44 protein-coding genes are annotated in these 57,671 nt (G+C 70.7%); 14 read left to right on the top strand and 30 right to left on the bottom strand.

What is annotated here, in order from left to right; translation table 11 throughout:
* Window positions 1–8: 8 nt before the first annotated feature.
* The 8 genes from QBL25_RS30980 to ngcE form a co-directional block, all read right to left on the bottom strand.
* Window positions 9–1,094 carry a substrate-binding domain-containing protein gene (locus tag QBL25_RS30980; RefSeq protein ID WP_409060234.1) on the bottom strand — a complete coding sequence of 362 codons (1,086 nt, stop codon included), beginning with the start codon at window positions 1,092–1,094 and terminating at the stop codon, window positions 9–11.
* Between the two features lie 120 nt (window positions 1,095–1,214).
* Window positions 1,215–2,414, bottom strand: a complete 1,200-nt coding sequence (locus tag QBL25_RS30975) for an ROK family protein (protein WP_409060233.1) — start codon at window positions 2,412–2,414, stop codon at window positions 1,215–1,217.
* A gap of 199 nt (window positions 2,415–2,613) precedes the next feature.
* Window positions 2,614–3,498 (bottom strand): carbohydrate ABC transporter permease, encoded by an 885-nt coding sequence (locus QBL25_RS30970; protein WP_409060232.1) that lies wholly within the window; start codon window positions 3,496–3,498, stop codon window positions 2,614–2,616.
* The gene (locus QBL25_RS30965) at window positions 3,498–4,445 is read right to left on the bottom strand and encodes a carbohydrate ABC transporter permease (RefSeq protein ID WP_409060231.1); all 948 of its coding nucleotides are present in this window, start codon (window positions 4,443–4,445) and stop codon (window positions 3,498–3,500) included. Before QBL25_RS30965 ends, QBL25_RS30970 begins: the two co-directional genes overlap by 1 nt.
* 42 nt (window positions 4,446–4,487) lie before the next feature.
* On the bottom strand, window positions 4,488–5,750 hold the full coding sequence (locus tag QBL25_RS30960; RefSeq protein ID WP_409060230.1) for an ABC transporter substrate-binding protein: 1,263 nt from the start codon (window positions 5,748–5,750) through the stop codon (window positions 4,488–4,490).
* A 150-nt stretch (window positions 5,751–5,900) separates the two neighbouring features.
* Window positions 5,901–6,794 (bottom strand): carbohydrate ABC transporter permease, encoded by an 894-nt coding sequence (locus QBL25_RS30955; protein WP_409060229.1) that lies wholly within the window; start codon window positions 6,792–6,794, stop codon window positions 5,901–5,903.
* 21 nt (window positions 6,795–6,815) lie between these two features.
* Window positions 6,816–7,730 carry a carbohydrate ABC transporter permease gene (locus QBL25_RS30950; protein ID WP_409062831.1) on the bottom strand — a complete coding sequence of 305 codons (915 nt, stop codon included), beginning with the start codon at window positions 7,728–7,730 and terminating at the stop codon, window positions 6,816–6,818.
* 184 nt (window positions 7,731–7,914) lie between these two features.
* Window positions 7,915–9,348 carry an N-acetylglucosamine/diacetylchitobiose ABC transporter substrate-binding protein gene (gene ngcE, locus QBL25_RS30945; RefSeq protein WP_409060228.1) on the bottom strand — a complete coding sequence of 478 codons (1,434 nt, stop codon included), beginning with the start codon at window positions 9,346–9,348 and terminating at the stop codon, window positions 7,915–7,917.
* Window positions 9,349–9,871: 523 nt separating this feature from the next.
* On the opposite strand from ngcE, the gene QBL25_RS30940 reads away from it, so the two are divergent.
* Window positions 9,872–13,726, top strand: a complete 3,855-nt coding sequence (locus QBL25_RS30940) for a GH92 family glycosyl hydrolase (RefSeq protein WP_409060227.1) — start codon at window positions 9,872–9,874, stop codon at window positions 13,724–13,726.
* Here QBL25_RS30940 and QBL25_RS30935 read toward each other — a convergent pair.
* On the bottom strand, window positions 13,669–14,133 hold the full coding sequence (locus QBL25_RS30935) for an ATP-binding protein (RefSeq protein ID WP_409062830.1): 465 nt from the start codon (window positions 14,131–14,133) through the stop codon (window positions 13,669–13,671). The two genes, QBL25_RS30940 and QBL25_RS30935, sit on opposite strands and share 58 nt — an antisense overlap.
* Window positions 14,134–14,259: 126 nt before the next feature.
* On the opposite strand from QBL25_RS30935, the gene QBL25_RS30930 reads away from it, so the two are divergent.
* The 6 genes from QBL25_RS30930 (at window position 14,260) to QBL25_RS30905 (ending at window position 18,850) form a co-directional block, all read left to right on the top strand.
* Window positions 14,260–15,045 carry a Scr1 family TA system antitoxin-like transcriptional regulator gene (locus QBL25_RS30930; RefSeq protein ID WP_409060226.1) on the top strand — a complete coding sequence of 262 codons (786 nt, stop codon included), beginning with the start codon at window positions 14,260–14,262 and terminating at the stop codon, window positions 15,043–15,045.
* Window positions 15,042–15,233 carry a DUF397 domain-containing protein gene (locus tag QBL25_RS30925; protein WP_409060225.1) on the top strand — a complete coding sequence of 64 codons (192 nt, stop codon included), beginning with the start codon at window positions 15,042–15,044 and terminating at the stop codon, window positions 15,231–15,233. The genes QBL25_RS30930 and QBL25_RS30925 overlap by 4 nt, the downstream gene beginning before the upstream one ends.
* Window positions 15,234–15,239: 6 nt before the next feature.
* The gene (locus QBL25_RS30920; RefSeq protein WP_409060224.1) at window positions 15,240–15,908 is read left to right on the top strand and encodes a DUF7019 family protein; all 669 of its coding nucleotides are present in this window, start codon (window positions 15,240–15,242) and stop codon (window positions 15,906–15,908) included.
* Window positions 15,909–17,846, top strand: a complete 1,938-nt coding sequence (locus QBL25_RS30915; protein ID WP_409060223.1) for a HEAT repeat domain-containing protein — start codon at window positions 15,909–15,911, stop codon at window positions 17,844–17,846.
* A 116-nt stretch (window positions 17,847–17,962) separates the two neighbouring features.
* On the top strand, window positions 17,963–18,313 hold the full coding sequence (locus QBL25_RS30910; protein ID WP_409060222.1) for a hypothetical protein: 351 nt from the start codon (window positions 17,963–17,965) through the stop codon (window positions 18,311–18,313).
* 147 nt (window positions 18,314–18,460) lie between these two features.
* Entirely contained in the window at window positions 18,461–18,850 is a 390-nt protein-coding gene (locus QBL25_RS30905; RefSeq protein WP_409060221.1) for a VOC family protein, read from the top strand.
* Window positions 18,851–18,865: 15 nt separating this feature from the next.
* On the opposite strand, the gene QBL25_RS30900 is transcribed toward QBL25_RS30905, so the two are convergent.
* The 5 genes from QBL25_RS30900 to QBL25_RS30880 all read right to left on the bottom strand — a co-directional run bounded on the left by QBL25_RS30900 (window position 18,866) and on the right by QBL25_RS30880 (window position 29,909).
* Complete coding sequence (locus QBL25_RS30900) at window positions 18,866–20,443, bottom strand: ABC transporter substrate-binding protein (RefSeq protein WP_409060220.1); 1,578 nt, start codon at window positions 20,441–20,443, stop codon at window positions 18,866–18,868.
* The gene (locus QBL25_RS30895) at window positions 20,440–22,626 is read right to left on the bottom strand and encodes an ATP-binding protein (RefSeq protein WP_409060219.1); all 2,187 of its coding nucleotides are present in this window, start codon (window positions 22,624–22,626) and stop codon (window positions 20,440–20,442) included. Before QBL25_RS30895 ends, QBL25_RS30900 begins: the two co-directional genes overlap by 4 nt.
* A 129-nt stretch (window positions 22,627–22,755) precedes the next feature.
* Entirely contained in the window at window positions 22,756–25,947 is a 3,192-nt protein-coding gene (locus tag QBL25_RS30890; protein WP_409060218.1) for an NACHT domain-containing protein, read from the bottom strand.
* A gap of 99 nt (window positions 25,948–26,046) precedes the next feature.
* Window positions 26,047–28,761, bottom strand: a complete 2,715-nt coding sequence (gene acnA / locus QBL25_RS30885) for an aconitate hydratase AcnA (RefSeq protein ID WP_409060217.1) — start codon at window positions 28,759–28,761, stop codon at window positions 26,047–26,049.
* Between the two features lie 149 nt (window positions 28,762–28,910).
* A complete protein-coding gene (locus QBL25_RS30880) occupies window positions 28,911–29,909 on the bottom strand; it encodes a LacI family DNA-binding transcriptional regulator (protein ID WP_409060216.1) in 999 nt (332 codons plus the stop codon).
* A 222-nt stretch (window positions 29,910–30,131) separates the two neighbouring features.
* On the opposite strand from QBL25_RS30880, the gene QBL25_RS30875 reads away from it, so the two are divergent.
* On the top strand, window positions 30,132–32,012 hold the full coding sequence (locus QBL25_RS30875) for an amidohydrolase (RefSeq protein WP_409060215.1): 1,881 nt from the start codon (window positions 30,132–30,134) through the stop codon (window positions 32,010–32,012).
* Between the two features lie 120 nt (window positions 32,013–32,132).
* On the top strand, window positions 32,133–33,662 hold the full coding sequence (locus QBL25_RS30870) for a UDP-N-acetylglucosamine 1-carboxyvinyltransferase (protein ID WP_361842539.1): 1,530 nt from the start codon (window positions 32,133–32,135) through the stop codon (window positions 33,660–33,662).
* A 50-nt stretch (window positions 33,663–33,712) separates the two neighbouring features.
* Here the strand turns inward: QBL25_RS30870 and QBL25_RS30865 are convergent, their stop codons facing one another.
* Complete coding sequence (locus QBL25_RS30865) at window positions 33,713–34,111, bottom strand: RidA family protein (RefSeq protein WP_409060214.1); 399 nt, start codon at window positions 34,109–34,111, stop codon at window positions 33,713–33,715.
* Complete coding sequence (locus tag QBL25_RS30860; RefSeq protein ID WP_409060213.1) at window positions 34,108–35,340, bottom strand: acyl-CoA dehydrogenase family protein; 1,233 nt, start codon at window positions 35,338–35,340, stop codon at window positions 34,108–34,110. Before QBL25_RS30860 ends, QBL25_RS30865 begins: the two co-directional genes overlap by 4 nt.
* Window positions 35,341–35,443: 103 nt before the next feature.
* Here QBL25_RS30860 and QBL25_RS30855 point away from each other — a divergent pair, with 103 nt between their 5' ends.
* Window positions 35,444–37,084, top strand: coding sequence for an AMP-binding protein (locus QBL25_RS30855; protein ID WP_409060212.1), 1,641 nt, complete (start codon window positions 35,444–35,446; stop codon window positions 37,082–37,084).
* 4 nt (window positions 37,085–37,088) lie between these two features.
* Complete coding sequence (locus QBL25_RS30850; protein ID WP_409060211.1) at window positions 37,089–37,904, top strand: PaaX family transcriptional regulator C-terminal domain-containing protein; 816 nt, start codon at window positions 37,089–37,091, stop codon at window positions 37,902–37,904.
* On the opposite strand, the gene QBL25_RS30845 is transcribed toward QBL25_RS30850, so the two are convergent.
* Both QBL25_RS30845 and QBL25_RS30840 read right to left on the bottom strand, forming a co-directional pair.
* Complete coding sequence (locus QBL25_RS30845) at window positions 37,888–40,203, bottom strand: bifunctional salicylyl-CoA 5-hydroxylase/oxidoreductase (protein ID WP_409060210.1); 2,316 nt, start codon at window positions 40,201–40,203, stop codon at window positions 37,888–37,890. The genes QBL25_RS30850 and QBL25_RS30845 overlap by 17 nt on opposite strands.
* 2 nt (window positions 40,204–40,205) lie before the next feature.
* Entirely contained in the window at window positions 40,206–41,033 is an 828-nt protein-coding gene (locus QBL25_RS30840) for an enoyl-CoA hydratase family protein (protein ID WP_409060209.1), read from the bottom strand.
* A gap of 241 nt (window positions 41,034–41,274) precedes the next feature.
* Here QBL25_RS30840 and QBL25_RS30835 point away from each other — a divergent pair, with 241 nt between their 5' ends.
* Window positions 41,275–41,691 carry an ATP-binding protein gene (locus tag QBL25_RS30835; protein WP_409060208.1) on the top strand — a complete coding sequence of 139 codons (417 nt, stop codon included), beginning with the start codon at window positions 41,275–41,277 and terminating at the stop codon, window positions 41,689–41,691.
* Here QBL25_RS30835 and QBL25_RS30830 read toward each other — a convergent pair.
* From QBL25_RS30830 to QBL25_RS30805, 6 genes are all read right to left on the bottom strand, one after another.
* Window positions 41,672–43,123 carry an amino acid permease gene (locus tag QBL25_RS30830; protein WP_409060207.1) on the bottom strand — a complete coding sequence of 484 codons (1,452 nt, stop codon included), beginning with the start codon at window positions 43,121–43,123 and terminating at the stop codon, window positions 41,672–41,674. The two genes, QBL25_RS30835 and QBL25_RS30830, sit on opposite strands and share 20 nt — an antisense overlap.
* 111 nt (window positions 43,124–43,234) lie before the next feature.
* On the bottom strand, window positions 43,235–44,233 hold the full coding sequence (gene argF / locus QBL25_RS30825) for an ornithine carbamoyltransferase (protein WP_409060206.1): 999 nt from the start codon (window positions 44,231–44,233) through the stop codon (window positions 43,235–43,237).
* A gap of 64 nt (window positions 44,234–44,297) precedes the next feature.
* The gene (locus tag QBL25_RS30820) at window positions 44,298–45,527 is read right to left on the bottom strand and encodes an arginine deiminase (protein WP_409060205.1); all 1,230 of its coding nucleotides are present in this window, start codon (window positions 45,525–45,527) and stop codon (window positions 44,298–44,300) included.
* A gap of 64 nt (window positions 45,528–45,591) precedes the next feature.
* Complete coding sequence (locus QBL25_RS30815; RefSeq protein WP_409060204.1) at window positions 45,592–48,162, bottom strand: polynucleotide kinase-phosphatase; 2,571 nt, start codon at window positions 48,160–48,162, stop codon at window positions 45,592–45,594.
* Window positions 48,159–49,703 (bottom strand): 3' terminal RNA ribose 2'-O-methyltransferase Hen1, encoded by a 1,545-nt coding sequence (locus QBL25_RS30810; RefSeq protein WP_409060203.1) that lies wholly within the window; start codon window positions 49,701–49,703, stop codon window positions 48,159–48,161. The genes QBL25_RS30815 and QBL25_RS30810 overlap by 4 nt, the downstream gene beginning before the upstream one ends.
* Before the next feature lie 121 nt (window positions 49,704–49,824).
* Entirely contained in the window at window positions 49,825–50,274 is a 450-nt protein-coding gene (locus QBL25_RS30805) for a cold-shock protein (protein ID WP_409060202.1), read from the bottom strand.
* 178 nt (window positions 50,275–50,452) lie between these two features.
* Between QBL25_RS30805 and QBL25_RS30800 the strand changes: the two genes are divergently transcribed.
* Entirely contained in the window at window positions 50,453–51,376 is a 924-nt protein-coding gene (locus QBL25_RS30800; protein ID WP_409060201.1) for an LLM class F420-dependent oxidoreductase, read from the top strand.
* Between the two features lie 345 nt (window positions 51,377–51,721).
* A complete protein-coding gene (locus tag QBL25_RS30795; protein ID WP_409060200.1) occupies window positions 51,722–51,946 on the top strand; it encodes a hypothetical protein in 225 nt (74 codons plus the stop codon).
* A gap of 68 nt (window positions 51,947–52,014) precedes the next feature.
* Here QBL25_RS30795 and QBL25_RS30790 read toward each other — a convergent pair whose 3' ends face one another.
* The 6 genes from QBL25_RS30790 to QBL25_RS30765 form a co-directional block, all read right to left on the bottom strand.
* Entirely contained in the window at window positions 52,015–52,494 is a 480-nt protein-coding gene (locus QBL25_RS30790; RefSeq protein WP_409062829.1) for a DUF6099 family protein, read from the bottom strand.
* Window positions 52,495–52,777: 283 nt separating this feature from the next.
* Window positions 52,778–53,101, bottom strand: a complete 324-nt coding sequence (locus QBL25_RS30785) for a nucleotide pyrophosphohydrolase (RefSeq protein WP_409060199.1) — start codon at window positions 53,099–53,101, stop codon at window positions 52,778–52,780.
* A complete protein-coding gene (locus QBL25_RS30780) occupies window positions 53,098–54,264 on the bottom strand; it encodes an ATP-binding protein (RefSeq protein ID WP_409060198.1) in 1,167 nt (388 codons plus the stop codon). The genes QBL25_RS30785 and QBL25_RS30780 overlap by 4 nt, the downstream gene beginning before the upstream one ends.
* A 307-nt stretch (window positions 54,265–54,571) precedes the next feature.
* On the bottom strand, window positions 54,572–54,952 hold the full coding sequence (locus QBL25_RS30775; protein WP_365819508.1) for a cell division protein SepF: 381 nt from the start codon (window positions 54,950–54,952) through the stop codon (window positions 54,572–54,574).
* Between the two features lie 118 nt (window positions 54,953–55,070).
* Window positions 55,071–56,303: an enterochelin esterase domain-containing protein gene (locus QBL25_RS30770; RefSeq protein ID WP_409060197.1), complete on the bottom strand. Its 1,233-nt coding sequence runs from the start codon at window positions 56,301–56,303 to the stop codon at window positions 55,071–55,073.
* Window positions 56,304–56,426: 123 nt separating this feature from the next.
* Entirely contained in the window at window positions 56,427–57,581 is a 1,155-nt protein-coding gene (locus QBL25_RS30765) for an epoxide hydrolase family protein (RefSeq protein WP_409060196.1), read from the bottom strand.
* Between the last annotated feature and the right edge of the window lie 90 nt (window positions 57,582–57,671).

The following is a 57,671-nucleotide window of genomic DNA, read 5'->3' as shown; positions in this document are numbered from 1 at the left end:
CAACGCGGCTACTTGATGCCGGCGTCCGCGCAGGCCTTGGCGAAGTCCGGGGTGCAGATCTCGCTCGTCTTGTAGAGCTTGTCCTTGACCACGGTGTCCTTGATGTTGTCCTTCGTGACGACGAAGGCCTGGACGAGCGCCGACGGGATGCCCTTGTCGCTCGGGCTGTCGAGCTTGGCCGTCACGAGCGAGTCGATCTTCTCGCCCTTGAGGAGCTTCACCGCGACCTCGGCGGTCTTCTCCGCCTCGGGCTTGTACGGCTTGTAGATGCTGAAGGCCTGCGTGCCCTTCAGGATCCGCTGGATGCCCGCGAGTTCGGCGTCCTGGCCGCCGACCGGGATCCCCTTGACCTTCGCCGACTCCAGCGCCGCGACGATGCCGCCCGCCATGCCGTCGTTGGCCGAGTAGACCGCGTCGAAGCCGTCCTTGCCGAGCGAGGTGATGGCGGTGCCCATCTTCTCACCGGCGATCTTCGGGTCCCACTCGCCCGTCTGCTCGTAGACGACCTTCTTGACCTTGCCGTCGAGGACGGAGTGCGCGCCCTTCTTGAACAGCGCGGCGTTCGGGTCGGACTCCTTGCCGTTGATCATGACGACGTTGGCGTCCTTGGCCTTGTCGCCGAGCGCCTCGACGATGCCCTGGCCCTGGAGCTTGCCGATCTTCTCGTTGTCGAACGAGACGTACGCGGAGACCGGGCCCTCGGCGAGGCGGTCGTACGCGACGACCTTGATGTCCTTCTTCTTCGCCTCCTGGACCCACGCCTTGGTGGCGCCGGAGTCCACCGCGTCCAGGATGATGACCTTGACGCCGGAGTCGACGAGGTCGTCGAACTGCTGCTTCTGGGTCGAGACGTTCTCGGACGCGTTCTTGTAGTTGATCTTGCAGTCCGAGCAGAGTTCCTGGACCTTCGCCTTGATCAGCGGGTAGTCGAAGGACTCGTAACGCGTGGTCTTGCTCTCGGGCAGCAACAGACCGATGGTCTTGTTGTCCTTGTCATCGCCCTTGTCACCGCCGGCTTCGCCACAAGCGGCAAGGGATACGGCCATCGCGGTAGCGGTCATGGCTATCGCGGCACGACGCAGATGGGTGTTCACTGTCCAACCTCCCTGACGTGGCCGCGTCGTTGCGGCCGAGGTGGCTCGAAGTCAACTCGGCCGCCACACCATCGTCAAGGAGTAAATCCTTAACGAGATGACAACGGTGCCATGCGTTATCTAAGTGAAGGCAGGTGCGGACGCAGGGAGAGAACCGTCCAAAAGGGTCGAATCGCCCATTTCGCTGAGCGCCAGAGCCAGCGCTCCGAGCACCTCGGCGCGGCCCCCCAGGGCCCCTGGGAGGACGGAGAGCTGCCGGGCGGCGCTGGGGATGGCATAACGCCCCACGGACTCCCTGATGGGCCCCAGGACCAGCTCACCGGCCTCCGCCAGGTCGCCGCCGAGGACGACCCTGCTCGGGTTCAGGAGATTGCAGAGGTTGGCCACGCCGCTGCCGATGTGCCGGCCGACGTCGGCGATCACGCGGCGGCAGCCGGGATCTCCGTCGCGCGCGAGGCCCACGACCCGCTCCATGGTCAGCTCGGTGCCGTGGCTCGACTGGAGCAGGGGCAGCACGTAGCGGGCCGCGGCGAAGGTCTCCAGGCAGCCGCGGTTGCCGCAGCGGCAGACCGGGCCCGACTCGTCGAGCGTGATGTGGCCGATCTCCCCGGCGGTGCCGCCGGGGCCGCGGTAGATGCGCCCGCTGATCACCAGACCGGCGCCGACACCGCTCGCGACCTTGATGTACGCCAGGTCCTTGACCCCGCGCCCGCTCCCCCAGACCAGCTCGCCGAGCGCGCCGAGGTTGGCGTCGTTGTCGACGTGCACGGGGACGCCGAGGCGGTCCTTGAGCTCCTCGGCGGGCTTGGTGCCGGCCCAGCCCGGCAGGATCGAGGTCGAGCCGAGCGTCCCGGACTCCACGTCGATGGGTCCCGGCACGCCGAGGCCGATGCCCGCGATCTTCCCGCGGTCCACCCCGGTCGCCGCGATCAGCCTGCTGACCAGCTGTTCGGCGCGGTCGAAGCCCTGCGCGGCCGACGCGTCCACGTCCAGCGGCTCGGACTCCTCGGCGAGCACCTGGTGGGCGAGGTTCCCCACGGCCACGCGCAGGTGCGTGTGGCCGAAGTCCACGCCGATGACGATGCCCGCGTCGCCGCTGAGGGAGACGCTGCGGGCCCGGCGGCCGCCCGCCGAGGTGGGCGTGACCTCGACCGTTCCGCCGTCCTTGAGCTCCCGGACGATGTTGGAGACCGTGGCCGCGGACAGACCTGTCGTCCTGGCGATCTCCGCCTGAGTGAGCGACCCGGCGAGCCGTACGGCACGTACGACCCGTTCGAGATTGGCCCGGTGCAGCGACGACTGCGACCCCGGAGTCTCCATTGACTCAGCCACCCTTTTCCGTATGACGTCACAGCGACTTGGCTGCCCGTACAAGTTGTGAACTCCAAGCTCTGCTGAACGGGTTGGCGCAGTCAAGTCCTTGACCCAAATCGGCACTCTTGAACACCGGGACAGGCCGGGTCCAAGTGGCGAGGATGCACCCCAAACCACCCAGACCCGGCCTGAGGGGGCCGATCCGTTACTTGACCGATCCCGCGGTGAGACCCGAGACCACGTGCCGCTCGATGAAGGCGAACAGCACGATGACCGGCACGATCGCCACCACGGACGCCGCGAAGAGGTAGTTCCACTCCACGGTGTAGGCGCCGATGAAGTTGTTGATGCCGACGGTCAGCGGCTGCTTGTCGGGCTCGGTGGTGAGCGTGAGGCCCATCACGAACTCGTTCCACGAGGTGATGAAAGTGAAGATCACCGCGGTCACGACGCCCGGCAGCGCGAGCGGCAGCGTCACCTTCACCATCGCCCCGAAGCGGCTGGTGCCGTCCACCATGGCCGCCTCCTCGAGCTCCGGCGGGATGGAGCTGATGTAGGCCGTCAGGATCCACACCGCGAACGCCAGGTTGAACGCCGCGTTGGTGATGATCAGGGTCCAGACCGAGTTGAGCATGTCCAGCTGGTGGAACTCGCGGTAGAGGCCGACCAGCAGGGCCGTGGGCTGGAACATCTGGGTGATCAGGACGAGGAGCAGGAAGGCCTTGCGTCCGCGGTAGCGCATGCGTGCCGTGTAGTACGCGGCGGGCAGCGAGACCAGGAGGACCAGGAGCGTCGCCCCGCCCGCGACCAGCAGGGTCACCTGAAGGTTCTGGCCGAGCTCGGATTCCTTCCAGACCTCGATGAAGTTCGACCACTCCAGGTTCTGCGGCAGGTACGTCCGGTCCCGCAGCTCCGACTTGGGCCGCAGCGCGGTGATCACCATCTCCAGGTACGGAGCGAGGAAGATCGCCGCGAGCGCCCAGGCGACCACGGTGATGACCAGGGTGCGCGGCCGGAAGGTGCGCTTGGCCTTGACCCGGGGCGCGGGGCTCTTCGGGGACCCCGCGCGGGTCTGGGTCGCGGTGGCCATCAGTCCTCCTCGTTCCAGCGGCTGACCTTGAGGAAGATCAGCACGAGCACGACGACCATCGCGAAGTTGACCACGGACATCGCGGCGGACTCGCCGATGTCGGTCTCCTTCAGCTTGTACATGAACACCATGGTCGTGGAGGTGTCATAGCCGGGACCGCCCTGCGTCATGGCCCAGATGATCGGGAAGGAGTTGAAGACGTTGATGAGGTTGATGACCACGCCGACGAGGAACGCGGGCCGCAGCATCGGCACCGTGATGTGGCGGTACGTCTGCCAGGGGCTCGCCCCGTCGATGCGCGAGGCCTCGTAGACCTCGTGCGGGATGGTCTGGAGGCCCGCGAGCAGGGTGTACGTGGTGAAGGGCAGCGACACGAAGATCGCGACGGCCATCATCCACGGCCAGGCCGTCTCCGGTCTGCCCAGCCAGTCCTTGGACTTGTCGATCAGTCCGAGGTCCAGCATCAGCGTGTTGAGCACGCCCGCGGTCTGGTTCAGCATCCACTTGAAGCCGATGGCGGTCATCAGGACGGATGCCGCCCAGGGCGCGATGAGCGCCCAGCGGGTGACGGTGCGGCCGGGGAACTTCTGGTTGAACAGCTGGGCGAGGGCCAGCGAGAGCAGCATCGTCACGGACACGACGACGACGGTCCACACGACCGTCCACAGCAGGACCGCGCCGAAGTCGGTCTCGTCGAAGAGCTTCTTGTACTTGTCGGTCCCCGCGCCGCCGCGCACGATGCCGGCGATGGAGATGTTGAGGAACGACGTACGGATCAGCTCGACGACCGGCCAGATGACCACGGCGAGGATCAGCAGAATGACGGGCGCTATCCAGGGCAGCGGGCCGAGTCGGGCGATGCCGCTGCGACGGCTCACCGGCCTGGGGGCGCGCCCGCTCCGTCCCCGGCCGGTGTCGGCCGGGGGCGGAGGGGCCTTCAGTGACACAAGGACTCCTTGCGTACGGAGCGAACTGAATCGGGCTGCCTGCTACTTGGCTTCGGCAGCCGCCGCTTCCGCCTTCTTCTGGAGGTCACCGAGGACCTGCTTCGGGTCGTCGCTCGCCGCCTTGCCGCCGGTCTTCTTGATCTCCGCGGAGATGACGTCCCAGGCCGTGTCGCCCAGCGGGTAGAACTTGGCGTTCGGCAGGACCTCGAAGAACGGCTCCAGGTCCTTGTGCTTGCCGTTGGACTGCATCGTCTTGAGCGCGTCCTGGGTGACCGGCATCAGGTTGTACATCTCGTCGAACTCCAGCATCTTCTTGGAGTACGTGAAGTCCAGGAACTTCTTGACGCCTTCCTTCTCGGCGCCGCCGTCCTTGAACGCCATCATCCAGTCGGCCACGCCGAGGGTGGACTCCAGCGGCGCGTCCTTGCCGGGGATCGGCGCGACGCCGTAGTCGACCTTGCCGTCCTTGGCCATCTGGATGAGGCTCGGGTGGCCGTTGAGCATGCCGACCTTGCCCGCCGCGAAGTCGGCGAAGGCCGTCTTGCGGTCGGTGGAGGCCGGGTTGGAGTACGTGAGGCCGGGCTTGACGAGGTTCTTCTGAAGCCACTCGAACGTCTCGACGTTCTGCGCGCTGTCGAGGGTGTACTTGCCGCTCGCGTCGGTGTAACCGCCGCCGTTGCCGAGCTCCCACATCATCGACTCGCCCTGGGTCTCCTCGGGGCCGAGCGGCAGGGCGTACGGGGTGTCGGCGGCCTTGGAGGACTTGATCTTCTTCGCCGCGGCGGCGACCTCGTCCCAGGTCTTGGGGGGCGTCTTGACGCCGGCCTTCTTCAGGACGGCCTTGTTGTAGAACATGACGCGGCTGGAGGAGACCCACGGGATGCCGTACTGGGTGCCCTTGACCTCGCCGGCCTTGGCGAAGGTGGGGATGAGGTTCTCGCGCGTCTTGGGCGAGAGCACCTCGTCGGCCTTGTAGAGCAGGTCGTCCGCGACCTTGTCGGCGTAGCCGCCGGTCTGCAACAGGTCGGGCTGGTTGCCCGCCTGGATCATGTTCTTGACGGACTTGTCGATCTCGTTCCAGTTGATGACCTGGACGTCGACCTTGTAGCCCTTGTTCTCCTTCTCGAACTCCTTCTTCACGCCGTCCCAGTACTTCTTGGAGGCGTTGGAGGCCTTGTCGCCGTAGTCGGCGGCGACGAGCTTGATGGTCTTGCCGTCGCCGCTGTCGCTGTCACCGCCGCAGGCGGTGAGCCCCATGGCCATCGCGAGCGTTGCCGCACCGGTGGCGATCAATCGATTCCTCATGCTGTTCAACCCTTCGACATCGGTGTCGACTTGAACGCGGGCAAAAGGTTCCCCCCGCGGCGCCGTGTGGCCGACATTACTCACGGCCGGAATTGCCACAACAGGCCTAGACCACTTTCGTGGCCAAGCTGAAATCACCTGCGGACGGGGTCATTTGAGAGCCCCCGCGGTGAGCCCGGCCTGCACCTGGCGCTGGAAGACCGCGTACACGACGAGCACCGGAAGCATGGCGATGGTCAGGCCCGCGAAGAGCGCGCCCCAGTCGCCCCGGTAGCCCTGCGAGACCGCCAGCGTGGCGAGCCCCTGCGGCAGCACGTACCTGCTCTCCTCCTCGTTGTTGAGCAGCAGCGGAAGCAGGTACTGGTTCCACTGGCCGAGGAAGTTGAAGATGCCGATGCTCACCAGGCCAGGCTTGGCCATCGGCAGCATGATCTGGAAGAACGTCCGCGTGTGCGAGGCCCCGTCGACCATCGCCGCCTCCTGGACGCCGGTCGGCAGCGTACGGAAGAAGGAGGTGAGGAAGAACGTCGTGAAGGGCAGCGAGTACGCGATGTACGCGATCATCAGACCCGGCCGGGTGTCCAGGAGGCCGAAGTTCTCCATGACCGCGAAGAGCGGCACGAGGGCGAGGATGACCGGGAACATCATCCCGCCCGCGAAGAGCATGAAGATCAGCCGGTTGCCCGGGAAGGTGAAGCGGGCGATCACATAGGCCGCCATCGAGCCGAGCAGCATGGTGCCGGTCAGCGAACCCGCCAGGATGATCACCGAGTTGATGGCGTACTGGCCGATGTTCGCCTCGGTCCACGCGTTGGTGAAGTTCTCCCAGTGGAAGGACGTCGGCCAGCCCATCGGATCGCTGAGGATCTCGACGGAGGGGCGGAACGCTGTGAGGGCGACCCAGATGAGGGGGCCCGCGGCGAGGACCACCCACAGGACGAGGAAGGCGTGCGAGAAGACGTTCAGGGTCGCGCCGCCCGCCGAATCGCCCTCCCGGCGTGACGTGTCGGCGGACTCGGCGCGGGGCGCGGTGGTCGTGGTCATGATGCAGTGCTCCCGCGGTCTTTAGTATTCGATCCGGTCGCGATTCCCGATCCGCATGACGATCAGCGAGAACGCCATGCTGAGGACCAGGAGGACGACGCCGATGGAGGTGGCATAGCCGTACTGACCGTCCCGGAACCGTTCGTAGAGGAAGACCGGGGTGACCTTCAGGACGTGCTCGGGCACCATCACGAGCACGATCGCGAACGAGTCGAGGGCCTGGATGCCCATGTAGATCCAGCCGGTCCGCACGGTGTCCCAGATCAGCGGGAGCGTCACGTTGAAGAAGGTCCGGCCCCGGCCCGCGCCGTCGAGCAGCGCGGCCTCGTAGATGTCCTTGGGGATCGCGCCCATCGCGGCGGAGAACAGCACCACGTAGAAGCCGACGAAGCTCCAGGAGAGCACGATCATCACGGCGATGAGGGCGAGCGAGCGGTCGCCGCCCAGCCAGGCGGGGCCGTCGATGCCCACCTTGTCGAGCCCGCCGTTGATCAGGCCGCTGTTGGTGTTGAAGACGCGGCCCCAGACCACGGCGATGATCGCGACGGACAGGACCTGGGGGAAGAAGTAGACGACCTTGTAGAGCGAGGAGCCCGCGACGCCCGCGATCGCCTGGCCCTTCCGGTGCCTGCCGCCCGACGTGATCATGTACGCGAAGAACATGCCGAGCACGAGCGTGATCACCGGGGCGACGACCGCCAGGGTGATGCTGACCTCCAGGGATTCCCAGAAGCGCTCGTCGTTCCACATCTTGGTGAAGTTGTCGAAGCCGATGAAGTTCGCCACCGGGCCGCCGGACCAGTCCGTGAACGAGTAGTAGATCGCCTGGAGGAAGGGCGAGATCACGAACAGGGCGTAGAACGCGAGGGGCAGCGTCAGGAAGCCCACGATGAAGCGGTACTTGTCGAGCGTGCGGTACCGCCGGTCGTACCGCACGCTCTCGGGGGTGAAGCGGGGCGGCAGCAGCACCGCCAGAAGGAACAACAGCCCGTTCGGCGCCTTGGGCCTCCGGTCCGGTGCCTTCTTCGAAGGTGGCGAATCGTCCACCCGGGTGTCAGTCTTCACGCCACTCCGCCCCGCCTCGTTCACGTGCCCGCGTTCTCGGTCGATCCGCCGCTGGTCAGGACTTCTTGACCTTGACGACGTCAGGGTCCTTGAGGATCCGGGCCCCGGCCTTCTCCATGATGTCCATGGCCTGCTTGGTGCCGATCTGGCCCAGCATGAACTTGGCGATCATGTTGTTGAAGTCCTCGCGGAACAGCTCGTTGTACCAGTCCATGTGCTTCGCGATGACGACGTTCTCGCCGGCGGACTTGATCGCCGCCTGCACGCTCGCCACACCGTGCGGCATCTTCTGGCCGTCGATGGCCCCCTTGACCACCGGCAGGGCGGAGAGCTCCTTGAAGTTGTTCAGGGCGGCTTCCTTGCTGTACATCGCCCGCAGCCACTCCAGGCCGCCCTGCCGGTTCTGCGCCTTCTCGGGGACGACGTAGAACTCACCGGCCGGCGCGTTGATCGTGCCGAACGGCATCTTGTCGCCCGAGTCCAGTGACGGGCTCGGACCGAACGACATCCCGAAGTCCTTCGGGGTGGTGTCCTTGGCCTCGTTCTCCACCCAGGAGCCGTTGGGCACGAAGACGCACTTGCCGCCCTTGGTCCAGGCGGTCTGCATCTCGGTGTGCGCCTCGGTGCCGTCGAAGCCGGTCAGGACGTACTTCTTGGCGACCAGTTCCTCCCAGGCCTCGAAGACGTCCTTGACAGCGTCGTTCTTCCAGGCGCCCGGCTCCAGGTAGTCCATGGCCGTGGTGATCTCGCGTCCCCCGCGCTGGGCGAACATCGTGTAGATGCTGAAGAACATGTACCGCGGGTGGCCGCCCGGGTAGCTCCAGCCGTGGATGCCCTTGGCCTTGGCCTTCTTGCAGACGGCCAGCATCTCGTCCCAGGTCTTGGGGTACGCGGAATCCAGGCCCTCCTCAAGGAGCTTCTTGGAGTAGAAGGTGCCGTAGACCGTCAGCGAGATGCCGGCCTGGAAGGTGCCGGGGCCACCGAAATTGCCGCTCGCCTCGACCGCCGGTTCGAGGATGTCGCGCACCTTGACGCTCGGGTCGTCCCAGGAGGGCGCGTCGAGCAGCTCGGTGAGGTCCGCCACCTGCTTGTTGGACACCAGCTTGCCGGGGTTCATCTGGTCGGCGCCGGAGTTGTTGACGACGTCGGCCGTCGGGTTGCCGCGGACGATCTTCGGCTGCACCTGGGTGGCGATCTTCGTCGTCGACTTCTGGGCGGCGTTCGAGTCCGGGTACCGCTTCTTGTACATGTCGGTCACGAACTGGGCGTACTTGTCGCCGTAACCGCCGTTGAAGACGACCACGGCGAGCCCGGCGTCTTCCTTCACGCCGAGCGGGTTCTTCTTGGACTTGTCGCCCTTCTCCGCCTTGTTCTCCTCGCCGCCCCCGCTCGCGCAGGAGCTCAGGGCGCCCACGGCCGGCACTGCGAGAAGGCTGGTGGCCGCTGCCCTCTTCATCACGTCACGACGGTTGATGCTGGTGGATCCCATGCTCAAGTCCTCGCCTTCTCCAGGACTCAGGCGGCGTACGGGGCTCCCGACAGCTCGCCAGTGGCGAAGGGCCCGACACCGCGGGTCAGTTGAAGCTTTGGTGGTGCCTTACGTGCGACAACTACATGGCAAGGGCTCGCACCCGCCACTCAGGGTGCCGATAGGTATAGTCCACTTCTCGGCGACAGAGCAAGATCGAACGCAGCTTGGGCCAGCAGTCTTTCCCGAGTTGAGACCTCGCGGAGACACGGCCTGGTTCGTTCACGGCGTGAGCAAACCGAGCCGCCCCGCCCGGCCGCGTCCGGGACCCGCGGCCGCTCCCCTCCGTCGATCTTCCACGGCGCTCACTCGCACCTCATTGGACTTTCTCCCGGATCCCCTTGGACTTTCCCCTGCGGTCCGTCACCCCTTCCGGCCCTTCCGACGCTTTCAACAGCCTTGACACCACCCACCACTTGCCGCCCTACTGGACCCTGCGCAGCGATGTGACAACGTTGTCCAACTCGCAGGGAGGGGTTCGGGGATGCCGCACAGATCACGCAGACCTCGCTTCAGACACCATCGTTCGGCCGCGGTTCTGGGAGCGGCCGCGTTCACGCTCGTCGCGACAGCGCAGGGCGCCGCCGTCGCCAAACCGGAAGAACCGCCCAAAGCGGCCAGGGAGTTCGTCTCCTCCTTCGAGGCGGGCGAGGCCCAGCCCGACTGGCTGAACACCGTGGAGACCGGGCCCGACGGCAAGAAGCGGACCGCCGGCGTCAACGGCGCGTTCAGTTCGGGGATCCCCGGCAGTGTGAACGACCACGTCACGGAGGTCCGCGCCAGCGGCGAGAACTCCGGCAGCGGCGAGGTCAAGGAGAACCTGATCGACGGGGAGCCCACCAGCAAGTGGCTCACCTTCGCGGCCACCGGGTGGGTCGAGTTCGACCTCGACGAGCCCGCCAAGGCCGTGACGTACGCGCTGACGTCGGCGAACGACCATGACGAGCGCGACCCGAAGGACTGGACCCTCCAGGGGTCCGCGGACGGCAAGGACTGGAAGGTCCTCGACACCCGAAAGGGTGAGTCGTTCGACAAGCGTCACCAGACGAAGAAGTACGACTTCCAGAACGACACCGCGTACGCGCACTACCGCCTGGAGGTCACCGCCAACAACGGCGCCTCCGACGCCCTCCAGCTCTCCGACGTCCAACTCTCCGTCGGCGGCACCGAGAGCCCCGTCCCCGAGGACATGCTCTCCCTCGTGGACCGGGGCCCCAGCGGCTCCCCGACCGCGAAGGCGGGCGCCGGGTTCACCGGCAAGCACGCGCTGCGCTACGCGGGCACCCACAAGGCGGACGGCCGCGGCTACTCGTACAACAAGGTCTTCGACGTGAACGTCTCGGTGCGCCGGGACACCGAGCTGTCGTACCGGATCTTCCCCTCCATGGCCGAGGGCGATCTCGACTACGACGCCACGAACGTGTCCGTGGACCTGGCCTTCACCGACGGCACCTATCTGAGTGACCTCAAGGCGGTGGACCAGAACGGCTTCCCGCTGGACCCGCGGGGCCAGGGCGCCGCGAAGGGCCTCTACGTCAACCAGTGGAACAACGTGGCCGCGCGGATCGGGCAGGTCGCGCGCGGCAAGACCGTCGACCGGGTGCTCGTCGCCTACGACTCCCCCAAGGGTCCGGCGAAGTTCCGCGGCTGGGTGGACGACGTCTCCCTGAAGGAGAAGGCCCCGGCGAAGCCGAAGGCCCACCCGTCGGACTACGCGGACACCACCCGCGGCACCAACTCCAGCGGCGGCTTCTCGCGCGGCAACACCTTCCCCGCGACGGCCGTCCCGCACGGCTTCAACTTCTGGACGCCGGTGACCAACGCCGGTTCCCTGAGCTGGCTCTACGACTACGCGCGCGGCAACAACGCGGACAATCTGCCGACGATCCAGGCGTTCAGCGCGAGCCATGAGCCGAGCCCCTGGATGGGCGACCGGCAGACCTTCCAGATGATGCCGTCGGTCGACAAGGACACCCCGTCCGCGTCCCGCACCAAGCGCGCGCTGCCCTTCAAGCACGAGAAGGAGACGGCACGCCCGCACTACTACGGCGTGACGTTCGAGAACGGTCTGAAGGCCGAGATGGCCCCGACCGACCACGCGGCGATGATGAAGTTCACCTATCCCGGTGACGACGCGAGCGTCATCTTCGACAACGTCTCCGAGAAGGGCGGCCTCACCCTCGACAAGGAGAGCGGTGTGGTCAGCGGCTTCTCGGACGTGAAGTCCGGGCTCTCCACCGGTGCCACGCGCCTGTTCGTGTACGGCACCTTCGACGCGCCCGTCACCGCGGGCGGCAAGCTCGACGGCGGGGGCGGCGGTGACGTCACCGGCTATCTGCGCTTCAAGGCCGGCAAGGACCGCACGGTCAACCTGCGTCTGGCGACCTCGCTCATCAGCCTCGACCAGGCCAAGGCCAACCTGAACCGCGAGATCCCGTCCGGCACCTCCTTCGACCGCGTGCAGAACCGCGCGCAGAAGAGCTGGGACGACATCCTCGGCAAGGTGGAGGTCGAGGGCGCGAGCGAGGGCCAGAAGACCTCGCTCTACTCCAGCCTGTACCGCCTGTACCTCTACCCGAACTCGGGCTTCGAGAAGGTCACGTCGGCCGACGGCAAGTCCAAGTACCAGTACGCCTCGCCGTTCTCGCCGCAGACGGGTCCCGACACCCCGACGCACACCGGCGCGAAGATCGTCGACGGCAAGCCCTACGTCAACAACGGCTTCTGGGACACCTATCGCACGACCTGGCCCGCCTACTCGCTCCTCACGCCGAAGAAGGCGGGTGAGCTGGTCGACGGCTTCGTACAGCAGTACAAGGACGGCGGCTGGACGTCGCGCTGGTCGTCGCCGGGGTACGCGGACCTGATGACGGGCACCTCGTCGGACGTGGCGTTCGCCGACGCCTACGTCAAGGGCGTGGACTTCGACGCGAAGGACGCGTACGACGCGGCGGTCAAGAACGCGACCGTGGTGCCGTCGAACTCGGGCGTCGGCCGCAAGGGCATGGCGACCTCGCCCTTCCTCGGCTACACCCCCAGCGAGACCCACGAGGGCCTGTCCTGGGCGCTTGAGGGCTACCTCAACGACTACGGCATCTCGCGCATGGGCCAGGCGCTCTACAAGAAGACGGGCGAGAAGCGCTACAAGGAGGAGTCGGAGTACTTCCTCAACCGCGCCCGTGACTACGTGAAGCTCTTCGACGACAAGGCCGGGTTCTTCCAGGGCAAGGACACGAAGGGCGTCTGGCGGGTCCCCTCCGACAAGTTCGATCCGCGCGTGTGGGGTCACGACTACACGGAGACCAACGCCTGGGGCTATGCCTTCACCGCCCCGCAGGACTCGCGCGGTCTGGCCAACCTCTACGGCGGCCGCAAGGGCCTGGGCGACAAGCTGGACACGTACTTCGCCACTCCGGAGACCGGCTCCGCGGAGTTCGCGGGCTCCTACGGAGGCGTCATCCACGAGATGACCGAGGCACGCGACGTGCGCATGGGCATGTACGGCCACTCCAACCAGGTCGCCCACCACGCCGCCTACATGTACGACGCGGCGGGCGAGCCGGCCAAGACGCAGGAGAAGGTCCGCGAGGTCCTCTCCCGCCTCTACACCGGCAGCGAGATAGGCCAGGGCTACCACGGCGACGAGGACAACGGCGAGCAGTCGGGCTGGTTCCTCTTCTCCTCGCTCGGCTTCTATCCGCTGGTCATGGGCAGCGGCGAGTACGCGATCGGTTCGCCGCAGTTCACCAAGATGACCGTGCACCTGGAGAACGGCCGCGACCTGGTCGTCAAGGCGCCGAAGAACAGCGCCAAGAACGTGTACGTCCAGGGCCTGCGGGTCAACGGCAAGAAGTGGAACTCGACGGCACTCCCCCACAAGGAGATCGCCCGCGGCGGCGTCCTGGAGTTCGACATGGGCCCGAAGCCCTCGTCGTGGGGCACCGGCAAGGACGCGCAGCCGACGTCGGTCACGCAGGACGACAAGGTGCCGTCGCCGCGCGGTGACGCCATCAAGGGTGACGGCGCGCTCTTCGACGACACCTCGGCCACCGAGGCCACCGCGTCGGCCGCCGTCGACCTGCCGGTCGCCAAGGCGACCAAGGCGGTGCAGTACACGCTGACGTCGTCGAAGGACAAGACGAAGGCGCCGCGCGGCTGGGTCCTCGAAGGCTCCGCCGACGGCGAGAAGTGGAAGGAGCTCGACAAGCGGTCCGGCGAGTCCTTCACCTGGGACCAGCAGACCCGGGTGTTCACGGTCGACGCTCCGGGGACGTACGCGCACTACCGGCTCGTGCCGGACGGGTCCGCGACGCTCGCGGAGGTGGAACTGCTCTCCTGACCGAACTCGCACCACACGGTTTTACCGGGGTCGCGCTCCATGACCCCCCACTTGTCGGCCAGGGCTGCCACCAGCAGCAGGCCGCGCCCCGACTCGTCGGCATCCCCTTCGCCGACGGGTCGGGGCCACCCGTCTCCGCTGTCGTCCACCTCGACCCGGAGCACGCCGCCCTCGTGGCGCATGCTCAGCCGGAACCCCCGTCCGGGCGGTACCCCGTGCAGCAGGGCATTGGTCGCCAGCTCGCTGACGCAGACAGTGATGTCGTACGCGCGCTCGCCGACTCCCCAGTCGGACAGGGCGGCGCTCGCGAAGGCGCGGGCGGCGGGGACGGAGTGGCGTTCGCGCCGGTAGAAGCGCTCGCGTGGAGTTTCGTCATTCACGTGACGAGAGTCACGCTGCGTGGCCATCATGAAGCAGTGCGTGAACCCGTACGGCCTGGCTGTACGGGTTCGCTGCGTGAACGTGCGACTTCTGGTGGGGAGTTGAATCGTATGAGCAGCCCTAAGCGACGGTCACGGAGGAACGCCTCGGCGATGCGGATGGTGGGCGCGCTGCTCGCCGTCCACCGCGAGGCGGCCGGGTACACCCAGAAGTCGCTGGCCGAGCGGTTCGTCATCGGCGAGGAGCAGATCGCCTCCATCGAGCAGGGGCGGCGACCGCTGAAGATGGATCTCGCGGTGCAGCTGGACCACATCCTGGGGACCAACAGGACGCTGGAGACCGCCGTCGACAATATGCCGGAGGTGGATCTGGTTCCTCGGTGGGCCGAGGAGTATCTGGATCGCGAGGTGGAAGCCATCGCGCTCTCGTCGTACGAGAATCAAGTACTGCCCGGCCAGCTCCAGACCGAAGCGTACGCACGGGCCGTGTTCCGCAGCCGCGTCCCGGTTCTCGACGAGGACGAGATCGGGCAGCACGTCGCCAAGCGCATCGAGCGACAGGAAATCCTGCACCGCAAAGTTCCCCCGACCACGAGCTTCGTGATCTGGGAAGCGGTGTTGCGCGACCACTTGGGTGGGCGAAAGGTGTACGCGGAGCAGCTGCGCCGGCTGCGTGAGTACGCGGAACTCCCGGGGCTCGCCTTGCAGATCCTGCCGTTCGGGCGCACCTCCCACGCTGCCCTCGATGGCCCATTCGTGCTTCTTGAGACACCCGACCACCAGCGACTGGCCTATACGGAGACTCAGCGGGGAAGCCAGCTGATCTCCGACCCTGACGAGGTGGCGATCCTGACGCAAAGGTGTGCGATGCTGCGGACACAGGCCCTCAACGCCGAAGACACCAGGGGCTTGTTGGACCGCATGCTAGGAGAACAATGAGCGTCCGCAACTCACTTGAGTGGTTCAAGTCGAGCTACAGCGGCAGCGACGGCGGCAACTGCCTGGAGATCGCCACTCAGCCCACCGCCGTACACATCCGCGACTCCAAGGACCCGGAAGGCCCCCGCTTCTCCGTGGCTCCGGATGCCTGGGCCGCCTTCTTGTCCCTGCCCCGGGCCCGCGCCTGACCGCGCATGCGGTATTACCTCTATCTGTCCGCCGCCAAGCTGGACATGCTGTACGGACAGATTCCGCAGACGCTGCTGCGGCGGCTCGCCGTGGAGGCGAAGGTCGACCTGAAGGTGCTCGGCGTCGCCATGCAGTCGCCGCGCGGCGAGACCACCACGTATGACCGGCTCGACATCGTCGAGAACTACCTGGAGCGGGAGTTCGACGTCAGTTGGATGACGGAGCCCAGCTCCTGGTTCCGCGGTGATCTGGCGCTGCGGAGCGCGGGGTACTCGTCGTCGGAGGGGCCCGTGCTCATGACGGGCCGCGAAGGTGACACGGTCATCGCGCTCATCGGTTCGGCGCGCCACCTCATCGGGCAGCGCCCGGCTCCCGACGTGACCCTGCGTGCGTACTCCGCGCTGCCCGCCCTGTTCCAACTCCTGCACGACGCACCGGAAGACTGGCCTCTCGACCTCCCCCGGGAGAGGCGGACGCGTCCGCCGGACGAGGCGGACGCCATGCGGGACGTCCTTGAGATGTCCGAGGCGTTGACGGCGCCCGCCGTCTTCTGCGACTTCCTCGCGCGGCGGTTGCTGCGCGGGAGCGTGGTCCTGGACGACGGTCGGGAGCTGAACGTCGTCGTCGGCACACCGCTGTACGTGGCGATGGCGGACGACGACCAGGAGCCCTGAGTGGAACCGCGGCCGTCAGCGCCCGACCTGGCCCGGATGCGGGTGGAGGGTGAGGTCGCGGGCCTGTGCCGGGCCGCGCGGTCCGATGACGACGCGACCGCCCAGGCCGCCGTCGCGCTGCTCGGGGACCTCGGGGACCCGGCGGCGACGGAGACGCTGACCGACTGCGTGGAACCGCCCGGCGCAACGCGCGTCTGGGTCTTCCGGGAGGCGGTCGCGGCCTTGGGGCGCCTGCGGGACCGCCGCGCGGTCCCCGCCCTGCTGCGGTTCCTCGAGGGCGGGCCGTCGCCGGACAGGTGGCATCAGGAGGACGCCGTCTTCCGGGCCCTGGGCTCGATCGGCGGGCCGGACGTCGTCCGCGTGCTCGTCGACCGGCTCACCCAGGAGTACCCCTCACCGGCGGTCCTCGACGCGCTGACCGAGCTGCGCCCACCAGAGGCGGTGACCTCGCTGCTCGTCGCGCTGTGGGGGCTGCTGCCCGCCGACGCGGCGCGGGCCGCGCGCCTGCTCGGCACGCTCGGCGATCCGCGTGCGGGCCCGGCCCTGCTCTTCCTCGCCCACGCGGCCGAGTCATCCGCCGGCCTGCGCAGGGCGGCGGTCGAGGCGCTCGGGCACCTTCCCGGGCTCCCCGAGCCACCCGTGCGCGGTCGGCCCTCCGAGGACAGGCTGCGGCGCGCGCTGCGCGATCCGGACGCCGAAACGGCCCGCTGTGCGGCGGAGTTGCTGTCCCGGACTCCCGAAGGCCGACGCGGGCTGTGGGGCACGCTGAAGACGGCCGCGCACGACCCCGGCCGCCCCGAGGCCCCGCCCTCCGCCGTCCTGGCCGTCTGCGACCTCATGGCGAGACGGCCCGAACTGGTCGACGCCGGGTTCCCCGAAGGCATCGACACCCTGGTCCTGCTGCTGCGCCAGGCCCCGGCGTCCACGGTCCGCAGGGCGGCGGCCAGGACCCTGGGTGTACTCGGAGGCCGGCAGGCGGTCGACGCCTTGCTCGCCGCGCTGGGCGACGAGCGCGTCGGTGAAGCCGTGGCCGGGGAGGTGTCCCGGCTCCGCGTCCCGCCCGTGGGGAAGCTGCTCACCCTGGTCGCCGACGGGGACGGGGATCTCCAACGACGTGGAGCGGCACGGGCGTTGGGGCTGCTGGAGTGCGCGGAGGCCGCCCCGCTCCTCATGGCCGCGCTGGACGACGCGGAGGCGCCGAAGCCACGCGTCGCCGCGGCGGACGCGCTCGGCATGCTGCGTCATCGGCCGGCCGCCGAGCGGCTCGCCGCCGTGGCCGCGGACGAGGCGGAGCCCGGCACCCTGCGCGCACGCGCCGTACACGCCCTGGGCCTGATCGGCGCCCCGGAGTCCCTGCCCGTGCTCCTCGTCTGCGTACGCTCGCCCAAGGAGCCGGTGCGGCTGAGGGCGGTGGAGGCCCTGGGCGAATTCCCGGTGCCCGAGGCGGCCGTCGCGCTCGGACCGGTCGTCGCGCGGGACGCGGACCGCGCGAGCGCACGGGCCGCGCTCCGCGCCCTGGGCCGGATCGGCGCCCCGGCTCTGCCCGTCCTCGCCTCGCTCGCGGAACGGCTCAGGACGGACGTCGCGGGCGAGCTGATCGCCGCGCTCGCCGCATGCCCGGGGCCCGGGGCGGACGCCACCCTGGAGCGGTTGGCCGTGGCGCCGCTGCCGGAAGAGGTCCATGTGGCGCTGGCCCGGTCGCTGGGCGGGCGGCGCTCGCCGGGGAGTGCCGCCGCGCTGGCGGCGCTGCTGGCCGACGGCCACCCGTACCGCTGTTCCGACGCCGCGCTGCGGGCACTCGCCGCCCTGGGCACCGAGGAGGCGGCCGAGCACGTGCTGACGTATTGCCGGGAGGCAGGGAATTTCGACGAGGGGGTGCGGGAGGCACTCGACGTCATCGCGGAGCAGCGGGGCACGGCGGCGGCACCGGGCCCCTGAGCGCCGCGTGACCGGCGAGTGACCGGGACGACAGGGCCTCCGGGAAGCATCTGGGCAGGACAGAGCGCGGCGCGCGCCACGCCCGCCGCGACCAGGACGCACAAGGAGACCCGCCCATGAACAAGCCTCGCCGCCTCACCGGACTCGCCCTCAGGCTCGCGGGGGTGGCCGCCGCGACGCTGCCCGTGCTCGCCGTCACGCCGGGTGCGACGGCCGCGCCGCAGGAGCCGGCCGCCGCGGCCGTCATGGCCCTCGACTGCACCACCGACACGGACGGCTACTGGGGCCACGCGCACTGCACCAACAACACCGGGACCGTGATCGCCTTCCGCGTGAAGGTGGTCTGCGGGGAGTGGCCCGACGCCCGCGGCGACTGGAAGACCCTCAACCCGGGCGCCCGCGACGTGTCCAGCGCGCGCTGCTTCGGCGGCACGGGCGTCGGCAGCGTGAGCTGGGAAGAGGGATGACCGTCCCGCGGCGACGGGCCACCGCCGCCGCGGGAAAGGGCTCGACAGCGCGATGTCGCCGTGCCTAAGATCCACGGCGACATCGCGTGTCGGTCACCGGCCGGGTGAGGCATGGAGGTGTCGGGAGATGCCTTCTGGAGGCATTCCTTGTCGGTCGAGCTGAATCACACCATCGTCCATGCCCGGGACAACCGGGAGTCCGCCGAGTTCTTCTCGGACCTCCTGGACCTGGAGATCGCCTCCGAGTGGGGCCCGTTCATCGCGGTACGACTGAGCAACTCCGTCACGCTGGACTTCGCCACCGTCCCCGCGGACAAGATCACCCCGCAGCACTACGCGTTCCTGGTCTCCGATGCCGGGTTCGAGGCGGCGTACGAGAAGATCGTGGCGCGCGGCATCGGGCACTGGGCCGATCCGCGGCAGAAGCTGCCGGGTGAGTTCAACACCAACGACGGCGGCAAGGGCGTGTACTTCCTCGACCCGTCGGGGCACGCCATGGAGCTCATCACCGTGCCGTACGGCGGCTTCCCCGCCTGACCGCGGGCCCGTCGCTCAGGACGGGCAGCTCTGCTCCTTGTCCCCTCGGTACGTCCGGTACAGCGGCATCTTCCCCTTGTCGCCGGAGCGGGCGACCGGGGGGAACTCGATGATCGGGACGGGCTTGCAGACGGCCCACTGGTTGTTCTCGCCGGGGCCGGTGAATCCGTACGTGCCGCCCGCCCCGACGAGGCAGCCCGTGCACGTGGGGCCGCTGAGGGTCGAGATGGTCAGCGTGCTGTACACGTCCTTGATGGACGGCAGCCGGGCCGGGGCGTGGGTCTGCTTGCCGTCTTCGTTGATGTCGCTGAACGTCCGGTCGACCGCGGAGACCAGGAGCGCGAAGCCGTCGTAGTACATGGCCGCGTATCCGTCCTGCAAGGGCTTCTTCCCCAGGTGGTGTTCGTTGTCGATCGTGTTGAAGCGCGCCTGGAAGGGCGAGAAGCCCGAGGGCGCTCCTCCGGGGTCGTTCTTCCACGCGGGGTCGTAGGCGGAGGCGTCCACGATCGTGGCGTTGGCCCTGCGCAGGCTGCGTTCGATGTCGGCGGAGGTGAGGGTCGGCTCCAGGCCGATGCCGACCTTGAGGATCCGCAGCTTGCCGCTGCGGTCACAACCGCCTTCGTTCGCGAGGCGGTTGATGAAGGCGGGCAGGTCCTGGTCGCGTCCGGCGAAGAAGACGGTGTCCGCCTTGTCGCGGCAGATGCGCGCGACGGCGTCGGCGAAGCGCCGCGGAATGCCCTGGTCCTCGCCCGACGAGCCGATGTAGTGGGAGTTGTGGTTCTTCAGGTCGTAGGTCTTGCCGAAGTGCCGGTCGAAGACCTTGCGCAGGTTCTTCGAGTAGACGTCGCCCTCGCGGCTGTCCCAGAGGAGAAGCCCCTTCTGCTTCTGCGGATAGCGGTCGAGGTAGTGGGACAGGGCCTTGGCGAACTGCTCGTTGTTGGGTGACGTCTTGAAGAAGTACCGGAAGTTCATGGAGGCGGCCGTGATGACCGGCCCGACCGTGGGGATGCGGCGCTTGGTGAGCTCCTTGACCGCCTTGCGGGTCTCCGTCGTGCTGCTGGGGATACCCGTCACGCCCACCAGCGGGGCCTCGGTGTCCTTCGCCAGGTCGGCGAGCCGCTCCACGACGGGCTCCCACTCGGTGAGGTGCTTGCCGTCGGGCGCGAAGAGCAGCTGGTAGTGCGGGCCGCTGGCGCTGTTCGCCTGGAGCTGGGCCGCGTGGGCGCCCGCGAGGGCGCGCCGGATCATGTCACCGGTCATCGCGCTGGACTCGTCCGACGTGAAGGGCATCATCAGGGCGATGCGGACGTACGGGATGCGGTAGCCGTCGCCCGAGCTGTTCTCCCAGTCCTGCCGGACGCGTTCGTTCTCGTCCGCCACGGCCTTGATGAGGCTCTCGGTGCGCTCGTCCGCGTCGAAGGCCTGGTCGGTGACCCCGACGCACTCCCCGGCGAGTTCTTCGAGGCCCTCGCCGCAGGGGCCGGGGCGTGAGCTGTTCCAGGTGATGAGACCCAGCACGAGCGCGACGGCCACCACCGCGGCCACGAGCCATTCGAGGGGACCCCACTCCTTGGGCGGGTGGTTGAACATCATGACCCCTCACTTGCGGGGACGGGCAGGATCTGTCGTTTGCGGGCGGCCACCGGCCAGTCGCGGGCGGCCCTGCCGAGGGCCGCGTACCAGGTGCGGTGGCGACGGGAGAGGAACCCCAGTTCGTCGCCGACCGCCTGGCACAGGGTCTCGGCGTCCGGGTCGATCGCCGCGTCGGCGTACGGCTCGGAGAGGTACCACAGGGCGTGCAGGAGGCGGTTGATGCAGCGGCCCGCCTCGTCGAGGTGGGTGAAGCGGGCGGCGTGCTCCCCCAGGGCGATCTCGACGCGGTGGTCGCTCCAGCCGGCGTCGTCGGCGGGGTGCGCGGGCGCGCCGGGGGCGGCCGCCGGCGGGGTCGGGGCGGTGGCGCAGTGCCGCAGGCAGAGCAGCCAGTGCTGGACGCTCTGCTCGGCCTCCTCGGCGCCGAACTCGTCGGCCAGCATGTCCACCACGCGGGCCGCGTTGCCGGTGGCCAGGCTGTGCCGCAGCGCGTCCGCCTCCTCGGTGTCGGAGCGCTGCACGTGGTGCAGGTGGAGGAAGCGGTGTATCTCGTGCCAGCTGTGCGGATCGTCGGGCGGCGGTGAGGTGCGCCGCGCCTCGTGGACGAGCAGGGCCTGGAGCAGTCGGCTCCCGACCAGCGGCCCCTCCACGGGTACGGACTGCTGCCACTGCCGCTCCACCAGGTACTGCGCCGCCGCGTTGGCGGGCAGTTGCTCGGGCCCGTCGAGCCGCAGATCCTCGGCGAGTGCCTCCGCGGTCGCGTTGTCGCGTGCCAGGCACAGCACGAGCAGCCGGTCGCGCTGGCGCCGGTCGGGCAGCAGGTCCTCCAGGAGCACCTGGGTGACCGGGCGCCCCTGCGCGGTGGTCAGGTCGAGCAGGTCCTTGGGGGCCACCGGGCGGTTCTGCCGCGCGGCGTGCACCACCGCGTCGCACAGCACCCGGGCGGTGGCCGGGTGCCCTCCGGTGAGCGAGTGGAGGGCCGACGCGAGGTGCGGGTGGAGCAGGCGCACGGACGCGCGGTCGAGCATGGACAAGACGTCGTCCCTGCTCAGCGGGGTGAGCGGCACGACGAGCAGGCCCGCGGACGGGTCGTGGCCCGAGCGCTGCCAGATCGCGGTCGCCTGCTTGCGCTGCCTGCCCCCCGCGGCGGGCAGCAGATCGCTCAGCTCACGGCGCACCGCGTGCGGCGCGCTCTCGTGCGGCAGGTCCCCCAGGCGCGTCGCGACGACGGTGATCCGGTCGCGGTGGGCCCGCTGGGCGTTGGCGCGGTGTTCGAGGAGCAGGTCCAGGAAGCGCTGCCCCGCGGGGGCGTGCGCCTCGTCGAGGAGGATCAGGGGCCAGGGCTCGCGGTTGAGGCTGCGCACCAGGCCGTAGGCGGCGGCCACTTCTTCGAGGAAGGCGGCCATCAGGGTGTTCTCGACGGCGTGGCGGTAGTCGCCGCCCCGGTGGAAGCGCCGGCCGAGCTCAAGGAGGGCGTCGGGCTTGCGGGTGGCGCCCCCCGGCGTGGTGTGCCGCCGCCCGTACCAGTTGCGGGCCGGCGCGAGGCCGCGCAGGGACTGGAGTTCCCGCAGGATCGCCGCGGTGACGGGCTGCGACGCGTCGTCGTCCTCGACCTCCGTGCCCTCCGCGGTGGCGTCCGCCGCCTCCTGGACGGAGGCCTCGACCCGCTCCGACCACTGCCGCGCCACGTCCCGCTCGGCCCCGGAGAGGAGCCCGCAGGCGATGAGGAGGCGGGCGTGCCGGGCGCAGACGGCGTCCCGCCCGTCCGCGTCGCCCTTGGACCAGCCGGAGACCGCGAACAGGCCGGGCATCAGGACGGGGAAAAGGCCGAGCCCCGGCGCGAGCGCGGACACGACGCGTTCGAGGATCTGCACGAAGTCGCCGGCCGGTTCGGCGGGCACGTCCCCGTCCTCCGCGGGGACCACGAGCCCGGAGGCGCTCGCCCCCGGGGCCACGACCCGCACATGGGCCAGCGGGAGTCTCTTGTGGTAGTTGCGTGCGAGTGCGTCGAGAACCGCGCTGCGGCCGAGCCCGTGCTGCCCGGTGAGCAGGATGACGGGCACGTCGTCACCGAACTCCCGTTTCCTGCGCGCGCGTTCGTCGTAGGCCAGTCCGGTGAGTGACGGTACGAGCGAGCCCACCAGCGGCCCGCGACCGTACAGCAATGGAATGTGCGGCTTGCCCATCCGACGACGTCCTGCTTCCCCCTGGGAGCCTTCGGCCACCTTCGGGGCGAGGCGCAGCGCTCCCCCGACGTCAGCCGCTGACTACTGCTCCAACTCCCCTCGGAACAGTGGAATTTACCCCCCTTCGGTTCAAGGCTGCGGGTAAATCTCCAGATCGACCCGACCCGGGAGATTTACCGCCGCGCGTACCTCTCCCGGGTACGCGAGCCTGACCTTCCGCAGCCCGGCGAGGCCCGCCAGGTGCGAGAGATCGATGTCGGTGCCCTGGGTGAGGTGGATCTCCACGAGCCCCGGAAGCCGCCGGGCGATGCGGCGCAGCGACACCGGCGCGCCCGGCTTGGCGTACACGTAGAGATGGGTGATCTGGGAGACCTGCGCCCTGGGGTCGAAGAGCAGCGTGCTCAGCTGCTCCGGGGAGAGGGTCAGCGTGCGCAGCTCGGGCAGGGGGGCGAGCAGGGCGCCCCATCCGTCCGGCAGCAGCCGCTCGCCCGCCTCGTGCAGGCGCAGCTCTTCGAGTGCCGTGAAGTGCCTGATCTCCGAGAGGTCGACCGTGCCCATCGGCAGCGCGAGCACCCGCAGGTCCGTGAGGCGGGACAGGTCGGCGAGCCCGCGCCAGGGGACCTGCACGCCCAGGTGCAGGGCGCGCAGCCGCGGGCAGTCCGCCAGCTTCGTGAGCGGTTCGAACTGCGGGAGGTCTTCCAGTACGAGGGAGTGCAGCCGGGGCAGCCGGGTGAGCGGCGCGGGCTCCCTGAGGTTGCGGCAGCTCTGGAGGGTGAGGTTCTCCAGGGCCGGGAAGTCCGCGAGCAGGCCGAGGTCGTCCAGCTGGAGCGCGCCGCGCAACCGCAGCTCGCGCAGGCGCCGGGGGTCGAGCGCCGCGCGCACGGCCTGCGGGTCGAAGTCGCCGTGGATGCCGACGCGTTCGCAGCCGGGCAGGTCGGCGAGGGCGTCGAGCTCGGCGCGCGAGCGCACGGTGACGGGCTGCGAGGGGTCCGCGGTGAGCAGCGGTCCGATGATGTCGGCGGCGTAGTCGGCGGTGTCGAACCGGTCCCAGTGTCCGAGGAGTTGGGCGCGCACGACGGGCTGGCGGGTGCCGAGGAACTCCCGCAGGCGCGGGATGGCGGCGTCGCCGCCGATCTGGCAGATCGCGTGGACGGTGGCGAGCTCCTCGTCGCCCGACAGTTCGCCGGCCCTCGGCAGCAGGCCGAGGAGCAGCGGTCCCGTACGGGCCAGGACCCTGGCCTGGCGCAGGCTGCGCGGCGGGAGCATGCGCGCCGCCTCGGTCTCGATGGTCTGCCGGACGGCGGGGTCGAGACGGGTGGCCTGTTCGAGCGAGGCGAGGGCCAGCAGCCGCAGTCTGGCCTGGGCCGTGGGGTCCTTCTCGCGGTTGCCGCGGTCGTTGAGGCGCATGAGCAAGTCGGCACGACCGTTGTAATCGCTCTGCGCGACGGCCATCTGCACCACGTCCTGCCACTCGTCCGCGTGTGCGTTCTTCACCAGGATGCCGAAGTCCCGCTCTTCGAGCACCGCCTTGGCGCCGAGATAATCCTGGAAGGTGCGGTGGACGAAGTCCACGGCACCCGACGCGGGTTCGCGCAGCAGCCCGGTGCGCACCAGGAGATACCGCAGGACGTGTTCGGGCTCTCCCATCCGCTGGAGGCTCGGCACCTGGGGCTGGAGCCTGGCGAGCAGGCCGAGGGCGTCGGCGCGGTCGATCTGGGTGCGTTCGTTGCGGATCAGCCAGTACGCGAGGCGCTTGAGGGGTTCGGCGGCGGCCTCCTCGCTCAGCTCGGGGGGCACGCCGCGCTCCTTGTCGCGGCGTTCGAGCAGCATGGACAGGGCCGCTTTGTAGAGGGCGGCGCGGCCCTCTGGCAGGAAGCCGTTGCGCTCCCGGTGCAGGGCGCAGATCAGGCTGCACATCAGCGGGTTGGTGGCGAGCCTGCTCAGCTCCGGCTGTGCGCGCAGGGACTGGATGAGCTCGTCGTCCGTGCCTTCGGGTGCCTCCGCCGCCGTGTGCCACCGCTGGATGAAGCGCCACAGGTCGTCGGGGCGCAGGGCGTTCAGGGTGAACTCGTGGAAGCCCTCGCGCTCCAGCCAGCCGGGGGCGAGCGCGGAGGGGCGGGTGGTGGCGAGCCAGAGGTTGCCGGAGAAGGCGGCGAGGAGCCGGCGCAGCCAGTCACGGGTGCGTTTGCGGTCGGCCTCGGGGATCTCGTCGAGGCCGTCGACGAGCAGGACACCGCGGCCGTTGCGCAGTACGCGCGCCGTCCAGTCGCCCGGTTCGCTGCCGGCCAGCGGGCAGCCCATCCGGCGCAGGAAGTCGTCGGGCAGCGGCAGGTCGACGCCTTCGCGGACCAGGGTGCGCAGCGGCAGCACGAAGGGGACGCGCCCCAACAGCTGGGGCAGGTGCCCGGGCACGGTGTCCTGCTGGGCGGTGGTCAGGGCGAGCCACTGGACGAGCGTCGTCTTTCCCGTGCCGGCCAGGCCGTGCAGCAGGACGCGCCCGCGGCCCACGAGGACCGTCTCGACGCTCTCCTCCAGCACGGCGGAGCGGCCCTCGGAGGCCTCGTCCGGTTCCTCGTCCACGGCGGTCGTGGGGACGGCCCGCATGCTCAGATAGGCGCTCTCCAGGGGCCACTCCTGGCCCTCCGGGTCGCGCAGGTCGACTCCGTAGAGGGTGAGGCTGCCGTGGCGTTTGACGACGTAGTTCGCGTACTCCTCCTCGAAGCGGGCGTCCGCCGCCGTCCAGTCGTCGCCCGAGACGCGGCGCAGGATGACCTCCAACTGGTCCCGTTGGCGCTGCAGTTCCTGGAACTCCTCCAGCTGGGCGCGGGCCGCGAAGCCGGGCCGCTGAGTGAAGAAGCGCACCAGGTGCACGCACGCCGTGCGCAGCAGGACGTCGTGGAAGAGCGCCGCGTCGCGGGTGAGCAGCCTGCGGGTGTCGGGCCCGGCCTTTTGGGACAGCTCCTTGGCCAGTTCGTCGGGGCCGAGCACGAAGAGCTGCACGTCGTCCATGTCGAGCTCGCCGAGGGCGAAGAGGGTGCGGGTCAGGGCCTGCCCGACGGCGTCGTGCTCGTCCTCCGCGATCGGCCGCTCGTGCGGCCCGGCGGAGCGCACCGCGCGGCGCACCAGCTCCCGGGAGAGCCGGTGCATGTCGTCCTTGCTGAGCGAGGGCCGGTCGCCGACGAAGGCCAGCACCCCTTTGATCCGTACGGGCCGTTCGCCGTACTCGGCCCCGGGGGCCTTGGGCGGCGGCAGCAGCAGCCGCTTCAGCAACGGCACGACCACCGAGGAGGCGACCTTGATTCCCACTGCTGACGCGTCCACAGAAACCCCCGTCACCGCCGTGCGCTTTCTCGCACACAAAGCGTAGGGCCCGCACCCCCCGTCCTGGGGGATGCGGGCCCAACTGCCCTACGGCTATGCCTACTTGCGGATCAGCGAGCGCAGGACGTACTGCATGATGCCGCCGTTGCGGTAGTAGTCCGCCTCACCGGGGGTGTCGATGCGGACGACCGCGTCGAACTCCACGCCGGTGTCGGTCGTGACCTTGACCGTGCGGGGCGTGCGGCCTTCGTTCAGCTCGGTCACGCCGGTGAAGGAGAAGGACTCCTCGCCGGTGAGGCCGAGAGTCTCGGCGGACTGGCCCTCCGGGAACTGGAGCGGCAGGACGCCCATGCCGATGAGGTTCGAGCGGTGGATGCGCTCGTACGACTCGGCGATGACGGCCTTGACGCCGAGGAGCGCGGTGCCCTTGGCGGCCCAGTCGCGGGACGAGCCGGAGCCGTACTCCTTGCCCGCGAGGATCGCGAGCGGGGTGCCGGCCGCCTGGTAGTTCTGCGAGGCGTCGTAGATGAAGGAGACGGGGCCGTCTTCCTTCGTGAAGTCGCGGGTGAAGCCGCCCTCGGTGCCCGGCGCGATCTGGTTGCGCAGGCGGATGTTGGCGAACGTGCCGCGGATCATGACCTCGTGGTTGCCTCGGCGCGAGCCGTAGGAGTTGAAGTCGCGGCGCTCGACGCCGTGCTCCGTGAGGTACTTGCCGGCCGGGGTGTCGGCCTTGATCGCACCGGCCGGGGAGATGTGGTCGGTGGTGACCGAGTCGCCCAGCTTGGCCAGGACGCGGGCGCCCGTGATGTCGGCCACCGGGGTGGTCTCCATCGTCATGCCCTCGAAGTAAGGGGGCTTGCGGACGTACGTCGACTGCGGGTCCCACTCGAAGGTGTTGCCGGTCGGGATCGACAGGGCCTGCCACTGGGCGTCACCCGCGAAGACGTCCTGGTAGGACTTGTTGAACATGTCCTCGCCGATGGAGTTGGCGACGACGTCGTTCACCTCGGCCTCGGAGGGCCAGATGTCCTTGAGGTAGACGGGGTTGCCGTCCTGGTCCGCGCCGAGCGCGTCCCGGGTGATGTCCACCTTCATCGAACCGGCGATGGCGTACGCGACGACCAGCGGCGGGGACGCCAGGTAGTTCATCTTGACGTCGGGGTTGATGCGGCCCTCGAAGTTCCGGTTGCCGGAGAGGACGGACGTCACGGCCAGGTCGGCGTCGTTGACCGCCTTGGAGACCTCCTCGGGCAGCGGGCCCGAGTTGCCGATGCAGGTGGTGCAGCCGTAGCCGACGAGGTTGAAGCCGACCTTGTCGAGGTAGGGGGTGAGCCCCGCCTTGTCGAAGTAGTCGGTGACGACCTTGGAGCCCGGGGCGAGGGTGGTCTTGACCCACGGCTTGCGGGTCAGGCCCTTCTCGACGGCCTTCTTCGCGACGAGCGCGGCGGCGACCATCACGTACGGGTTCGAGGTGTTGGTGCAGGAGGTGATCGCGGCGACGGTGACGGCGCCGTGGTCGATCTCGTACGTCGAGCCGTCGGGGGCGGTGACCGTGGTCGGCTTCGACGGGACGCCGTTGGAGGTGGCCGGGGCGTCGGACGCCGGGAAGGACTCCTTGCCGGCCTCCTCGTCGTCGGCGACGTAGTTGCGCACGTCCTGCGCGAACTGCTGCGCGGCGTTGGCGAGGACGATGCGGTCCTGCGGGCGCTTGGGGCCGGCGATCGACGGGACGACCGTGGAGAGGTCGAGCTCCAGCTTCTCGGAGAAGTCGGGCTCGGCGGCCGGGTCGAGCCAGAGGCCCTGCTCCTTGGCGTACGCCTCGACGAGCGCGACCTGCTGCTCGTCACGGCCGGTCAGGCGCAGGTACTTCAGCGTCTCGTCGTCGATCGGGAAGATCGCGGCGGTGGAGCCGAACTCCGGCGACATGTTGCCGATGGTGGCGCGGTTGGCGAGGCTCGTGGCGGCCACGCCCTCGCCGTAGAACTCGACGAACTTGCCGACGACGCCGTGCTTGCGCAGCATCTCGGTGATCGTGAGCACGAGGTCGGTGGCGGTGGTGCCGGCGGGCAGCTCACCGGTCAGCTTGAAGCCGACGACGCGCGGGATGAGCATGGAGACCGGCTGGCCGAGCATCGCGGCCTCGGCCTCGATGCCGCCGACGCCCCAGCCAAGGACACCCAGGCCGTTGACCATCGTGGTGTGCGAGTCGGTGCCGACCAGGGTGTCGGGGTAGGCCTGGCCGTTACGGACCATGACCGTGCGGGCCAGCTTCTCGATGTTGACCTGGTGCACGATGCCGGTGCCCGGCGGGACGACCTTGAAGTCGTCGAAGGCGGTCTGGCCCCAGCGCAGGAACTGGTAGCGCTCCTTGTTGCGGCCGTACTCCAGCTCGACGTTCTGGCCGAAGGCGTCCGGCGTGCCGAACTTGTCGGCGATCACGGAGTGGTCGATGACCAGCTCGGCCGGGGAGAGCGGGTTGACCTTGTCCGCGTCACCGCCGAGCTCCTTGACGGCCTCACGCATGGTGGCGAGGTCGACCACACACGGCACGCCGGTGAAGTCCTGCATGATCACGCGGGCCGGCGTGAACTGGATCTCCTGCGAGGGCTGGGCCTGGGAGTCCCAGCCGCCGATCGCACGGATGTGGTCGGCGGTGATGTTCGCGCCGTCCTCGGTGCGGAGCAGGTTCTCAAGGAGGACCTTAAGGCTGTAGGGCAGCCGCGCGGAGCCCTCGACCTTGTCCAGCTTGAAGATCTCGTACGACTCGTCGCCCACGCGCAGCGTGCTGCGGGCGTCGAAGCTGTTCGCCGACACGACAGTCTCCTTCATATATGTGCGCGTTTCCGTCACATCCTGCCGCCACGACTCCTCGTCGATCCGCTAAGGTAAGGCTTAGTTAGGTAACCCTTACCGAGTGGCGGCTTCTGGTGCGCCTCGGCAGATATCTCGATGTCGAGATAACTCTAGTACATCACCCGACGTCGCGACGAGGCGCGGGGCCTCAGACCGGCGGGGACCAGGACCGGGCAGGCCGCGTCGGCCTGCCCTTTCGCGGGCCGCTCCCCTTCGATCAGATCGGCCAGGAGCGACACGGCGGTGCGCGCCGTGCGCTCCGGGTAGAACGTCACCGTGGTGACAGGGGGCTCGGTCTCCGCGTACCCCGGATCCTCGCTCGCACAGACGAGCAGCAGATCCTCCGGTACGCGCAGGCCGTGCCGGGCCGCCGCGGCGAGGAGCTGGCGGCCGCCGGGGTCGTAGACGGCGTGGACGGCGTCGATCCGTCCGAGCACCTCGTCGAAGGCGTGGCCTTCATCGTCGCCCTCGTCGAAGGGGATCACCAGCGGGGCCACCGCGCGCCGCGCGCACCACTCCTCGTACGTCCTGGTCACCACGCGCGCGTAGTGCTCGTCGCCGTTGCCGGACTGAAGGGCGACACGGCGGGCTCCGGCGGCGGCGAGGTGGTCGAGGACCTCGCGGGTGGTCGCCACGTGGTCGTTGTCGACCCAGTGGTCGCCGGGGCGCGGGTCGCCGGGGGCGCCGTCGAAGACGAGCGGGATGCCGCGGGCGCGCAGCGCCTGGACCATGGGGTCCCCGCGCGGACTGTCCATGATCAGCATGCCGTCGACGGCGAGGCTGTGCCAGGTGTCGTCCGCGGCGCGGTCGGCGGGCAGCGTGGTGAGGGCGTAGCCGCGGGCGTGGGCGGCGGCGGTCGCCGCGGTGAGGGCGCGGGAGAAGTAGGCGACCTCGGTGTAGTTCCAGGCGCGCGGGTACGTCGTCACCGCGACGCCGATGGTCCGGGTCCTGGTTCTGACCGTCGCGCCGTAGCCGAGGGCGGTGGCGGTCTCGCGGACCCTGCGGCGGGTGGCGGGGCTCAGCCGGCCGGTGCCGTTCAGAGCGTGCGAGACCGTCGCGGTGGAGACCTCCGCGGCGCGGGCTATGTCGGTGAGGGTGGGCCTTCGCACGCGGCGGATCCTACGGAATCCCCCGGCCCGGGGGCAGGGTACTGCGGATTCCGTTGCCGTCGGCGGCTTCTGGTTAACGGATTACTCGCGGAGTGTGCGGGGTGCGTTCCCGTTTCCGGCTGCGGGTTCGCGGTCCGTTCGTGCCGCCGCTTCGCGGCGGATGCTTTCCGCCCACCCACCCGAGCACTCCGCATCCGACTCCCCTCGCCCCCTGGAGTTCCCATGGCCTCGTCCCCTCTCTCCAGCCTCTCCCGCCGCACTCTCCTCGCCGCCGCCGGAGCCGCCGGGCTCACCGTGGCCTCGGGTGCGCCCGCATCCGCATCGCCCCGCCGCTCCGCCGCCCTCGTCGTGCGCAACTCCCGTGTCTTCACCGGTGTGCGGGAGAACGCCCCTGCGCAGGCCGTCGCCGTCGGCAGGGACGGGAGGATCCTCGCCGTCGGGAGCGACTCCTCGCTCAAGCGGTTCATCGGGCGGGACACCGAAGTCGTTAACGGGCGCGGCGGCACGCTCATGAGCGGCATCCACGACGGCCACGCGCACCCCATGGACGCCGCGAACCGCTCGCTGCGCCCGTCACTGGCCGGAGCCGAGCAGACCGTCGCCGACCTCCGGAAGACCCTGACCGCGTTCCTCGAGGACTCCGCCGGCCAAGAGCCCGACGGGTGGCTGGTGGTGGAGGACTGGAACCCCGTGGGCCTGCTGCCGCACGGCACCGCCCCGCACCACTCGATGCTGGACGCGCTGGCGACCCGGCGGCCCCTCGCGCTGCGCGGCGGCGACGGACACAACCTCTGGGTCAACCAGCGCGCCCTCGACCTCGCGGGCATCACGGCGGCCACCCCGGACCCGGTCGGCGGCAAGATCGTCAAGGGCTCGGACGGCAAGCCCACCGGGGTGCTCAAGGACGACGCCCAGCCGCTCGTCACCCGGCACATCCCCGAGCCCGACCGGGCGCAGCTCGTCGCCGCCGCCGCGAAGGTCTTCGCCGAAGCCGCCGCGTCCGGGATCACCACGTTCATGGAAGCCGTCGTCGGCAAGGGCGAGCTGGGCCTCTACAAGGCGCTCGCCGAGAGCGGGAAGCTGCCGCAGCGCATCGTGCCCGCCCTGCGGATCGAGACCGACCTGACGAAGGACCCGGCGGCCGCCGTGGCGTACGCGCGAGGGCTGCGCAAGGAGTTCGGGGACGTGCGCGGGCTGCGCTTCGGCACCGTCAAGGTGTTCCTCGACGGCGTCATCGAGTACCCGGCGCAGACCGCGGCGCTCCTGAAGCCCTACCTCGACGCGGACGGCAGGCCCACCGGCCACCGCGGCGACCTCTACGTCTCGGCGGCGGACTACGGCCGGCTCACCGCGGCCTTCAACGCGGACGGCTGGCAGATGCACGCGCACGCCATCGGCGACCGCGCCGTCCGCACCTCCCTCGACGGGTACGCGTACGCCCTGCGCGCGACCGGGGCGCGCGGTCTGCGCAACACCACCGCCCACCTCCAACTCGTCGACCCCGCCGACCTGCCCCGCTTCGCCCGGCTCGGCGTCATCCCCTGCATGCAGCTCCAGTGGGCGACCCGCAACACCTGGACCATGGACGCCCTGCTGCCCTACATCGGTGCCGGGCGCCACCGTTGGCAGTACCCGGCACGCAGCCTGGAGCGGCACGGGGCGCGGCTCGCCGGTGGCTCGGACTGGCCGGTCGATCCGCTTCAGGTCTGGAACCAGGTGCGCACCGCCGTCGACCGGTTCGGGGCCGAGGGCGAGGGCGATCTGTACCGCCGGGAGGAGGGGCTGAGCCGCTCGTCCGCGCTGCTCATGCACACCCTGGGGACGGCGCGCCAGCTCCGCATGGACCATCTGACGGGCACGGTGGAAACGGGGAAGTCGGCCGATCTGGTGCTGCTCGACCGGGATGTGACGCGGTGTCCGGTGGCCGACATCAGCTCTTCCGAAGTGCGTCTGACGCTCACCGGAGGCACAGTGGTGCATGACGCCGACTCGTCGGCCGGGCGCGCGGCCTCCGCCCGGGTGACGCGCGCGGCGGCCGGCCCGCGGCTCACCGCGCAGGCCGCGGTGCACGGTGGGCGGCACGCCTCGTGCGGATGCGGCTGACGCGGCAGAGGCAGGTGGCGTAGGGAACGACGTACCGGAACTTCCGTACCGAATCGGTCGTTTCCCGGATGGCCTACCCCGACGCGCGCGTCATCTCATATCTGAGATAACCTGCGGAACATGGCAGACGATTACCTCGTACGTATCGGCAAGCTCATCCGCGACGCCCGGCAGCACAGGGGTTGGACGCAGTCGCAGCTCGCCGAGGCGCTCAGCACGAGCCAGAGCGCCGTGAACCGCATCGAGCGCGGCAACCAGAACATCAGCCTTGAGATGATCGCCCGTATCGGCGAAGCTCTCGACAGTGAAATCGTCTCGCTCGGGTACGCGGGGCCCATGCATCTGCGCGTCGTCGGCAATCGCCGGCTCTCGGGCTCCATCGACGTCAAGACGAGCAAGAACGCTTGCGTGGCGCTGCTCTGTGCGTCCCTGCTCAACAAGGGACGCACGGTGCTGCGCCGCGTGGCGCGGATCGAGGAGGTCTACCGCCTCCTCGAAGTCCTCGGTTCGATCGGCGTGCGCACCCGTTGGATCAACGACGGGGTGGACCTGGAGATCGTGCCGCCCGCCAAGCTGGACATGGAGGCCATCGACGCGGAAGCCGCCATCCGGACCCGCTCGATCATCATGTTCCTGGGCCCGCTGCTGCACCGCATGGACCGCTTCAAGCTGCCGTACGCGGGCGGTTGCGACCTCGGCACCCGCACGATCGAGCCGCACATGATCGCGCTGCGCCGCTTCGGCCTCGACATCGCGGCCACGGAGGGGCTCTACCACGCGGAGGTCGCGCGGGACGTGGTCCCCGACCGCCCGATCGTGCTGACCGAGCGCGGCGACACCGTGACCGAGAACGCCCTGCTCGCCGCGGCCCGCAGCGACTGCACGACGGTCATCCGCAACGCCTCGTCGAACTACATGGTCCAGGACCTGTGCTTCTTCCTGGAGGCGCTCGGCGTCAAGGTCGAGGGCATCGGCACGACGACCCTGACGGTGCACGGCGTCCCGGACATCGACGTCGACGTCGACTACTCGCCCTCCGAGGACCCGGTCGAGGCGATGAGCCTGCTCGCCGCGGCGGTCGTCACCGAGTCCGAACTGACCGTGAACCGCGTCCCGATCGAGTTCCTGGAGATCGAACTCGCGGTCCTCGAGGAGATGGGGCTCGACCACGACCGCACGGCGGAGTACTTCGCCGACAACGGCCGTACGCGCCTGATCGACCTCACCGTCCGGCCCTCCAAACTGGAGGCGCCGATCGACAAGATCCACCCGATGCCGTTCCCCGGCCTGAACATCGACAACGTCCCCTTCTTCGCGGCCATCGCGGCGGCGGCGCAGGGCAAGACGCTGATCCACGACTGGGTGTACGACAACCGGGCGATCTATCTGACCGACCTGAACCGCCTCGGCGGACGCCTCCAGCTCCTCGACCCGCACCGGGTCCTGGTGGAGGGTCCGACCCGCTGGCGCGCCGCCGAGATGATGTGCCCGCCCGCGCTGCGGCCCGCCGTGGTCGTGCTGCTCGCGATGATGGCCGCCGAGGGCACGTCGGTCCTGCGCAACGTCTACGTGATCAACCGTGGCTACGAGGAGCTGGCCGAGCGGCTCAACTCCGTGGGCGCGCAGATCGAGACGTTCCGGGACATCTAGCACCCGCTCGGGCCGCCGCCCCCGATGGCGGCGGCCCGGCGTGGTGCGGGTCAGTCGAGGACCGCCACCCCGTCCAGCTCCACCAGGCACTCCTCGTCCCAGAGCCGGACCGCGCCGATCACCGCCATGGCGGGGTAGTCGCGGCCCGCCAACTCCTTCCAGACGCGCCCCAGCCGGTGTGCCTGGGCGCGGTAGCCGGCGACGTCCGTGGCGTAGACGGTGACGCGGGCGAGGTCGGCGGGGGTGCCGCCCGCGTGGCGCAGGGCGGTGAGGAGGTTGGTGAGGGCCAGCTCGAACTGCTCGGGCAGGGTCGTGCCGGTGACCTTGCCCTCGGCGTCGAGCGCGGTCTGGCCCGCGAGGAAGACGATCCTGCCGCCGGTCGCGGTGACGGCGTGCGAGAAGCCGGTGGGCGGGGAGAGTTCGGCGGGGTTGACGCGTTCGAGGCTCATGCGGAGGGCTCCTCAGGGGTGGCGGACCGCGGGGCGCGCCGGGTGGCGCTGTCACCTGCGGGCTGCTGCTCGGCGTACAACTCCTTGGCGATGATGGCGCGTTGGACCTCGCTCGCCCCTTCGTAGATGCGGGGTGCGCGCACCTCGCGGTAGAGGTGTTCGAGAAGGTGTCCCCGCTGGAGGGCCCGGGCGCCGTGCAGCTGGACCGCGGCGTCGACGACGTACTGCGCGGCCTCCGTGGCGATCAGCTTGGCCATCGCGGCGCGCTTGGCGATGTCCGGCTCCCCCCGGTCGTACGCCGCCGCTGCCGCGTGCACCATGAGGCGGGCCGCCTCGGTCCGGGTGGCCATCTCCGCGACCTGGTGCGCCACCGCCTGGAGATCCTTCAACTTGCCGCCGAACGCGTCCCGTTCGGCGGTGTGCGCGAGCGTGGCGTCCAGCGCGGCGGCGGCCATGCCGACCGCGAAGGCCCCGACGCTGGGCCGGAAGCGGTTGAGGGTGGTCATCGCGACGCGGAAGCCGCGGTCGGGTTCGCCGATGACGTCCTCGCCGGTGACCGTCACGCCGTCGAAGGCGAGGGCGCCGATCGGGTGCGGGGAGAGCATGTCCAGAGGTGTGCCGGTGAGGCCGGCGCGGTCGGCGGGCACGAGGAAGGCGGTGACGCCACGGGCGCCCGCGCCGGGGGTGGTCCGGGCGAAGACGGTGTAGAAGTCGGCCTCGGGGGCGTTCGAGATCCAGCACTTCTCGCCGGTGAGCCGCCAGGAGGAGGGGCCGTCCGGCGCGGCGCTCAGGGCCAGCGCGGCGGCGTCCGAGCCCGCCCCGGGCTCGGAGAGCGCGAAGGCGGCGACGGCGTGGCCCGCGCGGGCGGGCCCGAGCCACTGTTCACGCTGGCGCGCGGAGCCGTACGCGGCGACGGGGTGCGCCCCGAGGCCCTGGAGGGCGAGCGCGGTCTCGGCCTCCGTACAGGCATGGGCGAGGGACTCGCGCAGGAGGCACAGGCCCAGGGCGCCCGAGGTGGCGTGCGGGGTCCGCGAGGCGGCGGAACCTCCCGGCCCCTCCCCCGCGAACAGGCGGTCCAGGAGGCCCAGTTCCCCCAGCGCCTGGACCAGCGGGCGGTTCACGCGGCCCGGCTCACCCTTCTCCGCCAGGGGCTTCAGCTGCTCGTCGGCGAGGGTGCGCAGCTCCGCACACCAGGCGATTTGTTCAGGATTGAGCGAGAATGCCGTCATCCCGGGCCCCTCCTCTATCGCGCACCGTTGACTGTCGTCACCATCACGATACGCTCGTTCCGCGAGCTCACCACAAGCCCGAACGGCAAGGGGGCGACCCGCTGTGGACGCCAAGAGTGCACTGCGACTCCACCCATCGGCTCACGTGGACACCTTCGCCCGGGACCATCTCCCGCCGCCGGAGCAGTGGCCCGCGTTCGTCCACGACCGGCCCGAGCTGCATTACGCCGATCGCCTCAACTGCGGCGCCGAGCTCCTCGACCGGACGGTGGACCGGTTCGGCGGCGACCGGCCCGCGTTCCGCACGGGCTCCGGCGAGGTGTGGACGTACGGCGAGCTCCAAGGGCGCGTGGACAAGATCGCGCACGTCCTGACCGGTGACCTCGGCGTGCTGCCCGGACAGCGCGTCCTGCTGCGCGGCCCCACCACCCCCCTGCTCGCGGCCTGCTGGCTGGCGGTGATGAAGGCGGGCGCCGTCGCGGTCACCGTCCTGGCCCAGCAGCGCCCGCACGAGCTGGCCACGATCTGCGGGATCGCCGAGGTCGGCCACGCGCTGTGCGACGCCCGCGCCGTGGACGACCTGGTGAAGGCCGGGATACCGGGCCTCACCGTCACCACCTTCGGCGGGGAGGCGGACGACGACCTGCTGGCGCGCGCCGCCCGGCAGCCGGACGGCTACGAGGCCGTCGACACCGCCGCCGACGACGTCGCCCTCATCGCCTTCACCTCCGGCACCACCGGCCGCCCCAAGGGCTGCATGCACTTCCACCGCGACGTGCTCGCCATCGCCGACACCTTCGCTCGGCACGTCCTGAAGCCGGGGCCCGACGACGTCTTCACGGGCAGCCCGCCGCTCGGCTTCACCTTCGGACTCGGCGGGCTCGTCGTCTTCCCGCTGCGGGCCGGCGCCTCCTCACTCCTGCTCGAACAGGCGGGCCCGCGCCAGCTGCTGCCCGCGATCGCCGAGCACGGCGTCACGGTGCTCTTCACGGCGCCCACGGCCTACCGCGCGATGTTGGACGAGCTGGGCAAGCCGGACGCGCCCGACGTGTCCACGCTGCGCCGGTGCGTCTCCGCGGGCGAGAACCTGCCCGCCGCCACCTGGCAGGCCTGGCACGAGCGCACCGGGCACCGCATCATCAACGGCATCGGCGCGACGGAGCTGCTGCACATCTTCATCTCCGCCGCGGACGAGGCGATCCGCCCCGGCACCACCGGCCGCCCCGTCCCGGGCTGGCACGCGCGCGTGGTCGACGACTCCGGGGCTCCGGTGCCGGACGGGGAGCCCGGCCTGCTCGCCGTCCGCGGTCCCGTGGGCTGCCGGTACCTGGCCGACGAGCGTCAGCTCCAGTACGTGCGCCACGGCTGGAACGTCACGGGCGACACCTACGTCCGGGACGCCGACGGCTACTTCACCTACGTGGCCCGCGCGGACGACATGATCATCTCGGCCGGTTACAACATCGCGGGCCCGGAGGTCGAAGAGGCGCTCATGCGCCATCCCGACGTCCTGGAGACCGCCGTCGTGGGGCGCCCGGACGAGCTGCGCGGGCAGACGGTGGTCGCCTACGTCGTCCAGCGCCCCGGCACCGAGCGGGACCCGGAGCGGCTGCGCGAGTTCGTGAAGGGCGAGCTGGTGCCGTACAAGTGTCCGCGCGAGATCGTCTATCTGGACGCCCTGCCGCGCACCGCGACCGGCAAACTGCAACGGTTCCGGCTGCGGGAGCCGGGGCCCGTAGAGTGATCACGTGTCCGAGCAGCACACTCCACGGTCCCTGATCGTCACCTTCTACGGCGCCTACGGGCGCGCGGCCCCCGGCCCGGTGCCCGTCGCCGAGCTGGTCAGGCTCCTCGCCCCGGTCGGCGTGGACGCCCCCTCCGTGCGCTCCTCCGTGTCCCGGCTCAAGCGGCGCGGTCTGCTCGTCCCGGCGCGGACGGCGGCGGGCGCGGCGGGGTACGCCCTGTCGCCGGACGCCCGCCAGCTCCTGGAGGACGGCGACCGGCGCATCTACGCCTCTCCCCCGGCCGCGCGGCAAGGCGGCGGCTGGGTCCTCGCCGTCTTCTCCGTGCCGGAGTCCGAGCGCCAGAAGCGGCACGTGCTCCGCTCCCGCCTGGCCGGACTCGGCTTCGGGACGGCGGCCCCGGGGGTGTGGATCGCCCCGGCGCACCTCTACGAGGAGACCCGGCACACCCTGGAGCGCCTGCAACTCGCCTCGTACGTCGACCTGTTCCGCGGCGAGCACCTGGGCTTCGCGGCGACGGCGGAGGCGGTGGCCCGCTGGTGGGACCTGTCCTCCATCGCCAAGGAGCACGAGGTGTTCCTCGACCGCCACGAGCCGGTGCTCAGGAGCTGGCAGAGCCGCAGCGACACCCCGCCGGACGCGGCCTACCGCGACTACCTCCTGGCCCTGGACTCCTGGCGCCGCCTTCCGTACGCGGACCCGGGCCTGCCGGGCGACCTGCTCCCGGAGGGGTGGCCCGGAGACCGGTCCGCCGCGGTGTTCACGGCCCTGGACGAGCGGCTGCGCGACGCGGGTGCGGGTTTCGTCAACTCCCCAGCGTGAGGCGGGGCTTGGGCGCGTCCGTGCGGCCCGTCTGCGGGCGGCGGCTGCCCGCCCCGTACTGCGGGGGCCAGCTGACGCCCGGTCCGGCGTACCCCTGCTCGGCGGCGGCGTGCAGGGTCCAGTGCGGGTCGTACAGGTGGGGGCGGGCGAGCGCGCACAGGTCCGCCCGGCCCGCCAGGATCAGCGAGTTGACGTCGTCCCAGGAGGAGATGGCGCCGACCGTGAGGACGGGGACGCCGGTTTCGTTGCGCACGCGGTCGGCGAACGGCGTCTGGTAGGAGCGGCCGTACGCGGGCCGCTCGTCGGAGACGACCTGGCCCGTCGAGACGTCGATCGCGTCGGCGCCGTGCGCGGCGAAGGCGCGGGCGATCTCGACGGCGTCCTCCGCGGTGGTGCCGCCGTCGGCCCAGTCGGTGGCGGAGATGCGGACGGTCATGGGTCTGCCGTCCGGCCACACCTCCCGCAGGGCGTCGAAGACGTCGAGGGGGAAACGCAGGCGGTGGTGCAGGGAGCCGCCGTACGCGTCCGTCCTGTGGTTGGTCAGCGGCGAGAGGAAACCGGACAGCAGATAGCCGTGGGCGCAGTGCAGTTCGAGGAGGTCGAAGCCGGCGCGCTCGGCGCGGCGGGCCGCCGCGACGAACTCCTCGCGGATGGCGGCGAGTCCGGCCTCGTCCAGCTCGTGCGGGCGCCGGCCGTTCTCCTTGTACGGCAGCGGCGAGGGCGCCACCAGCGGCCAGTTGCCGTCGTCGAGGGGTTCGTCGATGCCCTCCCACATGAGCTTCGTGGAGCCCTTGCGTCCCGAGTGGCCGAGCTGGACGCCGATCGCGGTGCCGGGCGCCTGTGCGTGCACGAAGCCGGTGATCCGCTGCCAGGCGTCGGCCTGTTGTTCGGTGTAGAGCCCGGCGCAGCCCGGCGTGATGCGGCCCCGCTCGCTGACGCACACCATCTCGGTCATGACCAGACCGGCGCCGCCGAGCGCCCGCGCGCCCAGGTGGACGAGGTGGAAGTCGCCGGGGACGCCGTCCCGCGCGGAGTACATGTCCATGGGGGACACGACCACGCGGTTGCGCAGGGTCAGGTCGCGGAGGCGGAAGGGCGTGAACATCGGCGGTGTGCCGTCCGGGCAGCCGAACTCCCGCTCCACGGACTCGGTGAACCGGGCGTCGCGCAGCCGCAGGTTCTCGTGGGTGACGCGGCGGCTGCGGGTGAGGAGATTGAACGCGAACTGGCGCGGCGGCTGGCCGAGGTAGTCCGGGAGCCGCTCGAACCACTCCAGGCTGGCGCGGGCCGCGCGCTGCGTGGACTCCACGACGGGACGGCGCTCCGTCTCGTACGCGGCGAGGGCCTCGGGGATGCCGGGCTGCTCCTGGAGGCAGGCGGCGAGCGCGAGGGCGTCCTCGACGGCGAGCTTGGTGCCGGAGCCGATGGAGAAGTGCGCGGTGTGGGCGGCGTCGCCGAGCAGCACCGTGTTGCCGTGCGACCAGCGTGCGTTGACGACCGTGCGGAAGGTGGTCCAGGCGGACTTGTTGCCGCGCAGGGCCCGGCCGCCGAGCGCGTCGGCGAAGATCTTGGCGCAGCGCTCGGTCGACTCCCGCTCGTCGAGCTCCGCGAACCCGGCCGCCTCCCACACCTCTTCGCGCATCTCGACGATGACCGTGGACTCGCCGGTGCCCGCCGTGGAGAACGGGTAGCCGTGCAGCTGCATCACGCCGTGCTCGGTCTCGGCGATCTCGAAGCGGAAGGCCTCGAACGCGAAGTCGGCGGCCAGCCAGATGTAGCGGCAGCGGTGGGTCTCGACGCGGGGCCCGAAGGCGTCGGCGTGCGCCTCGCGGGTGAGGCTGTGCACGCCGTCGGCCGCGATCACCAGGTCGTACGCGGTGGAGAGCTCGGCGGCGGGCGGGGCCTCGGAGCGGAAGCGCAGGTCGACGCCGAGCTCCCGGCACCGCTCGTGCAGGATGCCGAGCAGCCTGCGCCGCCCGAGCGCCGCGAAGCCGTGCCCGCCCGAGGTGTGCCTGCTCCCCCGGAACACGATGTCGATGTCGTCCCAGCGCACGAACTCCGCCTGGAGGGCGCGGTAGACGACGGGGTCGGCGTGCTCGATGCCGCCGAGCGTCTCGTCCGAGAGGACGACGCCGAAGCCGAAGGTGTCGTCCGGGGCGTTGCGCTCCCAGACGGTGATCTCGCGCCGCGGGTCGAGCCGCTTGAGCAGGGCCGCGGCGTAGAGCCCGCCGGGGCCGCCGCCGACGACGGCGATGCGGTGTGCGGCGCCGTGCCGTGCGGGCCGGGTGGGGGCGGTCATGGTCAGCGCCCCTGCCACTTGGGCGGGCGCTTCTCCGTGAACGCCGCGTGGAACTCCTGGTAGTCCTCGCCGGTCATGAGCAGGGCCTGGGTCGCCGCGTCCAGCTCGACGGCCGCGGCCAGCGGCATGTCCAGCTCCGCGGTGAGCAGCGCCTTGGTCTGCGCGTACGCCAGGGCGGGTCCCTCGGCGAGCCGGCGTGCCAGGGCTTGCGCGGCCTCGGGGGCCTTGCCCTCGTCGGTGAGCTCGCTGATCAGGCCGATCCGCTCGGCCTCGGGGGCGCGCACGGGCTCGCCCAGCATCAGGATCCGGGTGGCGTGGCCGAGGCCGACGACGCGGGGCAGGAGGTACGCGGCCCCCATGTCGCCGCCGGACAGGCCGACCCGCGTGAAGAGGAAGGAGAACCGCGCCGAGGGATCGGCCACCCGGAAGTCCGAGGCGAGGGCGAGCACGGCGCCCGCGCCCGCGGCTACCCCGTGGACGGCGGTGACCACCGGGAAGGGGCACTCGCGGAGGGCGCGCACGACCTGGCCCGTCATGCGGTTGAAGTCGAGCAGCTGTGCGGTGTCCATGCCGAGGGTCGCGCCGATGATCTCGTCGACGTCACCGCCCGAGCAGAAGCCGCGCCCCTCGCCGCCGAGCACGAGGGCGCGCACGGACTTGTCGCGGGACAGCTCGGCCAGGAGGTCGCGCAGGTCGGCGTAGGCGCCGAAGGTGAGCGCGTTCAGCTTGTCGGGGCGGGCCAGGGTGACCGTGGCGACCCCGTCGTCCACCTCGAAGCGCAGGTGCTGCCAGTCGGGGGTGCGGGGGGCGGAGCCGGTGAAGGGACTCATGACGACGTGCGGCCTCCTCGGTCGGGGCGGCGGCGGTCCATCGGGTGCGTGCCGGTGCTTCCCCTCGAAGTTATCACCCATCCGTGACCGTCGTCACGAGCACGCGATAAACCCCCGGCCGGAGGCGGGATCACCCAGGGCCGGACGTCCCGGACAAGCCCGACCGTCGACCCTGTCGACATAGCGCTTAAGCTTCGTACGGTTGAAAGCAGGATCGCCTGCTGCCCTGAACGGACCCGCCTTGCACGAATCTCCCGCTCCCACCTCGTGGCGCATCGCGCTGCCGCACACCACCGCGGCGGTGCCGATCGCCCGCGCACTGGTGCGCACGGCGCTCATGGAGATCGATTCGCCCGCCGACAGCGACACCGCCGAGCTGCTCACGGCCGAGCTGGTGGCCAACGCGGTGGAGCACTCCTCGGGGCACGATCCGATAGAGCTCGTCATCGAGCTCCTGCCGAGCGGGTGCCAGGTCGAGGTGCACGACTCGAACCCGCTGCCGCCCGGCGATCTCACCGAACCGGGCCCGATGAACGAGCCGGACCCCTGGCAGGAGCACGGGCGCGGCCTGCTCCTGATCCGCACCCTCAGCTCGTCCTGCGGTCACCGCCCCACCGACTCCGGCAAGGCGGTCTGGTTCACCCTGCCCGCGGCGTAGGCGATGCGGCACCGGCCGCATCGGCCTGGCCGAGGCGCGAGTGCCGGCGCCCGTAGAACGCGTACACCAGGGAGCCCACGACCAGGAACACCGCGAACTGCACCCACGTCGTCCAGCCCGTGCCCCAGATCAGGTAGAGGCAGAAGCCCACGCCGAGGACCGGGCTGACCGGGTACAGCGGCACCCGGAAGGTGCGCTTGAGCTCCGGCGCCGAGCGGCGCAGCGCGAGCACGGCGACATTCACCGCGACCATGATCGCCAGCGTGCCGATCGTCGTCAGGTTGACCACCACGTCCAGCGACGAGAAGGCGGCCGGGACGGCGAAGACCGCGGCGACGATCCAGGTGTTGGCCACCGGCGTGGACGTCTTGGGCGAGACGCGCTCGAAGACGCGCGGGATGAGCCCGTCGCGGGACATCGACATCAGGATGCGGGTCTGCCCGTACATCACGGCGAGCACCACGGACGCGATGGCCACGACCGCGCCGAAGGCGATGATCCCGCCGCCGACCGCCGAGTCCGTGACCTGGTCGACCACCAGCGAGAGCGCGGCGGGCTTGTCGGCGACCGCGTCCGCGCCCAGCGCGCCGATGGCCCCGAGGGCGACGGCGACGTACAGCAGCGTGGCGACGCCGATGCAGATCAGGATGGCGATCGGGATGTTGCGCCGGGGGTTCTTGACCTCTTCGCCCGCCGTGGTGATCGCGTCGAAGCCGATGAAGGAGAAGAAGGCGAGCGAGGCGCCCGCGGTGATGCCGGAGGCCCCGGCGCCCGCGAAGGGGGTGAGGTTGCCGGCCTTGAACGCGGTGAACGCGATCGCGAGGAACAGCAGCAGGATCCCGATCTTGAGCATGGCCATGGCGGCCGTCGCCCGTGCGCTCTCCCGGATGCCGCGCACGAGCAGCACCGCGGCCAGCAGGATCACCACCACGGCCGGCAGGTTCACGACGCCGCCCTCGCCGGGCCCGGCGGAGAGCGCGTCGGGCAGGTGCCAGCCGGTGAGGCTGTCGAGCAGCTCGTTCAGGTACTGGCTCCAGCCGACCGCCACGGCGGAGACGGAGACGCCGTACTCCAGGAGCAGGCACCAGCCGACCAGGAACGCGGTGCGCTCGCCGAGCGAGGCGTACGCGAAGGAGTACGAGCTGCCGGAGACCGGGATCGCGCCGCCCAGCTCGGCGAACGAGAAGGCGGTGAAGATGCAGGTGACGGCTGCCAGGAGATACGAGACGGCGACCGCGGGGCCCGCCTCGGCGACGCTGTCGGAGAGGCCGACGAAGATGCCGGTGCCGACGATCGCGCCGACGCCGAAGCACACCAGCTGGAACAGGCCCATGGTGCGCTTGAGGCCGTGGCCTTCGAGGTCGGCGCCCGATTCGGCGACGAGGAGTTCGGGGGACTTGACGCGGAGTCCTGCCGGACCGGTCGGGCGCATGCGGTGGTTCTCATTTCGGTGGTGCTGGGGCGCGGCGGGGTGTGCCGCAAAGAAGTGGGGCCGGGGGAAGGTGTTCCCCGGCCCCACCAGTGTGAGCGTGCTGTGACGCGTTCAGCCGAGCGTGGCCACGAGGATCGCCTTGATGGTGTGCAGGCGGTTCTCGGCCTCGTCGAAGACGACGGAGTGCGCCGACTCGAAGACCTCGTCGGTGACCTCGAGAGAGCTTAGACCGTGCCGGGCGTGGATCTCGCGGCCGACCTTGGTGCCCAGGTCGTGGAAGGCGGGCAGGCAGTGCAGGAACTTGACGTCGGCGTTGCCCGTGGCGCGCAGGACGTCCATCGTCACGGCGTACGGCGAAAGGGCCGTGATGCGCTCGTCCCAGACCTCCTTGGGCTCGCCCATGGAGACCCAGACGTCGGTCACGACGAAGTCGGCGCCCGCGACCGCCCCGGTGACGTCCTCGCTGAGCGTGATGCGCGCGCCGCTGGTCCCGGCGAGCTCGCGCGCCCGGGCGACGATCTCGTCGGCGGGCCAGTAGGCCTTGGGCGCGACGATGCGGACGTCCATGCCCAGGAGCGCTCCGGTGATCAGGTACGAGTTGCCCATGTTGAAGCGGGCGTCACCGAGGTAGGCGAAGGAGATCTCGGTGAGGGGCTTGGTGCTGTGCTCGGTCATCGTGAGCACGTCGGCGAGCATCTGGGTGGGGTGCCAGTCGTCGGTCAGGCCGTTGTAGACGGGCACGCCGGCGTGCGCGGCGAACTCCTCGATGCCGGGCTGGCTGTCCCCGCGGTACTCGATGCCGTCGAACATCCGGCCGAGCACGCGTGCGGTGTCCTTCACGGACTCCTTGTGCCCTATCTGCGAGCCCGAGGGGTCGAGATACGTGGTGGAGGCGCCCTGGTCGGCGGCGGCGACCTCGAAGGCACAGCGCGTACGCGTCGAGGTCTTCTCGAAGATCAGCGCGATGTTCTTGCCGGTCAGCCGCCGCGTCTCGGTCCCCGCCTTCTTGGCCGCCTTCAGCTCGGCGGCGAGCTCGATCAGGCCGCGGAACTCCTCGGCGGTGAAGTCCAGCTCCTTGAGGAAGTGGCGGCCGGTGAGGTCGATGGCCATGATGGCGCTCCAGAGACGGTACGGGGACACGAGATTCTGGAAGTCTATACGACTCTTCACATTTCTATTCAGGGATCGGGTCCCGCTGCACCGGACAGCTCATGCACCGCGGACCGCCCCGGCCGCGCCCCAGCTCGCTGCCCCGGATCTCGATCACCTCGATGCCCTCCTTGCGCAGATGCGTGTTCGTGGTGGAGTTCCGCTCGTACGCCACGACCACGCCCGGCTCGACCGCGAGCACGTTGCAGCCGTCGTCCCACTGCTCGCGCTCGGCCGCGTGCACGTCCTGCGTCGCGGTGAGGACCCGGATGCCGGGCAGCCCCAGGGCCGCCGCCATCGCCCGGTGCATGTGCTCCGGCGGATGGTCGGTGACCTTCAGCTCCCGTCCGTCGACACCGGGCTCGATGGTGTACGACCGCAGCATGCCGAGGCCCGCGTACTGCGTGAAGGTGTCGCTGTCGACCATCGTCATCACCGTGTCGAGATGCATGAACGCGCGCCGCTTCGGCATGTCCAGGGCCACGATCGTCTGCGCGGAACCGGCGGCGAAGAGCTTGTGCGCGAGCATCTCGACGGCCTGCGGCGTGGTGCGCTCGCTCATGCCGATGAGGACCGCGCCCCGGCCGATCACCAGGACGTCGCCGCCCTCGATGGTGGAGGGGTAGTCCGACTGCCCCTGGGACCACGTGTGGAATTCCTCGGCCCGGAACAGCGGGTGGTGCTGGTAGATCGCCTCGAAGTGCACCGTCTCGCGCTGCCGGGCGGGCCAGCGCATCGCGTTGATGGAGACGCCGTCGTAGATCCACGCCGAGGTGTCGCGCGTGAAGAGGTGGTTGGGCAGCGGGCCTAGCAGGAAGTCGTCCAGGTCCATGCAGTGGAAGCGCACCGACGTCGGCTCGGGGTGGCGCTCCAGGAACTCGCGCTTCGTCATCCCGCCGATCAGCGCGTCGGCGAGCTCGGCGGACGGCAACGTCTCGAACGCGGCCCGCAGATGGTCCGTCGCCAGCGGGCCGTACTCCTTCTCGTCGAAGACCCGGTCCAGGACCAGCAGGCGCGCACCCGGCACGTCCATGGCCTCGGTCAGCAGGTCGCCGAAGAGGTGGACGGCCACCCCGCGGTCGCGCAGCACGTCGGCGAACCCGTCGTGTTCCTGGCGGGCCCTGCGGACCCACAGGACGTCGTCGAAGAGCAACGCGTCCTTGTTGGTCGGGGTGAGCCGCTTGAGCTCCAGATCAGGGCGGTGCAGGATCACGCGGCGCAGCCGCCCGGCCTCGGAGTCGACATGGAATCCCATGGATCCCATCTTTCCCCGGCCGGGCGGCCCACGCCCGTCGTTGGCCAAAGCCCGGTCCTGTCGCCTAGAGCCGCGGGTCCACCGGCTCCGACTCCAGGGCCAGGACCGCGAACACCGCCTCGTGCACCCGCCACAGCGGCTCGCCCGCCGCGAGGCGGTCGAGGGCTTCGAGCCCGAGGGCGTACTCCCGGATCGCGAGCGAGCGCTTGTGGCCCAGGAAGCGTCCGCGCAGCTTGTCGAGGTGGTCGGGGCGGGTGTACTCCGGGCCGTAGATGATCCGGAGGTACTCGCGGCCGCGGCACTTGATGCCGGGCTGCACGATCCGGCCCTTGCCGTCCCGCACCAGCGCCCCGACCGGCTTGACGACCATGCCCTCGCCGCCGCGGCTCGTCATCTCCAGCCACCAGTCGATGCCCGCCTGGACCGACGCCTCGTCGCCCGTGTCGACGTAGAGCCGCCGGGTGGTCTGGAGCAGGCCGGTGCCGTCGTGCTCCACCATGCGGTCGATCAGGGCGAGCTGTTCGTCGTGCGGGAGCGCGGCGAGGCTGCGGCCCTGGACGGCCAGGATCTGGAACGGCGCAAGGCGCACGCCCTCAAGGCCCTCGGTCGGCCAGCAGTAGCGGCGGTAGGCGTCCGTGAACGCGGCGGCGTCCGTGGCGCGTTCGCGCTGTCTGGCCAGGAGCCCGCCGGTGTCCACGCCACGGGCCGTCGCCGCCTCCAGGGCGGCGATCGCGCCGGGGAAGACGGCCGCCGACGCGGCGCCCACGGCCGCGTACTGCGTGCGGAGCAGCCCCGAGGCCTTCAGCGACCAGGGCATCAACTCCGCGTCGAGCAGCAGCCAGTCGGTGTCGAGCTCCTGCCACAGGCCCGCATCGGTGACGGCGGCGCGCAGGCGCTCCAGTATCTCCTCGGTGACCTCCGCGTCGCCGAAGAAGGGGCGCCCGGTGCGGGTGCAGAGCGAGCCGGTGGGGCCGTCCACGCCGAAGCGCTCGCGGGCCACGTCCGCGTCGCGGCACACCAGGGCCACGGCGCGCGAGCCCATGTGCTTCTCCTCGCACACGACCCGGCCCACCCCGTCCTTGGCGTACGAAGCGAAGGCCTCGGCCGGGTGCTCCAAGTACCCCTCGCGCTGCGAGGTCGCGGTCGGCGCCATCGTCGGCGGGAGGTACGGCAGGAGCCGCGGGTCGACGGCGAAGCGGCTCATGACCTCCAGGGCCGCCGCCGCGTTCTCCTCGCGCACGGCGACGCGCCCCGCGTGGCCCGTCTCCACCGCGCGGCGGCCCTGCACGTCGGTCAGGTCCAGCGGCCTGCCGTCGTGACCGCCGGGCGCCTCCGTGCGCAGCGGCCTGGCCGGCTCGTACCAGACCTGCTCCGCCGGTACGTCGACCAGCTCGCGCTCCGGCCAGCGCAGCGCGGTGAGCCTGCCGCCGAACACGGCGCCGGTGTCCAGGCAGATGGTGTTGTTGAGCCAGGTGGCGGTCGGCACGGGGGTGTGGCCGTAGACCACGGCGGCGCTGCCGCGGTAGTCCTCCGCCCAGGGGTAGCGCACGGGCAGGCCGAACTCGTCGGTCTCGCCGGTCGTGTCGCCGTACAGCGCGTGCGAGCGCACCCGGCCCGACGTGCGCCCGTGGTACTTCTCGGGCAGGCCCGCGTGGCAGACGACGAGCTTGCCGCCGTCGAGGACGTAGTGCGAGACGAGGCCGTCGACGAACGCGCGCACGCTCGCGCGGAACTCCTCGCTCTCGGCTCCCAGCTGCTCCACGGTCTCGGCGAGTCCGTGGGTGTGCTGGACCTTGCGTCCCTTGAGGTGGCGGGCCAGCTTGTTCTCGTGGTTGCCCGGCACGCACAGGGCGTTGCCGTCGGTGACCATCGACATGACGCGGCGCAGCACGCCCGGGGAGTCGGGGCCGCGGTCGACGAGGTCGCCCACGAACACGGCCGTACGCCCTTCGGGGTGCGCGCCGTCGGCGTAACCGAGCTTGCCGAGCAGGGTCTCCAGCTCGGTGGCGCAGCCGTGGATGTCACCGATGATGTCGAAGGGGCCGGTGAGGTGCGAGAGGTCGTTGTAGCGCTTCTCGGTGACAATGGTGGCGTGGTCGACCTCCTCCACTCCCCTGAGGACGTGGACCTTTCGGAACCCCTCGCGCTCCAGGTGCTTGAGCGAGCGGCGCAGTTCGCGCTGGTGGCGCTGGATGACGCGGCGGGGCATGCCGGCGCGGTCGACGCGGTGGGCGTTGCGCGCGGCGCAGACCTCTTCGGGCACGTCCAGGACGATGGCTATGGGCAGGACGTCGTGCTGCCTGGCCAGCTCGATCAGCTGCTTGCGGCTCTCGCTCTGCACGTTCGTCGCGTCGACGACCGTGCGGCGGCCCGCGGCGAGGCGCTTGCCCGCGATGTAGTGCAGGACGTCGAAGGCGTCTCCGCTCGCCCCCTGGTCGTTCTCGTCGTCGGCGACGAGGCCGCGGCAGAAGTCGCTGGAGAGCACCTCGGTGGGCTTGAAGTGCTTGCGCCCGAAGGTGGACTTGCCGGAGCCGGTGGCGCCGACGAGGACGACGAGGGAGAGGTCGGTGACGGGCAGCACGCGTCCCGCCCGCGCGGCTTCCGTGCCGGAGCCGGTACCGGTTTCGTTCGTCATGCCGCCCGCACCTCCTTCGTGCTCTTGCCGTTCTGGTCGTTCTGGTGGCTGTGGTCGTTCTTGGCGCTCTGGTCGTTCTGCGTGAAGACGGCCATCTGGGTCGGCGGGCCCACCTCGGGGTCGTCGTCGCCGACGGGCACGAACTCCACTCCGTACCCGTGCCGTTCGGCCACCCGCCCGGCCCATCCCCGGAACTCCTCGCGCGTCCACTCGAACCGGTGGTCGCCGTGCCGGACGTGCCCGGCGGGGAGCGTCTCCCAGCGGACGTTGTACTCGACGTTCGGCGTCGTCACGAGCACCGTGCGCGGCCGTGCGGAGCCGAACATCGCGTACTCAAGTGCGGGCAGGCGCTCCTCGTCGAGGTGCTCGACGACCTCGCTGAGCACCGCCGCGTCGTACCCCTTGAGGCGCTTGTCCGTGTACGCGAGCGAGCCCTGGAAGAGCTTCACGCGCCCGGCCTGCCGCTCGCCCATGCGGTCGAGCTTGAGCCGGCGCGACGCGATGGTCAGCGCCCGCATCGACACGTCGACCCCGGCGATCTCGGTGAACCGAGTGTCCTTGAGCATCGCCTGCACCAACTGGCCCTGCCCGCAGCCCAGATCGAGCACACGCCCGGCACCGGCACCGGCCAGCGCCGCGAGGATCGCCTCGCGCCGCAGCACGGCGAGCGGCACGGCCTTGTCCGCGCGCTCCTCGTCCTCGGCGTCGGAGTCGGGGCCCTCCTCGGCGACCGCGTTGTCGATGTCCTCGACGTCCGTGTCGTCCGCGTCGGCGAGCCGCACCAGTTCGAGCCGCTGCGTGGCCTCCCGGGTCAGCGACCAGCGCCGCGCGAGATACCGGCTGGTGATGACCTTCTGCGCCGGGTGGTCCGCGAGCCAGCCCTCACCGGCACGCAGCAGCTTGTCCACCTCGTCCGCCGACACCCAGTAGTGCTTGGCGTCGTCGAGCACGGGGAGCAGGACATAGAGGTGCCGAAGCGCCGCACCCAGGGTCAACTTCCCGTCGGGCACGTCGAGTACGAGGTGGACGTACCGCGAGTCGCCCCACTCCGGGAAGCGCGTGTCCAGCGGAATCCGCGTGACCGTGACCGTCCAGCCCAGCGGCTCGAACAGCGTGCGCACCAAGTCGGGGCCGCCCCGCGCGGGCAGCGCGGGCACCTCGACGCGCAGCGGCAGCGGCCGGGCCGCCCGCTCGGGCCGGGCGTTGCACACCCCGCGCATCGCGCTGGAGAACAGCGCGCTCAGCGCCACGGCGAGCAGCGACGAAGCGGCGTACGGCCGGTCGTTCACGTACTGCGCGAGTGCCGCGTCGGGCGCTCCGCCCCGGCCCTTTCCCTTCCCCCGGCGCACAAGCGCCACGGGATCCACCTCGAGGAGCAGCGCCGCCGTGCAGCGCTCCACGGACGCCTCGGGGTAGAGGACGTGCGCGGTGCCGTAGGACGTGGAGAACGCCTGGGCCTTCTCGGGATGCTTGTGCAGCAGGAAGCCGAGGTCGGTCGCGGGGTTCTCGGGGGTACCGGATGTGCTGATCGTCAGGAACACGGGTTTGCCTCGAAACGCAATCTGAACTGCGGAAACTTATGGTTGCGGCTCCAGCGCGCCCCTAGACCGTACAGCGAACATCACGGACTCACTCAGGCATTTTCGCCGCCCCCGCGACCCCTCAGCCCTCCGCCCAGCCATGGCTCTTGCCGTGCTGCACCAGCTGCTCGCGCAGCTGCTTGATCTGCTCCCCGGTCATCCACGGAGCCGTGGCGAGCAGCAGCTCGGTCACCTCGAACGAGTACTCCGCGACGCTGAGCACGTCACAGGTGGGCTCCTCGCCGTCGTCGAACCCCGCGGCGGACGCCTGGACCGACGGTGGCACCGGGGCCATGCCCACCCCGAAGGGCGCCGCCGACGCCCGCACCCCTTGCGGAAGGCGGACGGAGGAGGCCTTGGGCCCGCGCTCGCCCTCTTCGATCTCGAACTCGACCAGCGCTCCCGTGTGCACCAGAGGCTCCGGAATCAGCAGGTCGTTGGCGTGCAGGAACACGTCCTCCCCACCGTGCTCCGGGGCGATGAAGCCATACCCCCGCGCGCCGTCGAACCGCACCACTCTGCCAGCGACCATCTCGACCCCAACCCGCACACCCTCTCCGGGCCCCTCGCCCGGACGGCCAGTGCCGAAGCCTAACCTCCGGCCCCCGCGCCCCGACGCCCGAGCGGCCTCTCGCGGCCCGCCCGCGAGCGTCGGCAACACGGCCGGTGCGGGACTGAAACCGGCCCCGGCGTCCGGGCAAGATAGCTGCATGGACCTTCGAATCTTCACCGAACCGCAGCAGGGCGCCACCTACGAGACGCTCCTGCGCGTCGCCAAGGCCACCGAGGACCTCGGCTACAGCGCCTTCTTCCGCTCCGACCACTACCTCGTGATGGGCTCCTCCGACGGGCTGCCCGGCCCCACCGACGCCTGGATCACCCTCGCCGGACTGGCCCGCGAGACCCGCCGCATCCGGCTCGGCACCCTGATGACCGCGGGCACCTTCCGGCTCCCCGGCGTCCTGGCCATCCAGGTGACGCAGGTCGACCAGATGTCCGGCGGCCGCATCGAGCTCGGCCTGGGCTCGGGGTGGTACGAGGCGGAGCACTCCGCGTACGGAATCCCCTTCCCCAAGGAGAAGTTCGGGCGGCTGGAGGAGCAACTGGCCATCGTCACGGGCCTGTGGGAGACCCCGGTCGGCGAGAAGTTCACCTTTGACGGCACCTACTACCAGCTCTCCGATTCCCCCGCCCTTCCCAAGCCCGCGCAGCCCAAGGTGCCCGTCCTCATCGGCGGCCACGGCGCCAAGCGGACACCGGCCCTCGCGGCCCGCTACGCGAGCGAGTTCAACATTCCCTTTGCCTCTCTCTCCGACACCGAGCAGCAGTTCAAGCGGGTGCGCGCCGCTGCGGAGGAGATCGGCCGCAAGGCCGACGACCTCACCTACTCCAACGCCCTGGTGGCCTGCGTCGGCACGACGGACGCGGAGGTCAAGCGCCGCGCCGAGTCGATCGGGCGCGAGGTGGAGGACCTGAAGGCGAACGGACTCGCCGGCTCCCCCGCCGAGGTCGTCGAGAAGATCGCCTCCTATCAGGCCGTCGGCTCGCAGCGCATGTACCTCCAGATGCTCGACCTGGACGATCTCGACCACCTGGAGCTGATCTCCTCGCAGGTCATGCCGCAGCTGACCTGACCGCGCCACGCCCGCCCCAGGCCCGCACGGCCCCGGCGGAGTCGGGTCCGGCGCAGTCGGCCCCGGTGGAGTCGGCCCCGGTGGAGTTGGCCCCAGGTGGAGCCCCGGCCCCGGTCGCGCTCCCGTCAACTCCGCCGGTCCGGCCGGTGCCGCGCGGCCCCGGCCGGGTGAACTTCCGTCAACCCGGCATCCGGTGTGGCCCCGCCCCAGTGACCCGCCGCCGCCGGTGATCGTTGGCTCGGGCGGAGCCGGACCGCCCGGCTCCCGCACCGGCGGCCGCTGCTGGTGCGTCGCTTGCATCAGCTGCCCTCCACCACCGGGAGGGCGAGGGCCGAGGAGGCCGTCATGTCCCAGGAAGCCGTACCCGATCAGGAGGCCGCGCGCGAACCGTCCGTGCCCGAGCAGCAGGGCCCACCCAAGGGCCTGCTCCAGCAGATGGAGGAGCTGATGGCCGCGCTCAACGCGGATCTGACGCAGCTCGACGCGGATCTTCAGCAGTCCACGACGGCCGGCGACACCGCGCCCCCCGCCGCTCGTCCTCCCGCCGGCGACGAGCCCACCCGCTTCTGACGGCACCGGCACTCCCCCGGCGCCCGTGCCGGCAGGCCGCCCGCGGCCCCCGGCGCGGCGCCGGGCCGTCACGGCCCCGCCGCCGAGTCGGGCTCGGGCAGACTCTGTTCGCGCACCGCGAGCCTGCGCAGCATCTCGAGCACCCGGTCCCTGGACTCGTCGGCGGCGTCGATCGCTTCCATGCACTGCCAGTACACCCCCTCGTCGTCCGCTCCCATGGCCACGGCGACGAGTGCGATGCCGACGTCGCCCAGGAGTTCGTCGAGGCCCCGCAACACGTCGTACGGCCTGCCGATGCCCGTCAGGCGCGCCGCCCGGATGCCCTCCGCGCCGAGGCCCGGGGCCTGGAGGACTCCGCAGCCTCTGCCGCCGACTTCGCTCAGGGCGAGCGCCTCACCCCGTAATTCCGGAGGTCCCGCGATCGCGAGCCGGCTGCCGATCGCCTGCGCGAGGGCCTGGGACTGCCACACCTCGGCCACGATCTCCGACGGCTCCTGGCTCCGCGCCAGGGCACGCCTGCTCGCCTCGATGAGCCGCATCGCCTCCATGCTCACCCCCACCCGTCCCGCGCGCCTGCGCCGCACGATCGCCCGAACTCCCTTGTCCACTACCCAGAGTGAGTGTCATCGGGTCGAAAAGCCAGAGCAACTCGGAAATCTGTGGACAAGCTATCGGGTGTGGACAACGCGTCCACTCCGGAGAGTGATAAATCTACGCGGCATAGATTCGCGGATGTCCTGAGAGTGCCCTGGGGTTGCCCTGAGAGCGCCCTGGAGGTGCCCGGTGGTGCGGGTGTCACCTCTGGTGAGGCTGTCACTTCTGGTGCGGGTGTCACTTCGCCGGAAAGCGCCGCTCGTTCCGGTCGATCTTCGCGGCGAGGGCCGCCAGCGCGTCGATGCCGAGCACCTCGCAGAACTGGAGCAGATAGGCGAGCACGTCGGCGACCTCGTCCGCCACCCGGTGCGCCGAATCCGGGTCCTCCATCACCCGCGCCGACTCGTCCGGGGTCAACCACTGGAAGATCTCGACCAGTTCGGAGGCCTCCACGCTGAGCGCGGCGGCCAGGTTCTTCGGCGTGTGGTACTGCTCCCAGTCCCGCTTCGCCGCGAAGTCGGCCAGCCTGCGCTGTAGTCCCGCTACATCAAGTTCCGTCACGCACCCAGGTCTACCATCGTCGCCCCGCCCACCAGAGCGGCCCACGACGCGTCGCTCACGGTCCCGATGAGGCGGATGTGCCCGCCTTCGCAGGTACGCGCCGCCAGTTCGGCGAGGGCGCGCTTCTGCCGCTCGTCGAGGCAGTGGTCGAGGCCGTCGGCGAGCACGGTGAGGTTCTGGTAGGCCGACGGCACCTCGGCCACCGGGTCCACCTCCAGGACACCGGGCCCGGTGAGCAGCACTAACGCGAGGGCCAGATACCGCAACTCGCCGTCGCCGAGCCGCCCGACGGGCGACCTGACCCCGCCGCCCCGGTCGATGAGCGCCTGCACCGACCCGTCGTCGGCCACCTCCGCGACCACGTCGGCGACCGGCCCCGCGCACCCCGCCCGCGCCGCCGCCACCAGCCGCGCATGACGGTGGCCGCACTCCGCGCGCGTACGGAGCAGGACCTCGGCGAGGTTGTCGCAGCCGCTCAGGAGGCGGCCCGCGCCCATCAACCCCGGCGGCACGGGCAGCCGCATGAGTCCGGGGCGCGGGACGCACGGGAACACCGAGCGCAGGGCGATCACGACCTGCTCGGCCGCCGCGAGCACCAGGCGCTGCCCGGCGGTCTTGCCCGCGACGCGCAGCGGGAGCAGCGCCGTGCCGAGCCGGTCGTCGGGCAGGGGACCGCGCGTCACCGGGGTCGAGCCGGCCGTGTGCCAGGCCGCCTGCACCGCGCGGCGCCCCGGATCGCGCAGGGCCGTCTCCAGGAGGGCGAGCCCGCCGCAGGTCAGCCGCTCGCCCACGATGCGCAGTTCGGGCTCCGCCTGGACGGCGACGTCGAGGCGCACCGCCCCGACGGGCCCTTCGACCGTGCAGCCGATCCGGAATCCGCGCCGCTGCTGGCCGTCACCCCGTGCGCGGTCGGGTACGCAGGCCACGGGATCGGCGAAGACGTCGACGAGTTCCTCGCCGGCGCCGAGCCGCGCGAGCGCCTCGTACGCGGCGAGGGCGGTGGACTTGCCGCTCCCGCTCGGCCCCGTGACCAGGGTCAGCGGGCCCAGCGGGAACACCGCGCTCCGGTGCGAGGCGAAAGCGGAGAGCCGCAGTTCGGTGACGCGGCTCCGGTCCGGACCCGCGGATGGCCCGGTGCCCGCTTCCGGGAGGTGCTCAGTCATGACCGGACGGTAGGCGGCGGCGCGACCGGCGAACCGTTCCGTCCAGGTGACCTTCCTACGAATGAGGGATTCCGCGAGGAGCGGCCTCGGCACCGCCCGCGAGCGGCTATGCGTCTGGCCTATGCGTCCGCCCTATGCCGAACGTGACGGACGCGCCGCACGACGACAACAGACGCACGGACACAGGCAAGCAGGGACCCACGGACGCACAGCCCACCGACGCACAGACCCTCAGACCTACAGACCCTCAGACCCGCAGACCCACAGACCCACAGACCCACAGACCCAGCGAGCGACGATCTCCCGCTCAGGACTGCGCCGCCGCGACCAGCCCCTGCACCTCGGTGCCGGGCGGCGCGAGCAGGAAGACGTTCTTGTCGACCCGGTGCATCCCGCAGCCGAGCCCGAGGACCACGCCGCTGCTGAAGTCCAGGACGCGCTTGGCGACGTCCGTCTCCGCCCCGGTCAGGTCGAGCAGGACCGGGATCTGCGCCATGACCGTCTCGGCCACCTCGCGGGCGTCCGCGAAGATGTTCACCCGCATCACCACAAAACGCCGCCGCGCCTCGGTCTCCGCGTCGGGCATCGCGCGGTGTCCGGGCCAGGACGGCCATTCGTTGCGGCTGCGCAGCGGTACGACCTGGGCGAGCCCTTCCCACTGTTCATCGGTGACGTCGTGGCTGTTCAACGCTCCACCCCGTCCTGGCTCGCACTCGATATCTGCACCGGCTCATTCTTACGCGACCTCACCCGTTCGGCCCAACAGCGACACGGGGCGGGCCGACCAGTGTGCCAGGGCCGGCGGCTCAGTGTCCCAGAAGTCCCACAAGCCCTTCGGCGAGACAGGCGCGCCAACAGGCCCAGTCGTGACCGCCGTTGTACGCGTTCAGGGTCACCGGACAGCCGTGCGAGCGCAGCGTCTCGTACAGATCGCGATGGTGGTCAAGAATTTCCTTCTCGCGCAGTCCGACGTCCAGGCGCACGGCGGCGGAGGGGACGGCGCCCGCGTCGAGGCGCGAGACGGGCGCGGACTGGGCCAGAACCGTGCCGAAGCGATCCGGCCGCAGGAAAGCCGCGTGCAGGGAGGCCAGTCCGGCCAGGCCCTGGCCCGCGACGAGGGTGTGCGCGGGGTCGGTGGTGAGGGGCCAGCGGCCCGCCGCCCAGGGCAGCAGTTCATCGGCGAGGAAGCGCACCTGGCTTTCGGGCGCGGCCAGTTCCCGGTCCCGCGTGGCCCGGTCGACGGCGTCCGGGGCGAGGACCGCGAGCGGCGGCACCGCGCCGTCGGCGACGAGGGCGTCCAGTGTGTCCTGGAAGGCGAGCCGCCCGAACCACAGGTCGCCGTCGTGCAGGACGAGCACCGGAAGGCGCGAATCCGCGCCGCCCGGCGGGAGGTACGCCCACACGTCCCGCTCGACCCCGAGCACCCCGGCGGGCAGCCGGTGCCGCTCGACCCGCCCCCGGGGCACCCCGCCGCGCCGCCCGGTCCATGACCGCGCGGGGGCCTGCGGGAGCGCGAAGACGGAGGTGTCGCGGTCCGGCGGGCGGCCGGGGGTCCGACGGAGGTTGAGCGGGTCGGGCGCGGCGTGCGCGGACAGGGAGAGCAGCCGCCGCCGGAGGAGTTCGGCGGAGGCGGGCGGCGGGCCGGGCGAGATGTCGGCGGCCATGCGGTAGGAGCCGCGGTGGTCGGCACGCAGCCGGTGGGTGAGGTGCCAGATGTCCGTGCCGGGCAGCGGGCTCAGGAGGGACGCGGCGAGATCGTCGGGGTCCGTGAGGCCCTCGGCGAGCAGCAGGACCTGCCGGGTGGCGCGGTGGCCGCGCCACAGGAACGTCACGGCGCAGTGGTCCGGGTCGTCGTCGAGCGCCTCGACCAGCGGGGTGCCGCGGCGCGCGGCTTCCGTCCAGAACTCCTCCAGGACGGCGGCACGTCCGGCTTCGCCCGCTTCGGCGGCGCGGGCGGCGGCGCGCTCGACGAGGGGCACGGGGCCCGCGATCCTGCGGGGTGCCGCGTCGGCCGCGTACACCCCCGTGGTGACGCTCATCCGCACACGAAGAGGACCCGCATCGTTCCCCGCCTTCCTGGCCCAGCCCACGACAACATCAACTTAGCCAAGCCTAACCTAAGTCGCATCGAAGAGGTGGGAAGCGCCGCCCGGCGGGCCGGATCAGCCCCGCAGTGGCCGGAAGAACGTCCGCAGCTCCCGGGCCACCTGGTCCGGCTCCTCGTGCGCCATGAAGTGCCCGCCCCGCTTGGGCGTGCTCCAGTGCCGCAGGTCGGTGAAGGTCCGCTCGGCCAGGCTGCGGGGGAAGTCCGCGAACGCCGGTTCATGGCTGAGGGTGACGGCCGCGGGGACGGTGACGGGCGGCACCGGTTTGTTCCGGGGGTAGTCGTAGTACTGCCGGAAGGACGAGCCGATGCTGCCGGTGGCCCAGTAGAGCGTCGCGACCGTGAGCAGGGCGTCCTTGTCCCAGCGGGATTCCAGGTCGCCGCCGCAGTCGCTCCAGTCGCGGTACTTGTCGGCGATCCAGGCCACGAGCCCGGCCGGGGAGTCCATGAGGGCGGCGGCAAGCGTGTCGGGGCGGGTACACATGATCTCGCTGTAGCCCTGGTCGGTCGCGTCGTACGCGTCCAAGGCGTCGAGGAACGTCCGCTCCTCGGGGGTCGGCGGTCCCGCGTCGAACTGCTCGGTGATCACCGCGGACGTCACGTGCACCCCGGCGACCTCCCCCGGATAGAGGGCACCGAGCCACTGCGTCACCCCGCCGCCGATGTCGCCGCCGAAGGCCCCGAAGCGTGCGTGGCCGAGCGTCCCGGTCATCAGCTCGTGCCAGATCTCGGCGACGCCCCTGCGCGTGAACGGCTCGCGCGGCAGCTCGGAGTGGACGAAACCGGGCAGCGAGGGGATCACCACGTCGAAGGCGTCGGCCGGGTCACCGCCGTGCGCGGCCGGGTCGGCCAGGCGTCCGGCGACCCGCAGCATCTCGACGAAGCTGCTCGGCCAGCCGTGGCTCAGGATCAGCGGCAGCGGCGCGGGGGCGCCTTCGGGGCGCCGGCCCCGCAGATGGACGAAGTGCACCCGCCGACCGGCGACTTCGGCGACGTACTGGGGGAAGGCGTTGAGCCGCGCCTCGGCCGCGCGCCAGTCGAAATCGTCGGCCCAGTAGGCGACGAGTGCGCGCAGATAGCCGGGGTCGACGCCCGCGGCCCAGTAGGCGGAGTCGCAGGGCCGCGTGAAGAGGGTGCGCCGCAGACGCGTGCGCAGGTCGTCCAGCACGTCGTCGGAGACGGAGGTCCGGAAGGGAGCGGGTTCGGCTGTCATGGTTCCTTCGGTGCGGGAGGCGAGGGACGGCAGAGCGCCGCGGGACGGACCGACGGCTGGGTGACGGCGGCAGGGCGTGAGCGAGGGTCG

Source organism: Streptomyces sp. SYP-A7185 (assembly GCF_046103685.1).
Classification (GTDB): Bacteria; Actinomycetota; Actinomycetes; order Streptomycetales; family Streptomycetaceae; genus Streptomyces.
The sequence above is the reverse complement of the archived record's forward strand: the minus strand, read 5'-3'. Positions and strand labels throughout refer to the sequence as shown.

Coding starts and splice junctions, on each gene's coding strand:
- QBL25_RS30920 (WP_409060224.1), top strand. CDS start 15,240: ATGCGGTATTACCTCTATCTGTCCGCCGCCAAGCTGGACATGCTGTAC.
- QBL25_RS30875 (WP_409060215.1), top strand. CDS start 30,132: ATGGCCTCGTCCCCTCTCTCCAGCCTCTCCCGCCGCACTCTCCTCGCC.
- argF (WP_409060206.1), bottom strand. CDS start 44,233: ATGGCCATCGACCTCACCGGCCGCCACTTCCTCAAGGAGCTGGACTTC.
- QBL25_RS30860 (WP_409060213.1), bottom strand. CDS start 35,340: ATGACGGCATTCTCGCTCAATCCTGAACAAATCGCCTGGTGTGCGGAG.
- QBL25_RS30960 (WP_409060230.1), bottom strand. CDS start 5,750: ATGAGGAATCGATTGATCGCCACCGGTGCGGCAACGCTCGCGATGGCC.
- QBL25_RS30975 (WP_409060233.1), bottom strand. CDS start 2,414: ATGGAGACTCCGGGGTCGCAGTCGTCGCTGCACCGGGCCAATCTCGAA.
- QBL25_RS30765 (WP_409060196.1), bottom strand. CDS start 57,581: ATGACAGCCGAACCCGCTCCCTTCCGGACCTCCGTCTCCGACGACGTG.
- QBL25_RS30805 (WP_409060202.1), bottom strand. CDS start 50,274: ATGGTCGCTGGCAGAGTGGTGCGGTTCGACGGCGCGCGGGGGTATGGC.
- QBL25_RS30800 (WP_409060201.1), top strand. CDS start 50,453: ATGGACCTTCGAATCTTCACCGAACCGCAGCAGGGCGCCACCTACGAG.
- QBL25_RS30900 (WP_409060220.1), bottom strand. CDS start 20,443: ATGATGTTCAACCACCCGCCCAAGGAGTGGGGTCCCCTCGAATGGCTC.
- QBL25_RS30840 (WP_409060209.1), bottom strand. CDS start 41,033: ATGAGTCCCTTCACCGGCTCCGCCCCCCGCACCCCCGACTGGCAGCAC.
- QBL25_RS30970 (WP_409060232.1), bottom strand. CDS start 3,498: ATGGCCACCGCGACCCAGACCCGCGCGGGGTCCCCGAAGAGCCCCGCG.
- QBL25_RS30820 (WP_409060205.1), bottom strand. CDS start 45,527: ATGGGATTCCATGTCGACTCCGAGGCCGGGCGGCTGCGCCGCGTGATC.
- QBL25_RS30955 (WP_409060229.1), bottom strand. CDS start 6,794: ATGACCACGACCACCGCGCCCCGCGCCGAGTCCGCCGACACGTCACGC.
- QBL25_RS30780 (WP_409060198.1), bottom strand. CDS start 54,264: ATGACTGAGCACCTCCCGGAAGCGGGCACCGGGCCATCCGCGGGTCCG.
- QBL25_RS30930 (WP_409060226.1), top strand. CDS start 14,260: ATGCGGATGGTGGGCGCGCTGCTCGCCGTCCACCGCGAGGCGGCCGGG.
- QBL25_RS30815 (WP_409060204.1), bottom strand. CDS start 48,162: ATGACGAACGAAACCGGTACCGGCTCCGGCACGGAAGCCGCGCGGGCG.
- ngcE (WP_409060228.1), bottom strand. CDS start 9,348: ATGGGATCCACCAGCATCAACCGTCGTGACGTGATGAAGAGGGCAGCG.
- QBL25_RS30865 (WP_409060214.1), bottom strand. CDS start 34,111: ATGAGCCTCGAACGCGTCAACCCCGCCGAACTCTCCCCGCCCACCGGC.
- QBL25_RS30870 (WP_361842539.1), top strand. CDS start 32,133: ATGGCAGACGATTACCTCGTACGTATCGGCAAGCTCATCCGCGACGCC.
- QBL25_RS30925 (WP_409060225.1), top strand. CDS start 15,042: ATGAGCGTCCGCAACTCACTTGAGTGGTTCAAGTCGAGCTACAGCGGC.
- QBL25_RS30790 (WP_409062829.1), bottom strand. CDS start 52,494: ATGGAGGCGATGCGGCTCATCGAGGCGAGCAGGCGTGCCCTGGCGCGG.
- QBL25_RS30845 (WP_409060210.1), bottom strand. CDS start 40,203: ATGACCGCCCCCACCCGGCCCGCACGGCACGGCGCCGCACACCGCATC.
- QBL25_RS30910 (WP_409060222.1), top strand. CDS start 17,963: ATGAACAAGCCTCGCCGCCTCACCGGACTCGCCCTCAGGCTCGCGGGG.
- QBL25_RS30795 (WP_409060200.1), top strand. CDS start 51,722: ATGTCCCAGGAAGCCGTACCCGATCAGGAGGCCGCGCGCGAACCGTCC.
- QBL25_RS30895 (WP_409060219.1), bottom strand. CDS start 22,626: ATGGGCAAGCCGCACATTCCATTGCTGTACGGTCGCGGGCCGCTGGTG.
- QBL25_RS30770 (WP_409060197.1), bottom strand. CDS start 56,303: ATGAGCGTCACCACGGGGGTGTACGCGGCCGACGCGGCACCCCGCAGG.
- QBL25_RS30935 (WP_409062830.1), bottom strand. CDS start 14,133: ATGGCCACGCAGCGTGACTCTCGTCACGTGAATGACGAAACTCCACGC.
- QBL25_RS30940 (WP_409060227.1), top strand. CDS start 9,872: ATGCCGCACAGATCACGCAGACCTCGCTTCAGACACCATCGTTCGGCC.
- QBL25_RS30830 (WP_409060207.1), bottom strand. CDS start 43,123: ATGCGCCCGACCGGTCCGGCAGGACTCCGCGTCAAGTCCCCCGAACTC.